51 protein-coding genes, 1 tRNA gene and 1 pseudogene are annotated in these 55,295 nt (G+C 71.6%); 20 read left to right on the forward strand and 33 right to left on the reverse strand.

From position 1 onward, the window contains the following. Nucleotides 1-33: 33 nt before the first annotated feature. From ACXJMZ_RS28790 to ACXJMZ_RS28800, 3 genes are read right to left on the reverse strand one after another with little or no spacing between them, the layout of a single operon-like run. Entirely contained in the window at nt 34-1,050 is a 1,017-nt protein-coding gene (locus ACXJMZ_RS28790) for a hypothetical protein (protein ID WP_457032967.1), read from the reverse strand. 47 nt (nt 1,051-1,097) lie between these two features. After that, nucleotides 1,098-1,451 (reverse strand): WXG100 family type VII secretion target, encoded by a 354-nt coding sequence (locus tag ACXJMZ_RS28795; RefSeq protein WP_457032968.1) that lies wholly within the window; start codon nt 1,449-1,451, stop codon nt 1,098-1,100. Nucleotides 1,452-1,501: 50 nt separating this feature from the next. Beyond that, on the reverse strand, nt 1,502-2,359 hold the full coding sequence (locus ACXJMZ_RS28800; protein WP_457032969.1) for a class I SAM-dependent methyltransferase: 858 nt from the start codon (nt 2,357-2,359) through the stop codon (nt 1,502-1,504). Between the two features lie 119 nt (nt 2,360-2,478). Between ACXJMZ_RS28800 and hrpA the strand changes: the two genes are divergently transcribed. Both hrpA and ACXJMZ_RS28810 read left to right on the forward strand, forming a co-directional pair. Beyond that, a complete protein-coding gene (hrpA, locus tag ACXJMZ_RS28805; protein ID WP_457032970.1) occupies nt 2,479-6,444 on the forward strand; it encodes an ATP-dependent RNA helicase HrpA in 3,966 nt (1,321 codons plus the stop codon). Between the two features lie 92 nt (nt 6,445-6,536). After that, nucleotides 6,537-6,610: transfer RNA gene (locus ACXJMZ_RS28810), tRNA-Asp, on the forward strand. 345 nt (nt 6,611-6,955) lie between these two features. Here ACXJMZ_RS28810 and bldC read toward each other — a convergent pair. Further along, on the reverse strand, nt 6,956-7,162 hold the full coding sequence (gene bldC / locus ACXJMZ_RS28815) for a developmental transcriptional regulator BldC (RefSeq protein WP_014137253.1): 207 nt from the start codon (nt 7,160-7,162) through the stop codon (nt 6,956-6,958). A gap of 527 nt (nt 7,163-7,689) precedes the next feature. Then, the gene (locus ACXJMZ_RS28820) at nt 7,690-8,574 is read right to left on the reverse strand and encodes a hypothetical protein (RefSeq protein WP_057234328.1); all 885 of its coding nucleotides are present in this window, start codon (nt 8,572-8,574) and stop codon (nt 7,690-7,692) included. A 143-nt stretch (nt 8,575-8,717) separates the two neighbouring features. Here ACXJMZ_RS28820 and ACXJMZ_RS28825 point away from each other — a divergent pair, with 143 nt between their 5' ends. Further along, entirely contained in the window at nt 8,718-9,893 is a 1,176-nt protein-coding gene (locus ACXJMZ_RS28825) for a Glu/Leu/Phe/Val dehydrogenase dimerization domain-containing protein (RefSeq protein WP_457032971.1), read from the forward strand. 360 nt (nt 9,894-10,253) lie between these two features. Next, nucleotides 10,254-10,505: a DUF3073 family protein gene (locus ACXJMZ_RS28830; RefSeq protein ID WP_057234333.1), complete on the forward strand. Its 252-nt coding sequence runs from the start codon at nt 10,254-10,256 to the stop codon at nt 10,503-10,505. Between the two features lie 143 nt (nt 10,506-10,648). Here the strand turns inward: ACXJMZ_RS28830 and purM are convergent, their stop codons facing one another. The 3 genes from purM to ACXJMZ_RS28845 form a co-directional block, all read right to left on the reverse strand. After that, complete coding sequence (gene purM / locus ACXJMZ_RS28835; RefSeq protein ID WP_457032972.1) at nt 10,649-11,737, reverse strand: phosphoribosylformylglycinamidine cyclo-ligase; 1,089 nt, start codon at nt 11,735-11,737, stop codon at nt 10,649-10,651. A 56-nt stretch (nt 11,738-11,793) separates the two neighbouring features. Further along, nucleotides 11,794-13,374 (reverse strand): amidophosphoribosyltransferase, encoded by a 1,581-nt coding sequence (purF, locus tag ACXJMZ_RS28840; RefSeq protein ID WP_057234337.1) that lies wholly within the window; start codon nt 13,372-13,374, stop codon nt 11,794-11,796. Between the two features lie 219 nt (nt 13,375-13,593). Then, complete coding sequence (locus ACXJMZ_RS28845) at nt 13,594-14,418, reverse strand: diacylglycerol kinase family protein (protein ID WP_457032973.1); 825 nt, start codon at nt 14,416-14,418, stop codon at nt 13,594-13,596. 126 nt (nt 14,419-14,544) lie between these two features. Here ACXJMZ_RS28845 and ACXJMZ_RS28850 point away from each other — a divergent pair, with 126 nt between their 5' ends. After that, on the forward strand, nt 14,545-15,828 hold the full coding sequence (locus ACXJMZ_RS28850) for an adenylosuccinate synthase (RefSeq protein WP_457032974.1): 1,284 nt from the start codon (nt 14,545-14,547) through the stop codon (nt 15,826-15,828). Here ACXJMZ_RS28850 and ACXJMZ_RS28855 read toward each other — a convergent pair. Beyond that, the gene (locus tag ACXJMZ_RS28855) at nt 15,821-16,426 is read right to left on the reverse strand and encodes a ScbR family autoregulator-binding transcription factor (protein WP_457032975.1); all 606 of its coding nucleotides are present in this window, start codon (nt 16,424-16,426) and stop codon (nt 15,821-15,823) included. The genes ACXJMZ_RS28850 and ACXJMZ_RS28855 overlap by 8 nt on opposite strands. A 386-nt stretch (nt 16,427-16,812) precedes the next feature. Between ACXJMZ_RS28855 and ACXJMZ_RS28860 the strand changes: the two genes are divergently transcribed. From ACXJMZ_RS28860 to ACXJMZ_RS28870, 3 genes are all read left to right on the forward strand, one after another. Next, nucleotides 16,813-17,754, forward strand: a complete 942-nt coding sequence (locus ACXJMZ_RS28860) for a ScbA/BarX family gamma-butyrolactone biosynthesis protein (RefSeq protein WP_457032976.1) — start codon at nt 16,813-16,815, stop codon at nt 17,752-17,754. Beyond that, the gene (locus tag ACXJMZ_RS28865; protein WP_457032977.1) at nt 17,748-18,440 is read left to right on the forward strand and encodes an HAD family hydrolase; all 693 of its coding nucleotides are present in this window, start codon (nt 17,748-17,750) and stop codon (nt 18,438-18,440) included. The genes ACXJMZ_RS28860 and ACXJMZ_RS28865 overlap by 7 nt, the downstream gene beginning before the upstream one ends. Before the next feature lie 138 nt (nt 18,441-18,578). Continuing rightward, entirely contained in the window at nt 18,579-19,556 is a 978-nt protein-coding gene (locus ACXJMZ_RS28870; RefSeq protein ID WP_457032978.1) for a helix-turn-helix transcriptional regulator, read from the forward strand. A 179-nt stretch (nt 19,557-19,735) separates the two neighbouring features. On the opposite strand, the gene ACXJMZ_RS28875 is transcribed toward ACXJMZ_RS28870, so the two are convergent. The 12 genes from ACXJMZ_RS28875 to ACXJMZ_RS28930 are packed head-to-tail and all read right to left on the reverse strand — an operon-like array spanning nt 19,736 to nt 31,509. After that, nucleotides 19,736-19,984, reverse strand: a complete 249-nt coding sequence (locus ACXJMZ_RS28875) for a hypothetical protein (protein ID WP_457032979.1) — start codon at nt 19,982-19,984, stop codon at nt 19,736-19,738. Beyond that, nucleotides 19,984-20,790 carry a thioesterase II family protein gene (locus tag ACXJMZ_RS28880; protein ID WP_457032980.1) on the reverse strand — a complete coding sequence of 269 codons (807 nt, stop codon included), beginning with the start codon at nt 20,788-20,790 and terminating at the stop codon, nt 19,984-19,986. The genes ACXJMZ_RS28875 and ACXJMZ_RS28880 overlap by 1 nt, the downstream gene beginning before the upstream one ends. Further along, nucleotides 20,787-21,803 (reverse strand): hypothetical protein, encoded by a 1,017-nt coding sequence (locus ACXJMZ_RS28885; protein WP_457032981.1) that lies wholly within the window; start codon nt 21,801-21,803, stop codon nt 20,787-20,789. Before ACXJMZ_RS28885 ends, ACXJMZ_RS28880 begins: the two co-directional genes overlap by 4 nt. Next, nucleotides 21,800-22,984: a cytochrome P450 gene (locus ACXJMZ_RS28890; protein WP_457032982.1), complete on the reverse strand. Its 1,185-nt coding sequence runs from the start codon at nt 22,982-22,984 to the stop codon at nt 21,800-21,802. Before ACXJMZ_RS28890 ends, ACXJMZ_RS28885 begins: the two co-directional genes overlap by 4 nt. Next, the gene (locus tag ACXJMZ_RS28895; protein WP_457032983.1) at nt 22,981-23,793 is read right to left on the reverse strand and encodes a class I SAM-dependent methyltransferase; all 813 of its coding nucleotides are present in this window, start codon (nt 23,791-23,793) and stop codon (nt 22,981-22,983) included. The genes ACXJMZ_RS28890 and ACXJMZ_RS28895 overlap by 4 nt, the downstream gene beginning before the upstream one ends. A gap of 2 nt (nt 23,794-23,795) precedes the next feature. Continuing rightward, the gene (locus ACXJMZ_RS28900; RefSeq protein ID WP_457032984.1) at nt 23,796-25,010 is read right to left on the reverse strand and encodes an acyl-CoA dehydrogenase family protein; all 1,215 of its coding nucleotides are present in this window, start codon (nt 25,008-25,010) and stop codon (nt 23,796-23,798) included. Further along, nucleotides 25,003-26,175, reverse strand: a complete 1,173-nt coding sequence (locus ACXJMZ_RS28905; RefSeq protein ID WP_457032985.1) for an acyl-CoA dehydrogenase family protein — start codon at nt 26,173-26,175, stop codon at nt 25,003-25,005. The genes ACXJMZ_RS28900 and ACXJMZ_RS28905 overlap by 8 nt, the downstream gene beginning before the upstream one ends. Next, nucleotides 26,172-27,680, reverse strand: a complete 1,509-nt coding sequence (locus tag ACXJMZ_RS28910) for an amino acid adenylation domain-containing protein (protein WP_457032986.1) — start codon at nt 27,678-27,680, stop codon at nt 26,172-26,174. Before ACXJMZ_RS28910 ends, ACXJMZ_RS28905 begins: the two co-directional genes overlap by 4 nt. Further along, complete coding sequence (locus tag ACXJMZ_RS28915) at nt 27,677-27,940, reverse strand: acyl carrier protein (protein WP_057234363.1); 264 nt, start codon at nt 27,938-27,940, stop codon at nt 27,677-27,679. Before ACXJMZ_RS28915 ends, ACXJMZ_RS28910 begins: the two co-directional genes overlap by 4 nt. After that, nucleotides 27,937-28,953 carry an EamA family transporter gene (locus tag ACXJMZ_RS28920; RefSeq protein WP_457032987.1) on the reverse strand — a complete coding sequence of 339 codons (1,017 nt, stop codon included), beginning with the start codon at nt 28,951-28,953 and terminating at the stop codon, nt 27,937-27,939. The genes ACXJMZ_RS28915 and ACXJMZ_RS28920 overlap by 4 nt, the downstream gene beginning before the upstream one ends. Beyond that, on the reverse strand, nt 28,950-30,026 hold the full coding sequence (locus tag ACXJMZ_RS28925; protein ID WP_457032988.1) for an iron-containing redox enzyme family protein: 1,077 nt from the start codon (nt 30,024-30,026) through the stop codon (nt 28,950-28,952). Before ACXJMZ_RS28925 ends, ACXJMZ_RS28920 begins: the two co-directional genes overlap by 4 nt. A 31-nt stretch (nt 30,027-30,057) precedes the next feature. Then, a complete protein-coding gene (locus tag ACXJMZ_RS28930) occupies nt 30,058-31,509 on the reverse strand; it encodes an MFS transporter (RefSeq protein ID WP_457032989.1) in 1,452 nt (483 codons plus the stop codon). 179 nt (nt 31,510-31,688) lie between these two features. Between ACXJMZ_RS28930 and ACXJMZ_RS28935 the strand changes: the two genes are divergently transcribed. Continuing rightward, nucleotides 31,689-32,282, forward strand: a complete 594-nt coding sequence (locus tag ACXJMZ_RS28935; protein ID WP_457032990.1) for a GNAT family N-acetyltransferase — start codon at nt 31,689-31,691, stop codon at nt 32,280-32,282. 13 nt (nt 32,283-32,295) lie between these two features. On the opposite strand, the gene ACXJMZ_RS28940 is transcribed toward ACXJMZ_RS28935, so the two are convergent. After that, a complete protein-coding gene (locus ACXJMZ_RS28940; protein WP_457032991.1) occupies nt 32,296-34,110 on the reverse strand; it encodes an NHL domain-containing thioredoxin family protein in 1,815 nt (604 codons plus the stop codon). Between the two features lie 74 nt (nt 34,111-34,184). Between ACXJMZ_RS28940 and ACXJMZ_RS28945 the strand changes: the two genes are divergently transcribed. Beyond that, nucleotides 34,185-34,664 carry an LURP-one-related/scramblase family protein gene (locus tag ACXJMZ_RS28945; protein WP_457032992.1) on the forward strand — a complete coding sequence of 160 codons (480 nt, stop codon included), beginning with the start codon at nt 34,185-34,187 and terminating at the stop codon, nt 34,662-34,664. 15 nt (nt 34,665-34,679) lie between these two features. On the opposite strand, the gene ACXJMZ_RS28950 is transcribed toward ACXJMZ_RS28945, so the two are convergent. Both ACXJMZ_RS28950 and ACXJMZ_RS28955 read right to left on the reverse strand, forming a co-directional pair. After that, entirely contained in the window at nt 34,680-35,900 is a 1,221-nt protein-coding gene (locus tag ACXJMZ_RS28950; RefSeq protein ID WP_457032993.1) for a glutathionylspermidine synthase family protein, read from the reverse strand. Nucleotides 35,901-35,907: 7 nt separating this feature from the next. Then, on the reverse strand, nt 35,908-36,213 hold the full coding sequence (locus ACXJMZ_RS28955; protein WP_457032994.1) for a hypothetical protein: 306 nt from the start codon (nt 36,211-36,213) through the stop codon (nt 35,908-35,910). Between the two features lie 102 nt (nt 36,214-36,315). Here ACXJMZ_RS28955 and ACXJMZ_RS28960 point away from each other — a divergent pair, with 102 nt between their 5' ends. Then, nucleotides 36,316-36,738, forward strand: coding sequence for a DUF350 domain-containing protein (locus ACXJMZ_RS28960; protein WP_457032995.1), 423 nt, complete (start codon nt 36,316-36,318; stop codon nt 36,736-36,738). A gap of 69 nt (nt 36,739-36,807) precedes the next feature. On the opposite strand, the gene ACXJMZ_RS28965 is transcribed toward ACXJMZ_RS28960, so the two are convergent. Together ACXJMZ_RS28965 and ACXJMZ_RS28970 are read right to left on the reverse strand one after the other, a co-directional pair. After that, on the reverse strand, nt 36,808-38,103 hold the full coding sequence (locus tag ACXJMZ_RS28965) for a M18 family aminopeptidase (RefSeq protein ID WP_457032996.1): 1,296 nt from the start codon (nt 38,101-38,103) through the stop codon (nt 36,808-36,810). Nucleotides 38,104-38,251: 148 nt separating this feature from the next. Continuing rightward, on the reverse strand, nt 38,252-38,797 hold the full coding sequence (locus ACXJMZ_RS28970; RefSeq protein WP_457032997.1) for a helix-turn-helix domain-containing protein: 546 nt from the start codon (nt 38,795-38,797) through the stop codon (nt 38,252-38,254). 352 nt (nt 38,798-39,149) lie between these two features. Here ACXJMZ_RS28970 and ACXJMZ_RS28975 point away from each other — a divergent pair, with 352 nt between their 5' ends. From ACXJMZ_RS28975 to ACXJMZ_RS28995, 5 genes are all read left to right on the forward strand, one after another. After that, a complete protein-coding gene (locus tag ACXJMZ_RS28975) occupies nt 39,150-39,503 on the forward strand; it encodes a beta/gamma crystallin domain-containing protein (protein ID WP_457032998.1) in 354 nt (117 codons plus the stop codon). Then, nucleotides 39,449-40,363, forward strand: a complete 915-nt coding sequence (locus ACXJMZ_RS28980) for a hypothetical protein (protein WP_457032999.1) — start codon at nt 39,449-39,451, stop codon at nt 40,361-40,363. Before ACXJMZ_RS28975 ends, ACXJMZ_RS28980 begins: the two co-directional genes overlap by 55 nt. Nucleotides 40,364-40,502: 139 nt before the next feature. Further along, nucleotides 40,503-41,993 carry a peptidoglycan-binding protein gene (locus ACXJMZ_RS28985; protein ID WP_457033000.1) on the forward strand — a complete coding sequence of 497 codons (1,491 nt, stop codon included), beginning with the start codon at nt 40,503-40,505 and terminating at the stop codon, nt 41,991-41,993. Next, the gene (locus ACXJMZ_RS28990; RefSeq protein ID WP_457033001.1) at nt 41,990-42,682 is read left to right on the forward strand and encodes an ABC transporter ATP-binding protein; all 693 of its coding nucleotides are present in this window, start codon (nt 41,990-41,992) and stop codon (nt 42,680-42,682) included. Before ACXJMZ_RS28985 ends, ACXJMZ_RS28990 begins: the two co-directional genes overlap by 4 nt. After that, a complete protein-coding gene (locus ACXJMZ_RS28995; protein ID WP_457033002.1) occupies nt 42,682-43,932 on the forward strand; it encodes an ABC transporter permease in 1,251 nt (416 codons plus the stop codon). Before ACXJMZ_RS28990 ends, ACXJMZ_RS28995 begins: the two co-directional genes overlap by 1 nt. A gap of 100 nt (nt 43,933-44,032) precedes the next feature. Here the strand turns inward: ACXJMZ_RS28995 and ACXJMZ_RS29000 are convergent. After that, nucleotides 44,033-45,727: pseudogene (locus tag ACXJMZ_RS29000) on the reverse strand (acyl-CoA dehydrogenase); the annotation flags it as partial. Nucleotides 45,728-45,885: 158 nt separating this feature from the next. Here ACXJMZ_RS29000 and ACXJMZ_RS29005 point away from each other — a divergent pair. Both ACXJMZ_RS29005 and ACXJMZ_RS29010 read left to right on the forward strand, forming a co-directional pair. Continuing rightward, nucleotides 45,886-46,407: an SseB family protein gene (locus tag ACXJMZ_RS29005; RefSeq protein WP_057234384.1), complete on the forward strand. Its 522-nt coding sequence runs from the start codon at nt 45,886-45,888 to the stop codon at nt 46,405-46,407. A 123-nt stretch (nt 46,408-46,530) separates the two neighbouring features. Continuing rightward, nucleotides 46,531-47,481: a pirin family protein gene (locus tag ACXJMZ_RS29010; RefSeq protein ID WP_057234386.1), complete on the forward strand. Its 951-nt coding sequence runs from the start codon at nt 46,531-46,533 to the stop codon at nt 47,479-47,481. 94 nt (nt 47,482-47,575) lie between these two features. Here the strand turns inward: ACXJMZ_RS29010 and ACXJMZ_RS29015 are convergent, their stop codons facing one another. After that, nucleotides 47,576-48,397 carry an integrase gene (locus ACXJMZ_RS29015; protein ID WP_457033003.1) on the reverse strand — a complete coding sequence of 274 codons (822 nt, stop codon included), beginning with the start codon at nt 48,395-48,397 and terminating at the stop codon, nt 47,576-47,578. A gap of 324 nt (nt 48,398-48,721) precedes the next feature. Here ACXJMZ_RS29015 and ACXJMZ_RS29020 point away from each other — a divergent pair, with 324 nt between their 5' ends. Next, nucleotides 48,722-48,940, forward strand: a complete 219-nt coding sequence (locus ACXJMZ_RS29020) for a DUF5302 domain-containing protein (RefSeq protein ID WP_457033004.1) — start codon at nt 48,722-48,724, stop codon at nt 48,938-48,940. 48 nt (nt 48,941-48,988) lie between these two features. Here ACXJMZ_RS29020 and ACXJMZ_RS29025 read toward each other — a convergent pair whose 3' ends face one another. Then, nucleotides 48,989-49,831 (reverse strand): alpha/beta hydrolase, encoded by an 843-nt coding sequence (locus ACXJMZ_RS29025; protein ID WP_457033005.1) that lies wholly within the window; start codon nt 49,829-49,831, stop codon nt 48,989-48,991. Between the two features lie 178 nt (nt 49,832-50,009). On the opposite strand from ACXJMZ_RS29025, the gene ACXJMZ_RS29030 reads away from it, so the two are divergent. Next, nucleotides 50,010-51,074 (forward strand): DNA polymerase III subunit beta family protein, encoded by a 1,065-nt coding sequence (locus ACXJMZ_RS29030; protein ID WP_457033006.1) that lies wholly within the window; start codon nt 50,010-50,012, stop codon nt 51,072-51,074. Nucleotides 51,075-51,083: 9 nt separating this feature from the next. Here ACXJMZ_RS29030 and ACXJMZ_RS29035 read toward each other — a convergent pair whose 3' ends face one another. The 4 genes from ACXJMZ_RS29035 to ACXJMZ_RS29050 form a co-directional block, all read right to left on the reverse strand. Beyond that, nucleotides 51,084-51,701 carry a TetR/AcrR family transcriptional regulator gene (locus ACXJMZ_RS29035; protein WP_457033007.1) on the reverse strand — a complete coding sequence of 206 codons (618 nt, stop codon included), beginning with the start codon at nt 51,699-51,701 and terminating at the stop codon, nt 51,084-51,086. Nucleotides 51,702-51,796: 95 nt separating this feature from the next. Then, nucleotides 51,797-53,041, reverse strand: a complete 1,245-nt coding sequence (locus ACXJMZ_RS29040; protein WP_457033008.1) for an amidase — start codon at nt 53,039-53,041, stop codon at nt 51,797-51,799. Between the two features lie 9 nt (nt 53,042-53,050). After that, nucleotides 53,051-53,296: a hypothetical protein gene (locus ACXJMZ_RS29045; protein ID WP_457033009.1), complete on the reverse strand. Its 246-nt coding sequence runs from the start codon at nt 53,294-53,296 to the stop codon at nt 53,051-53,053. Between the two features lie 64 nt (nt 53,297-53,360). Continuing rightward, nucleotides 53,361-55,031 (reverse strand): glycoside hydrolase family 13 protein, encoded by a 1,671-nt coding sequence (locus tag ACXJMZ_RS29050; protein WP_457033010.1) that lies wholly within the window; start codon nt 55,029-55,031, stop codon nt 53,361-53,363. Between the last annotated feature and the right edge of the window lie 264 nt (nt 55,032-55,295).

A 55,295-nucleotide genomic window follows, 5' to 3' on the forward strand; every position in this document is an offset into this window, starting at 1 on the left:
GTCACCGCCACGTGGCGGTGACCGACCGACGGCTCAGAGATCCTTGCGGCGGTAGAAGCCGTACCGGTTGTCCATCGTCGACACCCGGGAGACCGTCCCGGCCTGGCCGGCGTTCTCGATGGCGATGTACTTGGTGTGCTCGGCGTTCGCCCATCCCCCGAACAGGATGGTGTGGTCGCCGTTGATCAGCGCGTCGCCCGGCTGCAGATCACCCTTGCTGATCTTGTACGAGTACTTGTCGGTCATCAGCGCGTCCGTGTTCGGACCACCGTAGGAGCCCGGCGGGATGCCCCAGGCGGCGCTGACGAAGCCCGAGCAGTCCACCCGGTAGCCGGCGGTGATCGCGCCCTGGCTGTAGCCGAGCTTCATGTCCACGCGCTTCATCGCCCGCTCGAGGATCTCCTTGCGGTCCTCCCCCAGCCCGTCCATCTTCGGCCGGACCAGGGCACCCTGACCCTCACCGTTCCTCGGGTGCTTCTTACTGTTGCCGTTCCAGTCTTCCCAGCTGTCGCCGTTGATGTACTTCACACCACGGTCGTCGGTGGTGTGGTCGCCGAACTTCCCGTGGTCCCCGTCACCCTGGTGCTTGCCGCCGCCACCGGTGTTGCCGCCCCCGCCGGTGTTGCCGCCGCCGCCCTTGTCCTTGCTGTTGATCCGGGTCGAGCCGCTGTCACCCTTCGGCTGGGCGTTCTCGCGCTGCTTCATCTCCTCCTGGATCTTGCGGTCGGCCTCGGCGTACTCCTTCATCACCGCCTTGATCTTCTCGGTGTCCTCGGAGATCGCCTTGGTCAGCTTCGCCTTGGTCTCCATCAGGTGCCGGGCCTTGGACTCCACTTCCTTGGCGTCCCGGAGCACGTCGAAGGCGATGCCGAAGCCGACGATGCCGGCCAGCGGGCTGGCGGCCAGGTCGACCGCGACCGCCTTCGCCAGGGTTTCCTGGATCTTGCCGAGCTTCTGCTGCATCTCGGCCATCCGCTGACTGACCTGCTGCCAGTCCTGCTGGATCCTGCCGAGTTCCTGCAACTGCACGCCGAACTGCTCACCGGCCATGGTTCCCCGTCCCCGTTGTCCTCGTGATGGTCTTCTGCCGGTGGGCGTCAGAAGCTGGCCAGGCGTTCGACCGCCTTGCTCAGCCCGTCCAGTTCGTCCGCCACCCCGGCCATCTCGCGGACCCGACCCTGGGCGTGGTTGGTGAACGCGTCGGCGGCGGGGCCGTGCCAGGTGAGCTTGCCGAGCGCCGAGTTGACGTCCGTGCTGAGCTTGTCGAACTCCTTGCCGAGGTCGGCGAGTTCCTTGGCGATCTGACGCAGCTCGTCCTCGCCGCCGCCGAACATCTCACCCAGGGCCCAGCGGGCGATCTCGGCGGGGGCCATGACGATGTCCTTGACCACCCTCGCACCCGCGCCGACCAGGTCCTTGGCGTCGTCCCATGCTTCGCTGATGAAGTTCAAAGTGGCTCCCCCGGAACCTCGTACCTGCAAGATGACAATCCGTCAAAAGGCTATCCGAACACCTGAGTCCCGGGGAGTCCGCCCACCACCCGGACTCCGGCCGGTCCACGCACGCCGCTCGCCAGCACGGCGCACGCTTCGAGGACGAGCCGTCCGTCCGCGTCCAGCCGGTCCGCCACCAGGCGGTCGTACGCCCGCTTGAGCGCGGCCAGCACGGACTGCGGCTGGGTGGTGACCACCAGGCCGATGTTGGCCACGCCGCCGGCCGGGCCGGCCCACCAGTCCTCCGGGTCGACCCGGTACGTCCAGCTCAGCTCGGCGGCCTCGACCTGCTGCCAGCCCGCCTCGGTGAGCAGCCCGGCCAGCCCCTCCGGCGTCCGGTCGAAGGCGACCGGGACGGACGGGAAGAGCGGGCGCTCCACCGCGACCGCGTCCAGCACCTCGCCGAACAGGTCCATCGCCCGGTTGGCGCCGCCGTGCCAGAGCGTCACGGCGCCCCGGCCGCCGGGGCGGACCACCCGGCGCAGCTCGGCCAGCGCGGCCACCGGGTCGGCCACGTGGTTGACCACGAAGTTGGCCGTAACCGCGTCGAACTCACCGTCGGCGAACGGGAGTCCGGGCAGCAGGGCGTGCGAGACCGGCACCTCGGGCAGCCGTTCGGCGGCCACCTTCACCATCTGCGGCTCACCGTCCACCGCCGTCACCGTCGCGCCCAGGGCCAGCGCGGCGGCGGCCACCGAGCCGGTGCCGGTGCCGACGTCCAGCAGTCGCAGGCCGGGGCCGGCCGCCACCCGGTCGAGCAGGGCCGGCACCGCGCCCGCGCAGAGCCCGGCGAAGCCCCGGAGGTAGGCGGCCGGCACGCCGTCGCCGGACCACATCCGGCGCTCGTGCCTGTCGAAGTCCTGCATGTCCACCCCTCAGGTAGTCCTGCCGCAGCCTACGACGGGGCCGGTCGAACGGTCTGTGACACTGGAGGTGCTCGAAAACCGAGGTGCGCCCGCCCGCCCCTCCTTGCGAACCTAGAGGGATGTCCGCAGTGAGTTCTCCCCAAGCCCAGCCCACCGATGTACCCACCGTCGGGGAGCTGGCCGCTCGGCTGCCCGAGCTGACACTGCGTGACCAGCAGCGGATCGGCCGTCGACTGGACGGGGCACGCCGGGTCCGCAAGCCGGAGGCCCGCGACAAGATCGCGGCCGAGCTGGCGGTGGATATCGGCCGCGCCGAGCTCCGGGTCGAACAGCGCCGGAACGCGGTGCCGGTGATCACGTACCCGGCCGAGCTTCCGGTCAGTCAGAAGAAGGACGACATCCTGGCGGCGATCCGGGACCACCAGGTGGTGATCGTCGCGGGTGAGACCGGCTCCGGCAAGACCACCCAGATCCCGAAGATCTGTCTGGAGCTGGGCCGCGGGGTGAAGGGCCTGATCGCCCACACCCAGCCGCGCCGGATCGCGGCCAGGACGGTGGCCGAACGGGTGGCCGAGGAGCTGCACACGCCGCTCGGCGAGGCGGTCGGCTGGAAGGTCAGGTTCACCGACCAGGTCGGCCCGGACACCCTGGTGAAGCTGATGACGGACGGCATCCTGCTGGCCGAGATCCAGACCGACCGGGAGCTCCGCCAGTACGACACCCTGATCATCGACGAGGCGCACGAGCGCAGCCTCAACATCGACTTCATCCTCGGGTACGTCAAACAGCTGCTGCCGCGCCGCCCCGACCTCAAGGTCGTGATCACCTCGGCGACCATCGACCCGGAGCGGTTCGCCAACCACTTCGGCGACGCGCCGATCATCGAGGTCTCCGGCCGCACCTATCCGGTCGAGGTGCGCTACCGCCCGATCATGGAGGAGGGCGAGGAGGACACCGACCTGGACCGCGACCGCGACCAGGTGCAGGCGATCTGCGAGGCGGCCCAGGAGCTGCAGGCCGAGGGGCCGGGCGACATCCTGGTCTTCCTCTCCGGCGAGCGGGAGATCCGCGACACGGCCGACGCGCTCAACAAGCTGAACCTCAAGTTCACCGAGGTGCTGCCGCTGTACGCCCGGCTCTCCTCGGCCGAGCAGCACCGGGTCTTCCAGCGCTCCAACAGCCGCCGGATCGTGCTGGCCACCAACGTGGCCGAGACCTCGCTGACCGTCCCCGGCATCAAGTACGTGATCGACCCGGGCACCGCCCGGATCTCCCGCTACAGCCATCGCACCAAGGTGCAGCGGCTGCCGATCGAGGCGGTCAGCCAGGCCAGCGCCAACCAGCGCAAGGGCCGCTGCGGCCGTACCTCGGACGGCATCTGCATCCGGCTGTTCTCGGAGGAGGACTTCCTCGCCCGCCCCGAGTTCACCGACCCGGAGATCCTGCGCACCAACCTGGCCTCGGTCATCCTGCAGATGACGGCGGCCGGCCTCGGCGACATCGCGGCCTTCCCGTTCCTCGACCCGCCGGACTCGCGGAACATCAAGGACGGCGTCAACCTGCTGCACGAGCTGGGCGCACTCGATCCGGCCGAGAAGGACCACCGCAAGCGCCTCACCCCGCTCGGCCGCAAGCTGGCCCAGCTGCCGGTGGACCCGCGGATGGCCCGGATGGTGATCGAGGCCGACCGGCTCGGCGTGGTCCGGGACGTGATGGTGATCGCCGCCGCGCTCTCCATCCAGGACCCGCGCGAGCGCCCGGCCGAGAAGCGCCAGGCGGCCGACGAGCGGCACCGCAGGTTCAACTCGGAGACCTCCGACTTCCTGGCCTTCCTGGCGATGTGGCGGTACGTCAAGGAGCAGCAGAAGGAGCTCTCCTCCTCGGCCTTCCGCCGGATGTGCAAGTCCGAGTTCCTGAACTACCTGCGGATACGGGAGTGGCAGGACATCTACACCCAGCTGCGCACGGTCGCGAAGCAGCTCGGCGTCACGATCGAGGAGCCGCACGAGGACGCCGAACCGGACGCCGACCGGATCCACCAGGCGCTGCTCTCCGGCCTGCTCTCGCACCTCGGCCTGTTCGACGTGGAGAAGCGCGAGTACGCCGGCGCCCGGGGCGCGCGCTTCGCGGTCTTCCCCGGCTCGGGGCTGTTCAAGAAGCCGCCGCGCTGGGTGATGTCGGCCGAGCTGGTGGAGACCTCCCGGCTGTGGGCCAGGATCAACGCCAAGATCGAGCCCGAGTGGGTCGAGCCGCTGGCCGAGCACCTGATCAAGAAGAGCTACAGCGAGCCGCACTGGGAGAAGAAGGCCGGCGCGGTGCTGGCGTTCGAGAAGGTCACCCTCTACGGGATGCCGATCGTCGCCCAGCGGAAGATCAACTACGGGAAGATCGACCAGGAGCTCTGCCGCGAGCTGTTCATCCGCAACGCGCTGGTCGAGGGCGACTGGGAGACCCATCACCAGTTCTTCGGCGAGAACCGCCAACTCCTCAGCGAGGTCGCCGAGTTGGAGAACCGGGCGCGCCGCCGGGACATCCTGGTGGACGACCAGACCCTGTTCGACTTCTACGACGCCAGGCTGCCCGAGGACATCGTCTCCACCCGGCACTTCGATGCCTGGTGGAAGAAGGCCAGGCACGACCAGCCGGACCTGCTGAACTTCGAGAAGTCGATGCTGATCAACGACTCGGCGGACGGCGTCACCGAGGCGGACTACCCGGACTACTGGCAGCAGGGCAAGCTCCGGTTCAAGCTGACCTACCAGTTCGAGCCCGGCAGCGACGCGGACGGCGTCACCGTGCACATCCCGCTCCCGGTGCTCAACCAGGTCACCGCCGAGGGCTTCGACTGGCAGATCCCCGGCCTGCGCGCCGAGCTGGTCACCGCGTACATCCGCTCGCTGCCCAAGGCGCTGCGCCGCAACTTCGTCCCGGCCCCGGACTTCGCCGGCAAGGCACTGCGGCTGGTGAAGGACCGTCAGGAGCCGCTGCTGCCCACCCTGGAGCACATCCTCAAGCGGATGTCGGCGATCACCATCCCGCCGGAGGCCTGGGACGACGAGCGGGTGCCCGACCACCTGCGGATCACCTTCCGGGTGGTGGACGGCAAGAAGAAGCTGGCCGAGTCCAAGGACCTGGAGGAGCTCCGGCTCGGGCTCAAGCCCAAGCTCAAGGAGACGCTCTCCTCGGCCGCCTCCGGCCAGGGCATCGAACAGACCGGCCTGACCAGTTGGCCGGCCGGTCTGCCGGTGCTCCAGCGCACCTTCGAGCAGCGCGCGCGCGGCCACTCGCTGCGGGCCTACCCGGCGCTGGTGGACGAGGGCGACTCGGTGTCCATCCGGCTCTTCGACACCCCCGAGGCCCAGCAGCAGGAGATGTGGGCGGGCACCCGGCGGCTGCTGATGCTGAGCATCACCTCCCCCGCCAAGGCCATCCAGCAGCGGCTCGGCAACCAGGCCAAGCTGGCGCTCTCGTACAGTCCGCACGGGTCGATCCCGGCCCTGTTCGAGGACATCGTGGCGGCCGCCACCGACCGGCTGATGGCCCTGCACGGCGGGCCGGCCTGGGACGAGGCGTCCTTCACCAAGCTGTACGACAAGGTCAGGGCCGACCTGTACGAGCTGTCCGCCGACACCACGCTGAAGACCGCCACCGCGCTGATCGCCTTCCACAAGGCGTCCAACCGGCTGAAGAGCGTCTCCAGCCCGGTGCTGCTGACCGCCGTCAACGACGTCCGGCTGCACCTGGCCTCGCTGGTGCACCCCGGCTTCGTCACCGCCACCGGCTGGCAGCGGCTGCCCGACCTGAAGCGCTATCTGCTCGCGGTCGACCGCAGGCTGGAGGCGCTGCCCAACCACCCGCAGCGCGACCTGCTGCACCTGCACAAGGTCCAGCAGGTGCAGGACGCGTACGGCGAGCTGCTCGCCAAGGTGCCGGCCGGCCGGGAGCCGTCGGCCGAGCTGCGGGCGATCCGCTGGATGATCGAGGAGCTCCGGGTGAGCTTCTTCGCGCAGGGCCTCGGCACCCCGACGCCCGTCTCGGAGAAGCGGATCCTGAAGGCGATGGAGGCGGCCGCCGCCGGGCTGTAGAGCCGGTTCGACCTGGGGGGCCAGGATGCAGTACGATCTGTCTTGTTCGCGAGCGAGAAGCAGACGGACAAGACAGATCGCAGTAACACTCTGGTCCTGTGGAGCAGTTGGTTAGCTCGCCACCCTGTCAAGGTGGAGGTCGCGGGTTCAAGTCCCGTCAGGATCGCCGTTCGCAAGAGGCTCGGAGCCATCAGGCTCCGGGCCTCTTCGCGTTGCCGCTGACCGGGCGTCAGCTTCTACGTCACGGTAGGTCTAGACCACAAGATAACGCCGCTGTGATGGTCGTCACTTATCTTTTCCTGAGACCGGACAGGTCGGATGCCCCTGCGAGGGTCGCTGATTTAATATATAAAATTGCACACGCATTACCCGTCTTTTCCCCCACCTCACACGGGCCCCAATAGGAACACTGCATTCCGGGCAAGCCGAAAGGGGCCGCTTCCCCGACCCGGCGGAGTCAGGGATGCGGCCCCTTGCAGTGAGCTGGCGAAAAGGCCCCGGAGGGGCCTTCTCAGGCTTCGGTGCGCTGCGCCGGAATACCGGCCAGCAGTGCGCGCACCTCCGCCTCGCGGTACCGGCGGTGACCGCCGAGAGTGCGGATGGACGTGAGCTTGCCCGCCTTGGCCCAGCGAGTGACCGTCTTGGGGTCAACGCGGAACATGGTGGCGACCTCTGCCGGCGTCAGCAGGGGCTCGGCGTCAGGGGTACGAGCGGTCATGAGCGGCCTCCTCGGGAGAACCGAACCAGGGCGGTTCTATCCTTCAAATTCTGCACCTTGGCCCGCGATGCCCGAAATGGCATAGACGGGCCGAGTCGGTAATAGGACGAACGGCTTGTCCTGGTGTCTACAACTACACCATTCGTCCAGCCCCATCGGCCAAACCGCCAAAATTGACCCCTCACGGGTTCAAGAGCGACGGATGGCCATGGACCGTCCCATAGCGGACAGTCACCAATCGGTGACAAGCGGTTATGAGAGGACCAGACCCTTCGTTTCCCCGCAAAACAGGCACTACTCCCAGATCCACTCAGAAGTGGACACATCTGAGTGAACTTGGGCTGGTTGTCCCATTTTTACACATAGGCGTAAGTAAGCGTCAACGGTGAGTAGTGTCACGTTCGAGGGGTATTGACCCGAACCGGGACCTTCGTCCCGGACCCCAGGCCCAAAGGTCCCAACCATCATCGCCTGCCGCACTGACACCTGCCCCGCCCGGGACTGACGTCTCGTCAGTGCGCCCGGCGTCAGCTCGCGTAGCGAAGCGCGTGCACCCGCCGCCAGCGCTCGGTCACGGTCTCGTACATCCGGGCCGCCTCCCGGCCGTCCCCGGCCCGCAGTGCGGCCACCCCCGCCTCGATCTCACCGACCGAGTCCTCCTCGGCCAGCCCGGCGCCCAGCAGGTGCACCAGGCCGCCGTAGTCCAGCTCCACCAGCGAGCGCGGGTGGAACTCCTCCAGCCACCGCCCCAGCTCCTCCACCCCACTGGCCAGCGCCCCGCTCGGCACCCGCTCCCGCAACGCCCGGTACACCCGGGCCACCCGGCGGCGGGCCTGCGACATCGGCGTCAGATAGAACAGCGCGGCCGGCCGGTCCGGCGGGCCGGCGGGCAGGAAGCAGCGGTCCTCGGTACCGAACGGCAGGAACCAGCGCACCGGCACCTGCCACCGGTTGGTCAGGATCCACGGCCGGTCGTCCGGATGGGCCGCCCGCCAGCGCTCGCGGTCGGCCTGCGCGGCCGCCCGGACCACCGGTGGCAGCACGGTGTCCAGCAGCGCCACCGGCAGCGACTCGGCCAGCTCCTCCATCGCCTGCCAGCTGCGCAGCCTGGTCGCCCACGGACAGACGTAGGTCACCCCGTCCAGCACCCGGACGAAGGCCCGCTCGCTCTCCCGCTCGGGCAGTGCCCGCGGCGTCCGGGCCAGCAGCTCGGCCAGCGCGCCCCGCTGCTCGGCCAGCACCGCCGGGGCGACCGCCTGGGCCGCCTCCACCGCGTCCGGGCCGTACCGGGCCGCGTAGGCCTGCCAGCGGGCCCGCTCCGGGCCCGGATAGGCGGCCAGCGGCTCGTACACGCGCAGATGGGCCGCGTAGGGCGGGAGCACCGAGGTACGCACAGCGGTCACATCCGGCATCGTCGCACGGGGGAGCCGACGGGGTGCCCCGGACGGGGCTGAATCGTTGTGCCAAGGGGCAGAACCGGCCGTAGCCCCACGACTAGGCTTCGTTACAGGCGCCCACACCACAGCAGTGGGCCACAGATACTGGAGTCACCACAGTGACCGACGTACAGACTCTGTCCGCTTCGCACCCCGCACCCGGCGTGCTGAGCAGGATCTTCCGTACCGAGCAGGACGGCGCGCCGAACGACGGCCACGAGCAGGTCGTGCTCTGCCATGACCGCGCCTCGGGCCTGAAGGCCATCATCGCCATCCACTCCACCGCCCTCGGCCCGGCCCTCGGCGGTACCCGGTTCTTCCCGTACGTCTCCGAGGAGGCGGCGCTGGAGGACGCGCTCAACCTCTCGCGCGGGATGAGCTACAAGAACGCGCTCGCCGGGCTCGACCTCGGCGGCGGCAAGGCCGTCATCATCGGTGACCCGAGCACGGCCAAGAACGAGGCGATGCTGCGCGCCTACGGCCGCTTCGTGCAGTCGCTGCGCGGCCGCTACGTCACCGCCTGCGACGTCGGCACCTACGTGCAGGACATGGACGTGGTGGCCCGGGAGTGCGACTACGTGACCGGCCGCTCGCCCGAGCAGGGCGGCGCCGGCGACTCCTCGGTGCTGACCGCCTTCGGCGTCTTCCAGGGCATGCGCGCCTCCGCCCAGGCCAGCTGGGGCCAGCCCACCCTGCGCGGCCGCCGGGTCGGCATCGCGGGCGTCGGCAAGGTCGGCCACTACCTGGTCGGCCACCTGGTCGCGGACGGCGCCACCGTGGTGGTCACCGACGTGTCCGAGGCCGCCGTGAACCGGGTCAGGGCCGCCTACCCGGACGTCGAGGTGGTGGCGGACACCGCCGCGCTGCTGCAGGCCCGGCTGGACGTCTACGCCCCCTGCGCGCTCGGCGGAGCGCTGGACGACCACACGGTCGGCGCGCTCGGCGCGGCCGGCACCGCGGTGGTCTGCGGCGCGGCCAACAACCAGCTGGCCCACCCGGGCGTGGAGAAGGACCTGGCCGGCCGCGGCATCCTCTACGCGCCGGACTACCTGGTGAACTCCGGCGGCGTGATCCAGGTGGCCGACGAGTTCGAGTCGCAGCACAAGGGCGGCTACAACTTCGACCGGGCCAAGACCAAGGCCACCAAGATCTTCGACACCACGCTGGAGATCTTCACCCGGGCCGCCGCCGACGGCGTGCCGCCGGCGGTGGCCGCCGACCGGCTGGCCGAGAAGCGGATGCGGGAGATCAGCGCGCTCCGCTCGGTGCTGCTGCCGGGCGCCCGGCGGAGCTGACCGTGGGCTGCGGGGGAGGTTCGCCTCCCCCGCATCACGATGTGGAACCGGATTCTCGATTGGTAGCCCGAACGGGCGATGCCGAGCCCCCGGTCGGGGGATAATCGGTCTCGGAACAACAGGCCTGGGCAGGCTCTGAACAGCCTGCGAAAGCCCGAAAATCCCCTCGTGACCTGGAAGGACCTGGTTTCGGGGGGTGGCAGTGCGCGCCACGTCACACCGGCGACGTACCGTTCGGCGGCGGAAACAGGTACCGTTAATGCTCCAAGGGACGGTTCTCCCACTTCGGGCAGACCGCTCCTGATCATGAACACGTGTCAGACTCGGGGCCGTGAGCCCCATCGTTGAGGGGGTCGACCCATGGGGCGCGGCCGGGCCAAGGCCAAGCAGACGAAGGTCGCCCGCGAGCTGAAGTACAACGGCGGCGGCTTTGACGCCAACCGTCTGTCCAGCGAGCTGGGTGTATCGCCCTCCACTGCTTCGATCAAGCCGGAACCGATCGAGGAAGAGGAAGAGGACGATCCCTACGCGGCGTATGCGGACCTCTACGCCGACGAGGATGACGACGCGGAAGCGGACGCCGGCAGTAGCCAGTCCCGCCGTCGCGCGTAAGAGCCTGACCTGACCGGCTCGGTACCCACGGGTGCCGAGCCGGTCTTCGGCGTTCCCGCGCGACCGCGTGCGGTGTGAAGGGCCCGGAAACGCCTGAGGGCCCCCGGAGGGGCCCTCAGGACAAGGTGGGCGCAGGGCGGTGGTCAGCCGATCTGGAAGCCCTCGTACGCGTTGTAGAGCGTCGCGGCGTCACCGTGCTCGTCGGTGCGGTCCACGATGTCGCCCAGCAGCCAGGCCTCCACGTCGCGGTCCTCCAGGATCGCGAGCACCGTGTCGACCGACTCCGGCGGGACCACGGCGACCATGCCGACGCCCATGTTCAAGGTCTTCTCGATCTCCAGGGCCGCCATCCTGCCGACCTTGGCGACGGTCTGGAAGACCGGCAGCGGGGACCAGGTGCCACGGTCCAGGCGGGCGTGCAGACCGGCCGGGATGACCCGGGCCAGGTTGGCCGCCAGGCCGCCGCCGGTGACGTGCGAGAAGGCGTGGATCTCGGTGGCCCGGGTGAGCGCCAGGCAGTCCAGCGAGTAGATCCGGGTCGGCTCGAGCAGCTCCTCGCCGAGGGTGCGGCCGAACTCCTCGACCTTGCGGTCCAGCTTCCAGCCCGCCTCGTTCAGCAGCACGTGCCGGACCAGCGAGTAGCCGTTCGAGTGCAGACCCGAGGCAGCCATCGCGATCACCACGTCGCCCGCCCTGACCCGCTCCGCGCCGAGCAGCGCGTCGGCCTCGACCACACCGGTGCCGGCGCCCGCGACGTCGTACTCGTCCGGGCCGAGCAGGCCCGGGTGCTCGGCGGTCTCGCCGCCGACCAGCGCGCAGCCGGCCAGCACGCAGCCCTCGGCGATGCCCTTGACGATCGCCGCGACCCGCTCCGGCACGACCTTGCCGACGCAGATGTAGTCGGTCATGAAGAGCGGCTCGGCGCCGCACACGACCAGGTCGTCGACGACCATGCCGACCAGGTCGTGGCCGATCGTGTCGTGCTTGTCCATCGCCTGCGCGATGGCGACCTTCGTCCCGACCCCGTCGGTGGCGGAGGCCAGCAGCGGGCGCTCGTAGCGCTTGAAGGCGGAGGCGTCGAAGAGCCCGGCGAAGCCGCCGAGGCCGCCGACCACCTCGGGGCGGTCGGCCTTCTTCACCCACTGCTTCATGAGCTCGACGGCGCGGTCGCCCGCCTCGATGTCGACACCTGCGGCGGCATAGGTGGCGCCGCTGCTCTGGTTGCTGGTCACTGCTGACGGCCCTCTCGGGTCGGGGGTGGTGGGACTGGGGGTGGTCTGACCATTCCCTACGGACGCCGCAGCGCGTCGCCCGCGCCGTGCCCGCCGAGCAGGGACTGGACACCGTCCAGGTCCGAGCCGGTCGGCTTGGTGCGGACCGCGGGCTGCTGCTTGCCACCGGCGATCTCGGCCTCGAGCAGCAGCTTGCCGAGCAGCGCCGGGTCCGGCAGCTCCATCGGGTAGACGCCGTCGAAGCAGGCCCGGCAGAGGTTGTCCTTGGGAATCGTGGTCGCCTCGATCATGGCGTCGATCGAGATGTAGGCGAGGGAGTCCGCGCCGAGCGTGCGGCCGATCTCCTCCACCGTCATGCCGTTGGCGATCAGCTCCGCGCGGGTGGCGAAGTCGATGCCGAAGAAGCACGGCCACTTGACCGGCGGCGAGGAGATCCGGATGTGCACCTCGGCGGCACCGGCCTCGCGGAGCATCCGGACCAGCGCGCGCTGGGTGTTGCCACGGACGATCGAGTCGTCCACGACCACCAGGCGCTTGCCCTGGATGACCTCGCGCAGCGGGTTCAGCTTGAGCCGGATGCCGAGCTGGCGGATCGTCTGGCTGGGCTGGATGAAGGTGCGGCCCACGTAGGCGTTCTTCACCAGGCCGGAGCCGTACGGGATGCCGCTGGCCTCGGCGTAGCCGATCGCGGCGGGGGTGCCGGACTCGGGGGTCGCTATCACCATGTCGGCCTCGACCGGGGCCTCCTTGGCCAGCCGACGGCCCATCTCCACCCGGGAGAGGTGCACGTTGCGGCCGGCGATGGAGGTGTCGGGGCGGGCCAGGTAGACGTACTCGAAGACGCAGCCCTTGGGCTTGGCCTCGGCGAACCGCGAGGTGCGCATGCCGTTCTCGTCGATGGCGATCAGCTCGCCGGGCTCGACCTCACGGATGAAGGACGCACCGCAGATGTCCAGGGCGGCCGTCTCGGAGGCCACCACCCAGCCGCGCTCCAGGCGGCCGAGCACCAGCGGGCGGATGCCCTGCGGGTCGCGGGCCGCGTAGAGGGTGTGCTCGTCCATGAAGACCAGCGAGAACGCGCCCTTGACCTTGGGCAGGATCAGCTTGGCGGTCTCCTCGATCGAGAGATCGGGGTGGCCCGCGAGCAGCGCCGTCACCAGGTCGGTGTCGTTGGTCGCGGCGGAGCGGCCGGAGCGCGAGACGTGCTCCTCGCCCGGCAGCGCGGCCACCATCTCGGCGAGCTCGGCGGTGTTGACCAGGTTTCCGTTGTGGCCGAGGGCCAGCGAACCGTGAACGGTCGCCCGGAAGGTCGGCTGGGCGTTCTCCCAGACCGAGGACCCGGTGGTCGAGTAGCGGGCATGTCCGACGGCGATATGCCCGTGCAGGGAACCCAGGGAGGCCTCGTCGAAGACCTGGGAGACGAGTCCCATGTCCTTGAAGACCAGAATCTGGGCGCCGTTGCTGACTGCGATGCCCGCGGATTCCTGTCCGCGGTGCTGCAGGGCATAGAGGCCGAAGTACGTGAGCTTTGCGACCTCCTCGCCGGGAGCCCAGACACCGAAGACGCCGCAAGCGTCCTGGGGGCCTTTCTCACCGGGAAGAAGATCGTGGTTGAGTCGTCCGTCTCCTCGTGGCACGTCTTCGAGTCTAGGGCAGTTCCGTACGCCTTCCCGAACAGCGGCCGGGTGCGCAATTGGCCGATCCGATAGCAACGCGCGTAGACAAAACCCCTTACCGCTCCGGCGCTTTTCTCGGCAACAATTCGTTGAATGTGCCTCGGGCCTTGCCGCACCCGGACTGCGACCCGGTCGGCGGGCTGACGGGTCGTCGGACGGCGGCCCCGGACGTGACGCTGCTCACGCGAGCGGGAGCAGCAGCTGCCACACCCCCGGATGGACGGTCCAGACCCGCGACCGGACCGGGCCGACCCGGCAGCCGTCCGCCTGGTAGCCGAACCCCCGGCCGGTCACCGAGAGACGGGTGGCCCGGACCGTCCGCGGGCCCCTGGCCAGCTGGAGCAGCAGCTCCATCTCGCCGGAACCGGCCGAGAGGACGGCCTGCAGCCGGTGCACCGGCTCGTCCAGGTCCACCAGCAGCCGGCCGTCCACCTCGACCCGGAGCCGGGGCTCGTCGGAACCGAGTGAGGTCCCCTGCTCGGCCGCAGCCAGTTTCGCCCATAGCGAACGCAGTCCGGCCGGGCGGCCCGCGGTGTGGGTGTGGATGCTGACCCCGCCGAACGCCACCCCGCCACCGTCGTCCACCAGCAGGTCGAGCTTGCGGGCGGCGCCGTGCAGGACCGCCCTGGCGGCCGCCACCGGCTGCGCGGGAACACCCAGCGAACGGCCGGTGGCCACCGCCTCGGCCCGGCCGACCGGGACCAGGCCGACCGGGTCGGTGCCCAGCTCACGCTGCCGGTGCAGGGCCTGCAGCACTCGTTGCAGCGCCAGATCAGAACCGATCACAACCGGGCGGCGGCGGCCTCGATGGGCCAGCACCCGGTCCAGTTCGGACGGACTCTCCGGCAGCGCGACCTTCACGTCCGCGCCCCCGCTGAGCACGTCCCGGGCGATCCGGACCGACTCGCCGTCGGCCTGCCGGGCCGTCGGGTCGACCAGGACCAGCAGCTGACCAGGGGCGTCCGGATCGACGGCGCGGTCTTCGGGCGTGGACAGCGACGACACGACCGGTCCTTCCTCAGGTAATCTCTCGGTGCAAGAGCCCCTTGCGCTATTGCGCCAGGGGCTTCGTCTATCTCGGGGCAGACTGCGGCCTACGCAGGATGCCCCAACCGGAAGGGGTGTACGCCTGTGCCGGCACTCGTGCTCGTTGGTGCCCAGTGGGGAGACGAAGGCAAGGGGAAGGCGACGGACCTCCTCGGCGGCTCCGTCGACTACGTCGTTCGCTACCAGGGCGGCAACAACGCCGGTCACACGGTAGTCATCGGCGATCAGAAGTACGCCCTGCACCTGCTGCCTTCCGGCATTCTCAGCCCGAACGTGACGCCGGTGATCGGCAACGGTGTGGTGATCGACCCGGGCGTGCTGCTCTCCGAGCTGGCAGGCCTGAACGACCGCGGCATCGACACCTCGAAGCTGCTGATCTCGGGCAACGCCCACCTGATCACGCCGTACCACCGCACCCTGGACAAGGTCACCGAGCGCTTCCTCGGCAAGCGCCGGATCGGCACCACCGGTCGCGGTATCGGCCCGACCTACGCGGACAAGATCAACCGCGTCGGCATCCGGGTCCAGGACCTCTTCGACGAGTCGATCCTGATCCAGAAGGTCGAAGCGGCGCTGCACGACAAGAACCAGCTGCTGGTCAAGCTCTACAACCGCCGCGCCATCCCGGCCGACCTGGTGGTCCAGGAGTACCTCGGCTACGCCGACAAGCTCCGCCCCTTCCTGGCCGACACCACCCTGGTCCTGGACGAGGCGCTGAAGGCCAACAAGGTCGTCCTGCTGGAGGGCGGCCAGGGCACCCTGCTGGACGTCGACCACGGCACGTACCCCTTCGTCACCTCGTCGAACCCGACCGCCGGTGGTGCCTGCACCGGTGCCGGCATCGGCCCGACGAAGATCGACCGGGTCATCGGCATCCTGAAGGCGTACACCACGCGGGTCGGCTCGGGCCCGTTCCCGACCGAGCTGCTGGACGCCGACGGCGAGGCGCTGCGGCGGATCGGTGGCGAGCGCGGTGTCACCACCGGCCGTGACCGGCGCTGCGGCTGGTTCGACGCGGTGATCGCGCGGTACGCGACCCGGGTGAACGGCCTGACCGACTTCTTCCTCACCAAGCTGGACGTGCTGACCGGCTGGGAGGAGATCCCGGTCTGCGTGGCGTACGAGATCGACGGCAAGCGGGTCGAGGAGCTCCCGTACAGCCAGTCGGACTTCCACCACGCCAAGCCGATCTACGAGAACCTCCCCGGCTGGACCGAGGACATCTCGAAGGCGCAGACCTTCGCCGACCTGCCGAAGAACGCGCAGGCCTACGTGAAGGCGCTGGAGGAGATGTCCGGCGCACCGATCTCGGCGATCGGCGTCGGCCCCGGCCGGACCGAGACGATCCAGATCAACTCGTTCATCTGATCGGGTAGGCAAGCACGAAGGGCCCCGCGCAGTGCGCGGGGCGCATGCCGAAGAAGGTCGAGACGATGGTGCGGGCGGCGGCGCCCGGGTCCACGTCGGGGCGCAGTTCGCCCTGTTCGAGGGCCTGGCCGAGCAGGTCGGCGAGCAGTTCGATCCAGCCGATGTACGGGGTCGGCAGCGGCAGTCCGATCAGGATGGACTCCAGCTGGAGCCGGGCTCCGGCCTGCACCACCACGTCCTCGGCGAACGCCTCGGCGGCGCCGTCCACCATCGCCAGCACGGTGCCGAACGGGCCGGCCTGCTGGGCCCTGGCGCGCTCCAGCAGGGCGGGCCAGCGGGTGTAGTGGGCCTCCACCACCGCGACCGCGAGGACGTCCTTGCCGGGGAAGTGGAAGTAGACGGCTCCCTTGGTCATCTTGGCCGCGGCCGCCACGTCCTGGACCGAGGTGCCGTGGAAGCCGCGAGCTGCGAACAGCTCTGCGGCGCAGTTCAGGACCAGCTCCCGGGTCCGCTGGGCGCGGTCCTGCCGGAGGTCGGGACTGCGGCGGGCGCTGGGCGGGGTGCTCTCCCAGCCTGCGAGCTTCGGTGCGTCTTCCACGCTGTGGGCCTTCCGGTGGTGCGTTGTGCTCTGTCGCCGAGGGTATCCCCGGGTGGGGCATTGCAATATACATCCCGGCAGGTATATTTTTGCCCAGCGCCGAACGTGATCACCAAGTCACTCAGGCGTACGAGGAGTCGGGCCAGGTCATCGCCATCGGCACACTGACCGCCCCACTCGGCCGGGGACCCGCAGTCCAGCCGGCCCACACCCGCACGACGAGCCGTCCGTACAGCGGACCAGCCACGACCCGTGCCGCACCGCCCGGCCCGCAGCCGGAACATTCCGCTCGGAATACCCACCTGCCCGCTCCCGGTCGCGCAACGGCGCCCGACCGCCCGGACAGGCCTTGTAGCTCATGGAATTCCCAAGGGGAGGGTTCGTCCATGTCGCCTGCCACCACCACCTGCGCACCATCCGTACCGGCCACGATCGGAGCGGCCGCGGGGGCCGACTCCGCCCGCCGGCCGCTCACCTTCGACCGGCCCGTGCCGCGGGCCAGCGTGCACAAGAGCGCCGACCGTGAGGTGCTGATCACCGACGCACGGCGGCTGACCGGGGACCGGTACGCGGTCGCCGCCCGCTGGTCCAGGAACCACCTGCTCGACCACCGCCCGGAGGCGCTGACCAGCGATCCGCTGCTGCTGGTGGAGACCGTACGGCAGGCCGCGATCCACCTGGCGCACCGCTTCCTGGACGTCCCGGCCGGTCATCCCTTCGTGATGCAGGACCTGGACTTCGAGCTCTTCGGCGACCGGCTCCCGGGCGGCGGCCGGGCCGGGCTGCCGGTGCTGCTGGACGCCACCTGCGTGCGCCGGATCACCGGGCGGCGGTTCCGGTTCGCACTGGAGGCCACCCTGCTGGTGGACGGGGTGCGCTGCGCCCGGATGGGGGTCCGCTGGGAGGTGCTGCCGCCCGCGCCGTACGCGCTGCTGCGCGAGCGGGCCGGCTGCCGGGCCGGGGCCGCGCCGGTCGGCCGTCCGCTGCCGCCGGACCGCCGCGACGTCGTACTTGCCGACGATCCGGCGCTGCCGCAGGGGAGTTGGCGGCTGCTGGCCGACCCCACCCACCCGGTGCTGTTCGACCACCCGTGCGACCACGTGCCCGGCACCGTACTGCTGGAGGCGCTCCGCCAGGCCGCCGGCAGGACCGTGCCCGGCTGGTCACCGACCGACGGGCGGCTGGTCTTCCACTCCTTCGGCGAGCACGGCCGGGAGGTGACCGTCTCGGCCCGGGTCGAGGACGGCCGGATCCTCACCCTGGCCACCCAGGACGGCCGCCAGGTCGCCTCCGCGCTGTTCGACGCCCGGACCGTGGCCTCGTGCTGACGGAACGTCGGGCGGACGCCCGCTGCGATCGGCGCGGCCGGGGCCGTCGGCCGGCGACCGGCCAGGCGGTCGCCTTCTTCGACGTGGACGAGACGCTGATCGCCGCCAAGAGCATGGTCGCCTTCTGGCAGCACTGGGCGCCGGACCGCCCGGACGAGCTGGTCACGCTGCTCACCGGGCCGCTCACCAGGGCCGAGCGGAACCGGGCGTACTTCCGGCTGTTCGCCGGGGTGCCCGCGGACCGGCTGCGGGCGGCCGGTTTGGACTGGTACCGGAGCTTCCGGACCGGTCCTGACGCCTTCCTGCCCGGCTCGGTGGCCGCCCTGCGCGGGCATCTGACGGCCGGTCACCGGATCGCGCTGGTCTCCGGCTCCTGCCGGGAACTGCTGGCCCCGCTGGCCGAGGAGCTGGGGGCGGAGCTGATCCTGTGCACCGAACCCGAGCTGGACCGGACCGGCCGGCTGACCGGTGAGGTGGCCGAGCCGATGATCGGCGAGGCCAAGGCGGCCGCGGTCCGCCGGACCATCGCCGCCCTCGGCCTGCGGACGGCGGACTGCTACGCCTACGGCGACGACGCCACCGACCTGCCGATGCTGCTCGCGGTGGGCCACCCGGTCGCGGTCGGCACCGACGCCGGTCTGGCGGAGCAGGCGGCCCGGGCCGGCTGGCGGGTGCTGGGGAACTGAAGGGCGGCGGCTCCGGGCCTCGGGGTCGCCGCTCACCCGGCCTCCAAAAAATACCTTCCCGTGGGTATATTAATGACGGTCCATCAAGGACCGGAGGAGGACCGCCATGCATGTCCGAGCGGACGGAGCGGAACGAAGATGAACAGCACGCTCGACCTGGCCTGCCTGGGCATCGGCCCGGACGCCCTCCGGGTCTACCTGCACCTGCTCGACCACCCGCGCTGCACCGACCTGCCCGGCGAGAGCGGCCTGCCGGCCGGAGCGTCCGAGCGGGCGCTCACCGTGCTGGCCGGGCACGGGTTGGTGCACCCCGGTCCCGACGACGGCCCGTGGACCGTGGTGGACCCGGCCGGCTCGGTGGAGCGGCTGATCGAGCGTCGGTTCACCCAGCTCAACGACGACCTGCGCCGGGTCGCCGCCGTCCGGACCGCGCTGCCGGAGCTCTGCGCCGCCTTCCGGGACGGGCACCGGGACGAGCCGCCGGTGGAGATCGAACGGCTGGAGGGGGTGGCCGAGGTCCGGTCCCGCCTGGACGACCTGGCCTTCTTCGCCCGGCACGAGGTACTGGCGCTGCAGCCCTCGTACTCCCCCGAGATGATCGCGGTGGCCCGGCCGCTCGACCTGCGCTGCCTGCGCCGGGGCGTCGGCCTGCGGACCGTGGTGAGCCAGGAGGCCGCCGAGCACCCGGTGACCCACGCCTACCTGCGCGAACTGGCCGGGCTCGGGGCCCGGATCCGGGTCAGCGACCGCGCGGTGGAGCGGCTGGTCGCGTACGACGAGGAGGTCGCGGTGGTGCCGGTGGACCCGCGGCGGAGCGGGCGCGGCGCGCTGGTGATCCGTCAGCCCGGGCTGGTCTCCAGCATGGTGCGGCTGTTCGAGGAGATCTGGTCCTCGGCGTACGACCTGGAGGGGCCGACCGCCGCCGGTCCGCTCAGCGCGGCCGACCGGGAGGTGCTGCGGATTCTGTGCGCGGTGGACAAGGACGAGATCGGCGCCCGGCAGATGGGGGTCTCGCTGCGGACCTTCCGCCGCTACGTGGCCGATCTGATGCTCCGGCTGAACGCGGCCAACCGGTTCCACGCCGCCATGCTCGCCAAGGAGGCGGGCTGGATCTGAGAGCGGAACCGGATGGCCGCGCTCAGCGTCACTCCCAGCCGTTGTCCATTTCGCTCCCCCGTCCGTGGCTTGCCGATCATGCCGGGCCCGCTGCCCGACTTCGTCAAGTCTGCCGCCCCGGCGGGCGGACAGGACGGGTCGTGATCGCCAGCAAGCTGCCAGCGCACGACATCTTGGTGTCACCCCTCGGCCAACCGCCAGGTCCGCAGCGCCGGGTCGGCCAGTGCCCGGGTGACCTCGGCCCGGAGCGCGGTCAGGCTGGGGGCGTACCCGGTCAGCTCCAGCAGCCCGGTGGCCGGCGCGCGATGGACGGTCCGCCAGCCGGGCGGCAGGTGGGCCAGCAGCCGGACCGCACCGATCGGGGCGACCCCGGCGGCCAGTGCGTCCTCGGTCCCGACCAGCACCCGGTACGGCGTAGTGCTCTCCATCAACGGGCGACCCTTTCGGCGTACTTGGTAGGTGCACCATCATCTCCGTGCCCGGAGCGTCCACCTGGCGGACCGTCCGTCAGCAAGCTGCGCGGCGCTGACAGCTTGCTGACAGCCGGACCGATTGCCGTCAGCCGACCAGCCAGCACCGGGAGCAGGTCGGCCAGTCCGTCCCGGTAGAAGTGCCCTCCGGGCAGGGTGAGTTCCTCGAATCCGCGGTCGGTGAGAGCGGCCCAGCCGGACAGCAGCTCGGCCGTCACCAGCGGATCGTCCGCGCCGCGCACCGCGAGCACCGGGCAGCCGACCGGCTCAGGGCCGGCCGGGCGGTAGCGGGCCGCCGCCGTGACGTCGGCCTGGAGCACCCGGCCGAACAGCAGCCGGGCCGCCGGGTGCGCCCTGAGCACCGGGGGAAGCCCGCCCAGGTCGGCCACCCGTTGCCACAACTCCTGGTCGGTGCCGACCAGTTCGGCGGCGGTCGAGTGCAGCCAGGGCGGCGCCGAGGCGCTCACCAGCAGCAGCTCGGGTGCCCGGCCGAGCGCGTGCGCCCGGGCCGCCCAGGCGGCCCCGAGCAGTGCGCCCATGCTGTGCCCGACCACCGCCCAACGCTCCCCCGGGGCCGGGGTGTGCTCGGCCACCAACAGGTCCACCAGCGCGGGCACCGAATCCAGCAGCGGTTCACCCAACCGGCCGCCCCGGCCCGGCAGTTCGACCGCCACCGGCTGGACGCCGAGACCGCTCAGCCGCTCCGGCCAGTCCTTGAACACCCCGGCCGAAGCACCGGCCGGGGGGAGCAGGAACAGCTTCATGCGGGCACCGGCACGGCAGCCGCGTCGACGGTGGCCAGCTCGGCGGTCACCACCCGGCCGAGTGCGCCGAGCAGCGCGGTGTCCTTCACCTCGTTGCCCAACTGGGCCGTCCGGCACAGCATCTTGAGCATCCGCCAGGCCCGGACCGCCTCGTTGAGCGCGGCCATCAGGCCCGCACCGCCGTCCGGCAGCCGCTCCCAGGGCTCGGTGCAGCGGGCGTACGCCTCGATCAGCGCCAGGTAGGCCCGCTCGGTCATCAGCGCGGAGGTGTACGAGTTGGCGAACTGGGCGTAGCGCCGGACGCCGCCCGCCGCCAGCGCGTCGGTGAACGCCTGCCGGTACGACTCGATCTCCCCGGCCAGCCGGGCCCGGTCGGCCAGGAACTCGTCCACCGCGCGCGCCTCGCGCTCGCGCACCGCACCGGACTCCAGCAGGCCGAGCGCCCGCTCGCCGACGTTCAGCCGGTAGAGCGTGTCGTGCTTCTCGTAGACGTGGAACAGGTTGGAGCGGACCGACTCGACGAACAGCTGCCGGTCGAAGGTGAGCGCCAGCGTACGGGTGCCGACGTTGTCGATGCCGGTCCACGTCTCCGGGTCGAAGTCGATCACCGTGACCTTGTGGCCGTTGGTGCGGTGCTCCTGCAGGTAGTACTCCTGGAAGTGCTCGTGGTAGTAGCTGTCCACCCGGGCGATGCAGTGGCCGTGCTCGCGCACGGTGGCCTCGATGGTGGCGGCCAGGTCGCCCTCCACCGGCAGGTGGTACTTCTCCACCCCGAACTCCTGGAGCAGCACCACGTCCCGGGCCGCCTCGCTGTCCAGCAGGTTGCGGCAGGTCAGGCCGCCCCAGTCGGCCTGGATCCGGGGCGCGCCGGCCACCAGCAGGAAGGCGGCGAACAGGCGGCTGGGCAGCAGCTGGGCCAGGCTCACCACGTGGCAGTCGTAGTAGACGCTCTCCACGGCCTCCCACTCCAGGCCGGTGACCCCGGAGCGGTGGCTGATCTGACCGGCGTTCATCTGGTGCTCCCGTAGGCGAGGACGAGCTTGGTGGGGGACCGGAACGAGAAGCCCTCGATCGGGTCGGGGTGCGGCTCGGCGAACCGCAGGCCGGGGCAGCGCTCCAGCAGGATCCGCAGGGCGGTGATCACTTCGGCGAGCGCCATCCGGCGGCCCATGCACTGGTGCCGGCCCGCGCCGAACGACAGGTGGCGGGCGGCCGGCCGCTCCGAGTCGAAGACGTCCGGGTCGGGGAAGACCTCGGGGTCCCGGTTGGCCGAGCCGAGCAGGACGGTCAGCAGCGAGCCGCGCGGCACCTCGGTGCCGAGCAGTTCGCCGCCGGTCCAGATCCGTACGGTGCTGTGGATCGGCGGCTCGAAGCGCAGCGTCTCCTCGACGATGCCCTCCAGCAACTCCGGCTCCGCGTAGGCACGTTCGAGAAGTTCGGGGTGGGCGCAGAGCACGTGCAGGGCGTTCGCGAGCAGCCGGTTGCTGGTGTCGATGGCGGCCGGGATGAGCAGGCCGATCTGCCGGACGATCTCGTCGTCGGCCACCTCTGCGCCCTCGGCGGCGGCGGTCAGCAGCTGGCCGATCACGCTGCCGTCCGGGGCCGGGCGGAGCTCGTCCACCCGGCGGTGCAGCAGCTCCCGCATGCCCGCCCAGGCGGTCACGGCCGCCCGCCGGGTGTCGGGGGTGGCGGCGTCGAAGTAGCCGATCACCGCGTCGGTGCAGGACTGGAACTCGGCCACGTCCTCGGTCCTGACCCCGATGATCTGCGACATCACCCGGATCGGGACCTCGTTGGCGAAGCCGGCCACGAAGTCGGCCCGGCCGCTGCCGCCCAGGCCGTCGATCACCCGGTGCACCGAGTTGGGGACCAGGTCCTCCAGGTAGCCGGGTACCGCGGGGGCGGCGAAGGAGCGGTTGGTCAGCGAGCGCAGCCGGGCGTGCTCGCGGCCGTCCACGTCCATCACGGTCCGGCCGAACAGCACCCGGGAGGCCCGGAACGGGCTCTCCACCGAGGCGTTCTTGTCCTTCAGCACCGCGCCGACCGCCTGATGGGTGGTCACGTAGTAGGTGCGGTCCGGCTCGGACCAGACCAGCGGGCCCTGCTCGCGCAGCCGGGCGTACGCGGGGTAGGGGTCGAGCCGGAAGGCCGGGGAGTCCAGCCCCGCGGTGGCCCGCTCGGCGGTGACGGTCATCGGGCCTGCTCCCCGGTGACGGCCCCGGTGCTGACCGCGACGAACCGCAGCCGCCAGTAGTCGGCGTACCAGCGGCCGTCCCGGCGCAGGGTGGGCCCGGCCAGCTCGCCGGCCCGGCGGAAGACGTCGTCGTGCTCGGCCTCGGGCAGGTGGGCGACCAGGGCGGAGCCGAACATCCGCAGCCAGTCCACCACCCCCTCCGGGCAGTCGTGCAGCTCGGTCTCGCGCGGGAAGTGCTCGATCCGGCTGACCCGGAAGCCGTTGTTCTCCAGCAGTTCGGCGTACTCACCGGGCTCGGGGAAGTACCAGGGCGAGCGCATGCCCGCGTCCTGGCCGCGCTCGGCCAGCGCGGTGCGCAGCGCCTCGACGATCCCGGCGACGTTGCGGGCGCCGCCCATCTCGGCGACGAACCGGCCGCCGGGGCGGAGTGCGCTGCGGACCGAGCGGATCACCTGCTCGGGGCGGGTCATCCAGTGCAGGGCGGCGTTCGAGAACACCGCGTCGACCGGCTCGACCACCTTGAAGTCGTGGCCGTCGGCCAGCACGGCGGGCTGCCGGAGCCGCTGGCTGGCGGCCACCACCATCGCCGGGTCACTGTCCACCAGCAGCACCCGGGCGCCCCGGCCGCGGATCTGCTCGGCCAGCTCGCCGGTGCCGCAGCCGAGATCGAGCACCGTCTCGCCGGGCTGCGGGGCGAGCAGGTCGAGCACCCCGCCGGCCAGCCGGGAGACATAGCCGAACTGGCTGTCGTAGCGGCCCGCGTCCCAGGCCGGGACCTCGACGGGCTGCTCCAGGATTTCCTGAGTCATCGTCATCCTCTCTCGATCTGCATGAGCATCAGTTCGTCGGTGCCACCGGCCAGCGCCAGCCCGAAGCCGTCGCGCAGCGCCCGTTCGGCCGGGTGGCCGGTGCAGTAGCCGTCGGCGCCGGCCAGCTGGATCGCCTCGTCGGCGACCCGGCGCAGCAGCACCGAGGCCCGGTACTTGCACATCGCGGCGTACGCCGCCGTGCAGCCGCCCTCGACCAGCAGCCGGACGCCCTGGAGCGCGGCCGAGCGGACCTCGGCCACCTCGGCGGAGAGCTCGGCGAGCAGGAACCGGACGTGCTGGTTGGTCAGCAGCGGGCTGCCGAAGGTCTGCCGGTGCCGCGCTCCGCTGACCGCGTCGTCCAGCACCGCCTGGGCCAGTGCGGTCATCCGGACGGTGAGCATCACCCGCTCGTGGATCCAGTGCCGCATCAGGGTCAGCAGGCCCTGCCCGGCCGGGGCCAGCACGGCCAGCACCGGGGCGGAGCGCAGGCTGATCGAGCCGGTGAGCCCGGTGTGGCCGGAGCCCGCCAAGGCGGTCACCTCGACCTCGTCTGCGGTGGCCTGCCGGGTGTCCACCAGCAGCAGGGCCGGGCCGGTACGCGGTCCGGTGTGCCGCTCCGGGTCGTCGGCCAGCACCAGCAGCAGGTCGGCGAACGGGGCGTTGCTGATGAACCACTTCTCCCCGGTGACGGTGAGCCGCTCCCCGTCCCGGCCGACCCGGGTGGTCAGGGTGGAGAGGTCGCTGCCACCGTCCGGCTCGGTGGCGGCCAGCGAGACCGTCACGGTGCCGTCCAGCAGCCCGTCCAGCAGCTCCGGATGACCGGTCAACAGCCTTGTGCCGACCTCCAGTTGGGTCAGTACGGCGGCGCCGGGGGCACCGTTGGCGACCTGGGCGAAGGCGGTGTGCAGCTGGATCGCCCGGCCGAGCGCCAGGCAGCGCGGGCTACGGCCGTCCGGCTCGGGGGTGGTGGCCGGCCAGGCGGCCCGGAGCAGACCGGCCGCGCCGAGCGCACCGATCAGCTCCCGGACCGGCGGGACGGCCGGATCCTCCCAGCGGTCGGTGGCCAGCAGCTCCGGGTGCGCCGCCACGAAGGCGGCCACCCGGTCCGCGTAGTCCTGGTCCGGGTTGGCGGCCGGCTCCCTGCGGGTGACCAGCGGGGCCAGGTCGGGCTGCGGCGAGACGGCGGTGGTGGCGGCAGGGCCGGCGGTGTCAGTCATCCCAGCCCGCCAGCCGTGCCAGGGTGGTCATCATCATTTCGTCCGATCCGGTCGAGATGGAGAACAGCCGGGCGTCCCGGAACGCCCGGTTGGCCGGGCTCTCGGTCAACTGCCCGGCGGAACCGTGCAGATGGAGACACTCACGGGCCACCGTGCGGGCCAGCCGGCTGGACCGGAGCTTCACCGCCGCGGAGGCCGAGCGGTAGTCGGCGCCGCCCTCCCAGCGGTCGATCGCGGTGTACGCCAGCTGCCTCGCGCTCTCCACCTCGGCGCGCAGCCGGGAGAGCCGGAAGCTGACGTCCTGTCGGCTGCCGATCGGGGCGCCGAAGCTGATCCGCTGGTCCAGTCGCTCCCTGGTGCGCTCCAGCAGCCGGTCGGCGATGGCCAGCGCGCGGCAGGCGGAGATGATCCGCTCCTGCTCGAACTGCCGTAGCTGGGTGACCAGTCCGAGCCCGTGGCCGCCGATCCGGTACTCCGTCGGTACGAAGACCCGGTCGAAGTCGACCGTGCCCGCCACCCCGGCCGCCCGCAGTCCGAGCGTCGGGGCACCGGGCGTCACCGTGACGCCCTCGCCGAGCGGCACCATCAGCAGCACGTGGCCGAACGGTCCGCGCGCCTCGGGCAGCCGGGCCAGCACCGCGAACGCGTCCGCGTACAGGCCGCCGACCACCCAGCGCTTGCTGCCGGTGAGCAGGTAACCGCCCTCCACCGGCGTGGCGGTGGAGGTCACCGCGGCCACGTCGGAGCCCGCGCCCGGCTCGGAGACCGCGTGCGCCAGCACGCACTCCCCGGTGAGCGCCGGCCGGAGGAAACGGTCCACCGCAGCCGGGGTGCCGCCCTCGGCGATCATCGGGGCCACCATGTCGTTGTGCACGGTGAGCGTCATCCCGACACTGTCCGAGGACAGGCCGCCCAGACACTCGGCGAACACCACGTGCTCCCAGGCACTGCCGCCCGCGCCGCCGTGCTCACGCGGGAAGCGCAGCCCGAGCCAGCCGCCCGCGCCGAGCCCGGCCAGTACCTCGCGGACCGGGAACCGGCCGGCCGCCTCCCAGTCCGGGATGTGCGGTTCGACCTCGGCGGCCAGGTGGGCGGCCAGGCCGGCCCGCAACTCCTCCTGGGCCGGGGTGAACCAGCCCGTTCTGACACCCTGCAGGACGGTCATCGGGCCCCCACGAGTTCACGCAGCCGGACGGTGTCCGGCTTGCCGGTCGACAGCGCGGGGAACTCGGGCACCAGAACGAACTCGCGCGGCACCATGTAGCGTGGCAGTGCCCCGGCCACGTGCGCGGCCAGTGCCGCCTGGTCCACAGCGGCCCCGGCCCGCAGCCGGACCACGCAGGCCAGCGCCAGGCCGTCCCGCTCGTCCGGGGCGGCGGCCACGAAGGCCTGGGCCACCGCCGGGTGGGACTCCACCGATCCGCGCACCTCGTTCAGGTTGATCCGGTAGCCCCGGATCTTCACCTCGTCGTCGGCCCGCCCGGCGAAGGCGATCACACCGTCCGGTCCGCGCCGACCCAGATCACCGGTCCGGTAGTGCCGGACCCCGGCCACCTCCAGGAAGGCGGCCGCCTGCTCCTCCGGTCGGTTCAGGTAGCCGGTCATCAACTGGTCACCGGCGATCAGGAGTTCGCCGGGCCCGTGCTCGGTGACGGTGCCGTCCGGGGCCCGGAAGGCGACCGTGACGCCGGGCAGCGGCGTACCGATCGGGTAGTGCGCGGTCCGGTCGGGCTCGCGCTCGGCGATCGGCTGGGCCACCACCAGGCAGGTCGCCTCGGTCGGGCCGTAGCCGTTCACCACCCGGACCTGCTCGGCCGCGGCCAGCCAGGACTGCACGGTGGCCGGGTTGAGCACCTCGGCCCCGGTCATGATCCGGCGCAGCGAGCCCAGCCGACGGCCGGTCAGACCGTTGCCCTGCTGGGCCAGCAGGGTCAGCGTGGAGCCGACCGCCGCCAGGTGGGTGACCCGCTCCCGTTCGATCAGGTCCAGCAGCAGCGCGGGCAGCGGCAGCGCCGGGCCCAGGTGCACGGTGGCGCCGTGCAGCAGCGGCAGCAGCAGATCGACCACCGAGACGTCGAAGTGCAGCGCCGAGGTGTTCAGGCAGACCGACTCGGGGCCGATCTCCAGCAGCGGCCCGACGCCCGCGAAGAACGCGTCCAGCGCCCGGTGCGGGATGCAGACGCCCTTCGGAAGCCCGGTCGAGCCCGAGGTGTAGAGCACGTACGCCAGGTCCTCAGGACCGACCTCGGCCGGCCGGAACGGCTCGTCGGCGTGCTGCTCCACCAGGTCCTCGACGGCCAGCAGCCGGACCGGTCCGAGCTCGGCGGTCAGCCGGGGCATCCTGCCCCTCGGCCCGAGCACCGCCGCCAGTCCGGCGTCGCCGACCAGGCTGCGCCGCCGGGCGGCCGGGGCGGCCGGGTCGAGCGGTACGTACGCCGCACCGGCCAGCAGCACGCCCAGCAGGGCGGTCACCGCGGCGGCCGACTTCTCGCCGTGCACCCCGACCAGGGCGCCCCGGCCGATACCGCGCCGGCGCAGTCCGGCGGCGACCGCGGCCGCCTCCCGGTAGAGCTCGCGGTAGCCGAGCTGCCGCCCCGAGGTGACCAGGGCGGCCCGGTCGGGCGCCGCCTCGGCGTGCCCGGCCAACGCCCGGAGCAGACTGCCGGTCACCTGGTGCCCCGGCGGACCACCAGGTCGATCAGTGCGCCGAGGCTCTCCAGGGCGTCCAGATCGTCCGGCTCGGCGCCGAACTCGACGCCGTGGTCACTGCTCAGACGGACCGTCAGCTCGACGGCGTCCAGCGAGTCCATGTTCAGGGCCCGCATGAAGTTGTCGTCGGCGGCCAGCTCGGCGCCGACCTCGCGCTTCTTGATCACGCCGAGGGTGTGGATCAGGTTGTCCCGGACCGTGTCGGCCACGATGGTGCTCATGTGTTCGCCTTCGTTGTCTGAGTGAGCGGGATGGGAGGAGGGGTGTCCGCCGGGGGGCGGGTGCGGCGGGTGCCCTGGGAGAGGACCGTCCAGGCGACCGCGGCGGTGACCAGTGCGGTGCCCAACAGGGCGCCGGTCGGCAGGTGTTCGTCCAGCAGCAGCCATCCGAGCAGCACCGCGACGACTGGGTTGACGTACGCGTAGGTGCCGGCCAGCCGCTGGTCGACCTTGGTCACCAGCCAGATGTAGGCCCAGAAGCCGACCAGCGAGCCGAGCAGCACCAGGTGCGCCCCGGCCAGCCAGAACGACACCGAGGTGAGCGCCTCCGGCCGGATCCGGGCCCACTCGCCGCCGACCGCCGAGGCGGCCAGCAGGGCGAGTCCGCCCGAGACCATCTGGACCGCCGAGCTGAGCGCGGGGCCCGCGGCTGGCCCGGCCGAGCGGTCCGGCCGGGCGGCCAGATGGCCGGCCAGCGCCCAGACCGCCGCGGCGCCCAACACCTGGAGCGAGGGCAGCAAGGGCCCGGGCTGGAAGCCGAGCAGCAGCGCCACCCCGCCCAACCCGCAGGCCACCACGGCGAGATCGGCCGTGGTCGGCCGCCCGCCGGTGGCCGCGCGCAGCACCAGCGTCCAGAGCGGCACGGTGGCGAAGCAGACACCCGCCGCCGCCGAGGGGAGCCGCTGCTCGGCCACGCTGACCAGGCCGTTGGCGCACAGGAAGTGCAGCACCCCGAGCAGGGCGAACCGCCCGGCCCGGCCGCGCAACCGCTCCCGGACGCCGTGCTGGTTCTGCGCGCCGTACGTGCTCTGGGCGCCGTACTTGTTCCGCCGACGGGCGACCCAGGCCACCGCCGTCAGCAGGATCGCCCCGGCGGCGGTGAACCGGACCCCGGCCGCGAACAGCGGGGGCGCGGCACCGACCATCACCCGGATGCCGAGGAACGTCGAGCCCCACAGCACCCACACCGCGAGCAGTGCGGCGATGACCTGGAACCGCCGGTGCGAGCTGGTCACCGGGACCAGGCCAGGCTGTGATCCAGGTACCTGGCCGAGGAGTTGAGCCGCCACAGGGCGCCCCGGGTCATCGCCCGGCGGGTGGACGGGTCGGCCGCCGCGGGCTTGACCACGTTGGCGAACCAGCCGCTGGCGTGGTGGGCGTCCACCCCGATGTGCAGGTCGTGGTAGACGATCGCGGCCGGCGGCAGGTCCAGCCGGCGCCAGGCGTGCAGCACCTGGGAGAACCGGTCGGGCACCAGCCACTCGGTCATCGCCAGGAAGCCGACCGCCTCGGGGAACAGGCTGCGGTAACGGCAGCACAGCACCGCCAGGTTGCCGCTGAGCAGCGCCTCGGCGGTGAGGCCGCCCTCCAGCTCGGCGTCGCTGATCCCGAACGAGTCGATGATCTTGCCGAACAGCAGGGTGTGCACCTGCAGCGGGTCGCCGTTGCCCATCTCGTCCCAGAAGTTGGTGGCGATCTCCAACTTGGCGCCACCGCTGGTCCCGAGCTGCATCAGGGCCAGCAGGTCGTCGAACCGGGAGTCGACCGCCGACTCCTGCACGATGTACCGGCGCAGGTCCGAGGGGTTCGCCTCGTTCCGGACGAACTCGTGGTAGTACGGGTGCTTGAACGCCCGGTGCGCGCGGGTGACTTCCTTCAGCCACGGCACGTAGCTCTCGGCGTCCTCGGGGGCGCCGGCCAGCACCTCCTCGTCCAGGCGGGCGTCCTCGGCGGCCATCGTGTCGAGCTCCAGCCGCCGGGTCACGGCGTGCAGCACGACCGAGCCCTCCGCCGAGGCACCGCTGGGGAGTTGGAGGTGCAGGGCGTAGATCCGGGACAGCAGGTACTGCTGCGCGAAGAACGCGTCCTCGTCGCCGGCCTCCCGCAGGACGGCCAACGAGCGGATGGCGTCCAGTAGTTCGGCCTGGACGGCGGGCTCGCCGAAGGCCCGGTCCAGCTCCTCGGCACCCCGGGTCAGCCAGGGCAGGAACGACTCGACGAACTCGCGGGACGGGCGGGCGCCGAATCCGGGGGCCGGCTCGGCCGCATCGACGGCGGTGACCGGCTGTTCGGCCGTTGCGGTGCTCATGGTTCTCCTCGGGTGTGGGATTCGGACGGACTCAGGCCGAGGGCTGCCGGGCCGCGCGGCGCAGGAAGTAGGCGATCAGGGCCACGCCCACCGCGGTCAGCGCGACGTCCACGCCGACCCCGAGCTGGATGCCGTCCAGCAGGGCCGCGGCGGAGCCGGTGTCCTGGTGACCGGAGGCGCCGAGCGCCACCATCGAGCTGAGCAGCGGGATGCCGAGGGTGAAACCGATCTGCTGGGTGAGCGTGGTCAGGCCGGTGGCCAGGCCCTGCTCCTCGTTCGGCAGGCCGGAGGTGGCGGTCACGTTGAAGGCGACGATCGCGGTCACGTTGCCGTAGAAGCCGACCCCGAGCACCGCCAGGACCAGGGCGAACCAGCCCTTCTCCGCACCGAGGAAGAGCAGCGGCAGATTGGCCACCGCCTGTACCAGCAGGCCGCCGACCAGCACGTTGCGGCTGCCGAACCGGCCGATCAGCTTCGGCGCGCCGAGACCGGCCAGCACCGCGGCCACACCCGGCACCGCGAAGGCCAGGCCGGTGGCCATCGCCGAGTAGTGCAGCACCTCCTGGAGGTACAGCGTCATCATGAAGACCACCGCGGTCTCCATGCCGAAGGCCAGGAAGCCGCCGATGTTGCCCCACTTGACCGAGGGACGGTTGAGGATCCGGACCGAGGCCAGCGGGGCGACCGCCTTGCGCTCGATCAGGTAGAAGGCGGTCAGCAGCAGCGCGGCGAGGAGCAGCGAGCCGAGCGCGACCGGGTCGCCCCAGCCGGAGCTGCCGGCGGCGGTGAAGCCGTAGGTCAGCGCGAGCAGGCCGCCGGTGACCGTGACGGCGCCGGGGATGTCCAGCTTCACCTGCTCCGGGGTCCGGCTCTCCTTGATCACGGCGGGCGCCACGAACAGCACCAGCAGCGCGATCGGCACGTTGAGCAGGAAGGCCCAGCGCCAGGTCAGCACGTCGGTCAGGACACCGCCGAGCAGCGCACCGACGGTGAAACCACCGGACAGCAGCGCACCGTTGAGGCCGAGCGCCTTGTCGCGGAGCGCGCCCTCCGGGAAGGCGGTGGTGAGCAGCGAGAGCGCCGCCGGGGTGGCCATCGCGGTGGCCAGGCCCTGCAGCACCCGGGCCACGATGATCAGCTGCTGACTGTCCGTCAGACCACCGAGCAGCGAGGCGGCGGCCAGCAGGCCCATCCCGCCGAGGAACAGCCGACGGCGGCCGAACAGGTCACCGAACCGGCCGAACAGCAGCGTGAAACCGGCGGCCGGCAGCGCGAACGCGGTGGCCACCCACTGCAGGTTCGCCTTCGAGAAGGCCAGATCGGCGCCGAGGTCGGGCAGCGCCACGTTGAGGATCGAGAAGTCGACCGTGAGCATGAACTGAGTGCCCAACAGCAGGGCGAGGATCAGCTTGTGCTGACCCGACAACCGGGTCGGTGCCGGCGGCGGGTCTGCCACCAGGGGAGTTTCGGCCAGGACAGCCATCGGAGCGGGCTCGCTTTCTTGGAGTCAGTACGACTCCGAAAACGATGCCGGGCGCGGCCGGGCCGCCCCAGGGGTTCCGGGGTCAGCAAGCTGCAGGCGCGGTGGCAGCAACCTGGCAACTTTTGCACTAGTACATATATGTGTTGCACCTAGTTCAATGGAAGGCTAGCGTTGTCCGCATGACCGCGAAGCTGCCCTCCCCCGTTGTCCTGACCGGCCGTCACGTCCGGCTGGAGCCGCTCACCCCCGCCCACGCCGCCGACCTCTTCGAGGCGGCCGGGGGCGACGAGGAGGTGTTCCGCTGGGTCCCGGTCCCGATCCCCGGCACGCCCGACGAGATGGTCACCAACCTCACCGACCGGATCGACGACCCGAGCTGCGACCCCTTCGCGGTCATCCACCTGGGCACCGGCAAGGCGGTCGGCGTCACCTGCTACTTCGACGCCTCCGCCGGCGACGAGAGCCTGGAGATCGGCGGCACCTGGTACGGCCGCCAGGTCTGGCGGACCGAGGTCAACACCGAGTCCAAGCTGCTGCTGCTCCGGCATGCCTTCGAGGAGCTCGGCATGGGCCGGGTCTGCTGGAAGACCGACCACCTCAACGAGCGCTCGCAGAACGCGATCAAGCGCCTCGGCGCCCAGTACGAGGGCACCTTCCGCCGGTCCCGCCAGCGCCGGGACGGCAGCTGGCGGGACAGCGTGTACTTCTCGATGCTCGCCGACGAGTGGCCCACGGCCAGGGAGCGGCTGAGCGCCCGCCTCGCGGCGGGCTGACCTTCCCCCGGTCCTACTCCATGCCGGCGAGCACCAGCGGCAGCCGGCTGACCCCCGCCGGGGTGATCCGGACCGGAACGCCCCAGTCCTGCTGGTGGACGTGGCAGGCGGGGTACTCGATCTCCGGGTCGTCGTCGCAGGAGGCGGCCATCGCCGAGACGTGCAGGACGCCCTCGGTGAGCTGGTCCGAGAGGACCAGCTCACGGGTGAGGTCGGAGTCGGCGCCCGCGCCGGAGAGCAGCAGCTCGGGCGGGGTGGAGCTGACCAGCAGGCGGGTGGACGGGCCGTAGCGCTCGTCCAGCTTCTGCCCGCCGGGGGCCTGGAAGACCACTTCGAGGCGGAGCGCGCCCGGCGCCACCTCGGTCGCGGCGCGCTGGGTACGGTGCGCGACCGCGTCCACCCGGACGGCCTCCTCGGGGAGCCGGAGCCTGGTCAGCCGGTGCCGGGCCGACTCCACCACCACGATGTCCTCGCCCACCAGCACGGCACCGGAGGGCTCGCGCAGATCGGTGGCCAGCGTGCTGACCTCGCCCGTGGCCGGGTCGAAGCGGCGCAGCGCGTGGTTGTACGTGTCGGCGATCGCCACCGACCCGTCGGGCAGCACGGTCACCCCGAGCGGGTGCTGGAGCAGCGCCTGGTCGGCCGCGCCGTCCCGGTGGCCGAAGTCGAACAGGCCGGTACCGACCGCTGTGTGCACGGACTGTGTTTCACGTGAAACCCAGCGCACCGCCGAGGTCTCCGAGTCGGCGACCCAGAGCCGCTCGCCGTCCGCCGAGACCGCGAGCCCGGACGGCTGGGCGAACCACGCCTCCGCGACCGGCCCGTCCACCAGGCCCTCGTTGGTGGTCCCGGCCGCGACCGCGACCGTCTCCGCCACCGGGTCGTACGCCCAGAGCTGGTGCACCCCCGCCATCGCGATCCAGACCCGGCCGTCGAAGAACGCCACGTCCCACGGCGAGGAGAGGTCCACCTCGGCGGCCGGCCCCTCGGTCGGCGACCCCTGCCACCACTGCTTCCCGGTCCCGGCCAGCGTGCTGACCGAACCGTCCGCCAGCCGGACCGCGCGCAGCGCGTGGTTCACCGTGTCGGCCACCACCACGTCGTAGCCGAGCCCCTCGGGCGCCAGCGCCAAGCCCTGCGGCTCGCTGAACCGGGGCGCCGTACCGTCCACGAACCCGCGCTCGCCGTCGCCGATCCGCCGCACCACCGTCTCGCCGTCCTCGGCCAGCTCCACCAACGAGTGGTGCCCCGAATCCGCGACCAGGTAGTGCCCGTCCGGCAGCCGGACCGCCTTGCCCGGGAACTTCAGGTCCCCCGCCACCGGCTCCGGCGCCACGTACGGGCCGTCGCCGCGCCGCAGCGTGCCCTTGGCGGTGTGCTCCGCCTCCAGCTCCTCGACCAGCCTGGCGATCGCGTGCGCATGCCCCTCCCCGGCGTGCTGCGCGACCACGTACCCCTCCGGGTCGACCACCACCAGCGTCGGCCAGGCCCGCACGGCGTACTGCTTCCAGGTCACCAACTCCGGGTCGTCCAGCACCGGGTGGTGCACCTCGTACCGGTCCACCGCATCCACCACGGCCTGGTGGTCGGCCTCGTGCACGAACTTGGGCGAGTGGACGCCGACGATCACCACCGTGTCGCGGTGTTTCTCCTCCAGCTCCCGCAGCTCGTCCAGGACGTGGAGACAGTTGATGCAGCAGAAGGTCCAGAAGTCGAGGACGAGAATCTTGCCGCGGAAGTCAGCCAGCGACAGATCCTTGCCGCCGGTGTTCAGCCAGCCGCCCTTCCCCACCAGTTCGGGGGCGCGGACACGTGCACGAGTAGCCATGCTCCCATCCAACCGCATGACCCTGCGGCAGTATTTCTCCCAGCGGGATCCGACACGACGTCAGGCGGTGCGGGATGAAGTACGTGGTCAGGGAGCGGCTGTTCACGATCGGGGACGACTACTGGATCGAGGACGCGGACGGGGACAGGGCGTTCCTGGTCGATGCCAAGGTGCTGCGGCTGCGGGACACCTTCGAGCTGAAGGACCCGCAGGGGCGGGTGGTCGCGGTGATCAAGGAGAAGGCGCTGACCGTCCGGGACGCGATGAAGATCGAGAACAGCAGCGGGGACGTGGTGGCCACCGTCCGGAAGAAGCTGTTCACTCCGTTCCGGGACAAGTACCACGTGGAGCTGGCCGACGGGGGTGAGCTGAAGATCCACGGGAATCTGATCGACAAGGAGTACCGGATCGAGGCGCACGGGGAGACCGTCGCCGAGATCTCCCGCAAGTGGTTCCGGCTCAGGGACACCTACGGGGTGAAGGTGGCCGACGCGGCGGACGCCGGGCTGCTGCTCGCCGTCTCGGTCTGCGTCGATCATCTGGTGGAGGACTGACGCCCCCTCGGGCGGTCAGCGGATCAGGTGCGGCAGGAAGCGCGCGCCCTGGTGGGTGATCGGGCTGTCGTCGGTCTCGCGGATGCCGAGGCCGGCGGCCTCGCCGTCCACCACCCAGGTGCCGAGCACCGGGCGGTTGCCGTCGAAGTCCGGCAGCGGGCAGAGCTGCTGGTAGCAGAAGCCCTCGGCGCCGTACCGGTCCGGATCGCCCGCCCACTCGGCCAGCCGGGTCTGGCTGCCGTCCGGCTCGACGATCCGGACGCCCGCGCCCTCGCGGCCGAGCAGCGGCTTCATCGCGTACCCGGTCTGCACCAGCTCGCGCGGGCCGTCCAGGTAGGCGGGCAGCAGGTTGGGGTGGCCGGGGTTGAGCTCCCAGAGCACGGCGAGCAGGGCCTTGTTGGAGAGCAGCATCTTCCAGGCCGGTTCGATCCACAGCGTGTGGCCGGTGGAGCCGCCCAGGTCGATCCCGCCGAGCAGCGCCGGGGCGAACTCCTCCTCGGTCAGCCACTCCCACGGGTAGAGCTTGAAGACCGAGCGGATGAAGCGCTGCTCCAGGTCGACGAAGCGGCCGCTCAGCCCGTCCAGGCCGATGTCCTCCACGGCGATGCCGACGGTCTCCAACCCGGCCTGTTCGGCGGTCTCCTGGAGGTAGAGGGTGGTCATCCAGTCCTCGCCCTCGGAGTCGCCGCGCGAGTGCGCGAAGTGCACCGGGCCCGGCGGCAGCAGGTGCTTCTGCCGCTGCCAGGAGGCGACCAGCCGCTCGTGCAGCGAGTTCCACTGGTCGGCGCCGGGGAAAAGCTGCTCCATCCAGAACCACTGCGGACCTGCCGCCTCGATCAGCGAGGTCGGGGTGTCCGCGTTGTACTCGAACAGCTTGGCCGGACCGACCCCGTCGTACGCCAGGTCGAACCGCCCGTACAGCGAGGGCTGTTCGTCGCGTCGGCGCCAGGACTCGGCGATCACGGCGGTCAGCCGGGGGTCGGTCAGCCCGTAGTCGGCGTACCGCTCCGTCCGCACCACGTGCTCGACCGCCGTCAGGCAGAGCTCGTGCAGTTCCTCGACCACCTCCTCCAGCGCCTCGACCTCGGGCAGCGAGAACTCGTAGTACGCGCTCTCGTCCCAGTAGGCGTGCGGGCCGCCCTGGTTGCACGGGTCCTGGCAGACCGCGTAGATCAGCCCCTGGCTCTCCACGGTGGGCTGCCAGTCGGGGCGGGGGGCGATGGTGTGACGGCGCATCGGTTCCTCAGCCCCCGCCGGAGCCGGAGGAGCCGCTGGGGCAGCCGAAGCCGCCGCGCTTGGTGTCGCCCTTGGCGAAGGTGCCACCGGCGGCGATGCCGGCGCCGGAGCCGCAGTAGTACCAGCGGCCGGCCGCGGTCTTGCCGTCGGAACAGGAGTGGTTGTCCAGCACCTTGAGTGTCCCCGGGTCGACACAGCGGCGCGGGGTGCTGTCACCGGACGAGCAGCTGGTCAGCGCGAGGGCCAGGGTGCCGACCATGCCCAGGGCGACGAAGCCCGAGCGTCTGCGCTCGGGTACCGGAGTGGAGGTCATGGCGGACGATGCTACTGGGGAGGTCCGGAAACCGATCCGATGGGATATCTTTTGGCCGGTCCCGGGCCGGGACACCGACTCGTTCCTCCCAGGGGGCTCACCGTGCACGACATCGTCAACGGGCTTGGCGCGGCTGCCGCATTCGGCGCCGTGGGTGTGGTCCTGCTGCTGCTCGGCGTCGGCCTGGTCGACGTCCTGACGCCCGGCAAGCTCGGTCACCAGATCTGGGTGGAGCGCAACCGCAATGCCGCCGTGGTGCTCAGCTCCGCGCTGCTCGGGATCGGCGGGATCGTCTTCACCGCGATCATGTCCACGTACGACGACTTCGGTAAGGGCCTGGCCGCGACGGCCACCTTCGGGCTGCTCGGGCTGGTGCTGATGGCGGCGGCGTTCTGGCTGCTGGACGTCGTCACCCCGGGCAAGCTCGGCGCCATCCTGGTCGACCCGGAACCGCACCCGGCGGTCTGGGTCACCGCCAGCTGCAACCTCTCGGTGGCCGCGATCATCGCCGCCTCGATCGTCTGACCGGGCCTCGCCTGACCGAACGTCACGAAGGGGGCACCCACCATCCGGTGGGTGCCCCCTTCGGCGTCGTCAGCCCTCCAGGAACGCCTTGAGCGCCGCCGCCAGCAGGTGCGGGTCGTCCGCGCCGCACAGCTCGCGGGCCGAGTGCATGGAGAGCGCCGCGATCCCGCAGTCCACCGTGGTGATGCCGAGCCGGGCCGCGGTGATCGGGCCGATCGTGGTGCCGCAGGGCATCGAGTTGTTGGAGACGAAGGTCTGCCACGGCACGCCGGCCTTCTCGCAGGCGGCGGCGAACACCGCGCGGCCGACCGCGTCGGTGGCGTAGCGGTTGTTGACGTTGACCTTGAGGATCGGGCCGCCGTTCGGCATCGGGTGGTGCCCGGGCTCGTGCCGCTCGCTGTAGTTGGGGTGCACCGCGTGCCCCATGTCGGAGGAGAGGCAGATCGTCCCGGCCAGCGCGCGGGCGCGGTCCTCGGGGGTGCCGCCGCGGGCGTAGACGCTGCGGTCCAGCACGTTGCCGAGCAGCGGGCCCTGGGCGCCCGTGTCGGACTCGCTGCCGGTCTCCTCGTGGTCGAACGCGGCCAGCACCGGGATGTACGGCAGCGCGCCGCCCGCGACGGCGGCCAGCGCGGCGGTACCGGCGTGCACCGAGAGCAGGTTGTCCAGCCGGGGCCCGGCCAGCAGCTCGCGGTCACGGCCCAGGTAGGACGGGGGTTGGACGTCGTGCGTCATCAAGTCCCAGCCGGCGATGGCGTCGGCGGCCACGCCGGCCCGCTCGGCCACGTACTCGATCAGCGAGCCCTCGTTCACCGCACCGATTCCCCAGATCGGCGTCAGGTGGCGCTGCTTGTCCAGCTTCAGGCCCTCGTTCACCTGGCGGTCCAGGTGGATCGCCAGCTGCGGCACCCGCAGCAGCGGCTCGTCGATCTGAACCAGCGTCACACTGCCGTCGCGCAGCGCCAGTCGGCCGGACAGGCCCAGGTCGCGGTCCAGCCAGGTGTTCAGCGGGACGCCGCCGTAGACCTCGACCGCGATCTGCCGCCAGCCGGCCGAGCCGGTGTCCGGCACCGGCTTGACCCGCAGGTTGGGCGAGTCGGTGTGGGTGCCGACCACTCGGAACGGGGTCTCCGGGCCTGCACCCTCGGGGACGTACCAGGCGATCAGCGCGCCGCCGCGGATGACGTACCGGCCACCGGCGGCCGCGTCCCAGGCCTCGGTCTCGGCCACTCGACGGAAGCCGACCTTCTCCAGCCGCTCGGCGGCGCTGGCCACCGCATGGAACGGTGACGGCGAGGTGCCGAGGAAGGTGATCAGGTCGTCGGTGTGCGTTCGGTCGAAGGAGGCCGGGCGGGCGGCGGTCGACATGCTGCTCCTGAGTTGAGGGAGGGCGGAAGCCGGATGGGGGACCGGTCTTCGACCCCGAGCATATGCCCGTACACGGACATGACGTTGTGAACTCAACAACGGTGACACAACGGTGAACCACCGGTGCCGTGCCCGTTCTGGCCGAACGTCAGGAGACCGCGTAGAGGTCGTCCAGGCGTCGGGCCAGTTCCCTCATGGGCAGCTCCGGTTCGGTGGCCAGCACCGCCCCGGCCAGATGCAGCGCCGCCGACGAGCCCGCGCAGGCCCGCAACAGGGCCGTCCTGACCTCGGGTTCCCAGTCGCTCGGGTCCACTCCGCCCAGCACTTCCAGGAGCAACAGCGCCTCGGCGTCCGACAGTCGGCCCTCCGGCTCCGCAGCGGTCGGCCTTCCCCCTGGCACCGACACCACTTCGCGGGGCACCCCTTCCTGCCCGAGCCTCCGGTCCCCCTGTCCGGCCGTACTCTCCAGCGGGCCGGCCGCAGTGGCCATGGCGGCGGCCGGCGCACCTTCCAGCCCGAGTGCAGCCACGATCCGCCGGATCGACTCGGCCCGGGGCCGGCTCCGACCCCGTTCGAGGTTCCCGATCGCCCGTGCGCTGAGCCCGGATCTGTCCGCGAGTTCCTCCTGACTGAGTGCGGCGGCCTCCCGCTGCCCGCGCAGCAGCCGACCGAACCGTTCTCCTCGCTCGTACATCGATCCCCCCCGGGCACAGATGAATCCGCTTCACCATCACCATAGGTAACGCGCCCACCACGCAAGTGTGATGTGGCACATGTCACACCACGATATGGGTGCCAATGCGGACAGACCGATCCGGGGCCGAGCAGGGCAGACGGAACCGCTGGCCCGGCCGCGGTGAACTTCCGGCCGAAGTTCCTGTCCGCACGACCCGCTGTCGACCAGGATCGACCCGGCGCGATCCAGTCATGGACCGGCGCAACGGTGGCCCCGTCGTCCAGGACAGGGCCACCGCGCATGAACTCCGTCGCACCACCGCACAGTCATCAGCCACGTCAGTGGCACGATCCAAGGAGTTGTCCCAATCATGGCACTTCGTAAGCGTCTTGCCGCCATAGCGCTGGCCGGTAGCGCCACGCTCGCCCTCACGGTGGCCACCGCGGGTCCGGCCGCCGCCATCTACCGCGTGGACTCCGCCAGCTGCGATGCTCGCTCGGACTTCTTCACGCTCTGGAACTACCCGCCGAAGGTGTGCTTCGCCGACAACGGTTCGACGGGCGTGGGCATCTACGACGTGTACCAGGTGAACTCCGGGAACAACAGCGGGTACTTCAACTTCACCCAGAACGGCACCGGCTACCAGGCCTACACGCCGAGCTGGAAGCAGTGGAACTTCAACCCCAGGATCAACGTGTCCTGGATCAACATCACCGGTCGCTGATCCGACCGGCCGGTGGGGCCGAGCCACCCGCGCTGGGTCCCGTCCCGACCGTCACCGAACCCGGCCAGGTCACCCTGCCGACCGACAGCTACCTGGTCACCCCGGCCCAGGTGAAACAGATCGTCCGGGCCCAGGACCTGGTCACCGCCCAGTGCATGCGCGAGTACGGCCTGACGGGCCGGCCCACCGTGCTGCTCGGACTGGACGAGCTGGCCGCCACCCGGAGCACCCGCAGTCTGGTGTACGGATTCTTCGATGTGACGGCAGCCGAGAGCAAGGGTTACGCCACCACCAGCTCGGTGACGCCGTCCGGGGCGGACGGCGGTGTCACCACCACGACCGGCTCCGACCAGGACCAGATCGCCCTCACCGGCGCCGACCCTGCCACCGGACAGCCCGTCAACACGTTGGCGGGAAAGCCGGTCCCGGCCGGCGGCTGCCAGCAGAAGAGCCGGGACGCCCTCGGCGGCGCGACGCCGAACCCCAGTACCGGCGACCTCCCGGACGGCGGCCCGAAGATCCCCACCACCGATCCCCGGCTGGTCGAGGCCTTCGCCAAGTGGTCGACATGCATGAAGGACAAGGGCTTCGACTACAAGGAGCCGGTGGCCGCGATCGGCGACCCGGCCTGGCAGCGGCAGACCAGCCAGCCGAGCCCGCAGGAGATCGCGACGGCTGCCGCCGACGTGGCGTGCAAGGTCGGCAACAACACGGTCGGCATCGCCGTCGCGGTGCAGACCGCCTACGCCGCCCGGTACATCGAGGCCAACTCGGCCGAGCTGGCGGCCTACAAGCAGCGGACCGACGACATGGTCAGGAAGGCCGCAGAACTCGCCGCCTCCGCCGCACCGGTCGGGTGACACGACAACTCCTTACCGCCAACCGACAATCGGTACAGCACAATTCGCCCGGAGCGGCCGGCTCGCCTCGGGCAGCGGCCGCACAGCGCGAACGACCCGAACGGTCGAAGCGGAGCTCCACAGGGGGACGACGGTGTTCGTGATTCGCAGGAAGAACCCCCGGCCGGTACCGGACGGCACCGACCCGTCCGACGGCTCCCCGGCCGGACGGTCCCGGGCCGCCCGCAGGCAGCGGGTGGTCCTCACCGTCGCGATCGTGTCCGCCGTGGTGTCCACCGGCGGCCTGGCGGCCACCACCCTGGTGAAGTCCCCGGCGGAGCGCGCCGCGCAGACCGCCCCGCCGCCGCGGAGTCTGATCACGGCCTCCGTGGTCAGCCGGGTACTGAACCCCTCGGTGACGGCCCGGGCTGCGGTGTACCCGCCGACGCAGTACAACGTGGTCCCGACCGCGGCTTCGGCCGAGGTCACCCAGCTCTACCTGTCCAAGCTGAACGTGAAGACCGGCGACGCGGTCTCCAGTGGGCAGCTGTTGGCCGAGGTGTCGGGCCAGCCGGTGTACGTGTTCAAGGGCCCGGTGCCCGCGTACCGCGACCTGAAGCCCGGGTCGAGTGGCCCGGATGTCACCGAACTCCAGGAGGCACTGGCCGAGTCGGGGTACTCGATCAGGTCGGACGACAAGGGAACCTTCGGGCCCGGAACCAAGCAGGCGGTGACCGAGTTCTACCGCCGGCTCGGCTACTCGGCACCGGTCACCGGCCCCGCCACCCAGCAGGCGGTGGACGCGGCGCAGAAGGCGGCGGACAGCAGTCAGCAGGCCGTGGACGCGCTCATCGCGCAGCAGAAGGCCGGGCAGCCGCCCGGCTCCGTGCCGGGGCAGCCTCCCAGTGGCCTCAGTCCCGACCAACAACTCTCGGCGGCCAGACGCCAGTTGTCCGCCGACAAGGCCGCCCTGGCCCGAGCCGTCGCGGTGAACGGCCCGATGGTGCCGGCCGCCCACATCGTCTTCCTCCCCGCTCTGCCGGCCTCGGTCACCGCGGTGAACGCCTCGGTCGGCTCGCCGGTGTCGGGCACCCTCCTCTCCCTCACCAGCGGCGGGCTGACCATCACCGGGCAGCTGAGCTCGAGTCAGGCGGCGGCGGTCAAGGCGGGGATGACGGTCGAGATCCTCGACGAGGAGAGCGGCGGCAAGCTCACCGGGAAGGTCGCCGAGCTGGGCGCCTCGACCACCGTCCCGCCGGCCGGGAAGGTGATCTCGCTCGGCGGGGCGGCCGCCCCAGGCCAGAACCCCGCGGGCGGTGCAGCCCAGGCCGCGCCGAACGGCGGCGCGGCAGGAGCGGCGTACATCCCCGTCACGATCACGCCCGCCACCCCGCTGCCCGGCGCCCTGAACGGCAAGAACGTCCGGGTCACCATCCTCAAGGACAGCTCCAGCCTTCCCGTCACCGCCGTCCCGGTCGCCGCCGTCTTCACCGACGCGGCGGGGCGGACCTCGGTCACCACCGTGGGCGGCGGCGGCCTCCGGACCACCGTCCCGGTGACCACCGGTGTCACGGCGGACGGCCTGGTCGGCGTTGCCCCCGCCGGTGACGCCCCGCTGAAGGTCGGTGACCAGGTGGTGGTCGGCACGTGAGCGAGGCCGCCGTCATCCGACTCACCGGCGTGGGACGCAGCTTCGGCGGGCAGCCGCCGGTCATCGCGCTGCACCCCGCCGACCTGACCGTCCGTCAGGGCGAGTACGTCTCCGTCACCGGCCCGTCCGGCTCCGGGAAGTCCACCCTGCTGCACCTGCTCGGCCTGCTCGACACTCCCAGCCAGGGCCGGTACGAGCTGGACGGCATCGACACCGGCGTACTCGGCGACCGCGACCGCTCCACGCTGCGCGGGCGGCGGATCGGCTTCGTCTTCCAGTCGTTCCACCTGCTGCCGCACCGCACCGCCGAGGAGAACGTCGCGCTGGCGCAGGTCTACCACCACGTGCCCCGGGCCCGGCGGGCCGAGGCGGCCAGGGAGGCGCTGCGCCTGGTCGGGCTGGCGCACCGGCTGGACGCGATGCCGACCACGATGTCCGGCGGGGAGCGACAGCGGGTGGCGATCGCGCGGGCCCTGGTCAACCGGCCGAGCCTGCTGCTCTGCGACGAGCCGACGGGCAATCTGGACTCCGCCAACGCGGCGGCCGTACTCGACCGGTTCGACGACCTGCACGGCCAGGGCTACACCTTGGTGGTGATCACCCACGACCCGGCGGTCGCCGCCCGGGCCGGGCGGCAGGTGGCGATCCGGGACGGCGTGCTGTCCGAGTCCACGGAGGTGGCGGTCTGATGGCCCGTAGCGTCCTGCCGGAACCGAGCTCGCGCCTGAGTGTCCGGGACCTGTGTGCCGAAGCGCTGTCGGGCATCCTGCAACGGCCGGGCCGTTCCGCGCTGACCATGCTGGGCACGGTGCTGGGCATCGGTGCCTTCGTCGCGGTGCTCGGTCTGACCGCGACCGCCTCCGGGCAGATCAGCGAGCAGTTCGACCTGACCAGGGCCACCACGGTGAACATCGCCGACCGCCCCCGGACCGAGGGCGGCCCGCCGGGCCTCAACCCGCCGATGAGCTTCCCCGGCGACGCCGACGCCCGGCTCGGCCGGATCGACGGGGTCAGCGCGGCCGGCGTGTGGTGGACGGTCCCGGGCAGCCCGTCGATCTCCAACCGGCCCACCGGGGCGGAGAACGCCGGGACGGGTCTCAGCGTCTACGCCGCCACCCCGGGCGCCGTCGCGGCGATGGCGCCGACCCTGCTGAGCGGCGTGACCATGGACGCGTTCGCGCAGCACACCGCGCAGCCGGTGGTGATGCTCAGCCAGGCCGCCGCCAAACGGCTGGGAGTGAGCCGGCTGGACGCCCAACCGGCCGTGTTCCTCAACGGGCTGCCGTACACCGTGATCGGGATCTACTCGGACGTCCAGCGCCTGCCGGCCACCCTGCTGGGCCTGATCGTCCCGGCCAGTACGGCGCTGGAGCGGTTCGGCAACCCCGGCGCCGAGCCCGACCGCAGCGCGCAGGGGCTGATCGCCACCCGGGTGGGTGCGGCCTCCGTGGTGGCCGAGCAGGTCGCGGTGGCGCTCCGTCCGGACGCTCCGTCCGCCTTCACCGTCACCCCGCCGCCCGACCCGCACAGCCTGCGGGACAAGGTGACCTCCGACCTGACCGGGCTCTTCCTGGCACTGGCCGCCATCTGTCTGCTGGTCGGCGCGGTGGGCATCGCCAACACCACCCTGGTGGCCGTGCTGGAGCGGACCGAGGAGATCGGCCTGCGTCGCGCGCTGGGCGCCCGGACCAGGCACATCGCGGCCCAGTTCCTCACCGAGTCGACCGTGCTCGGCACCCTGGGCGGCCTGGTCGGCACCAGCGTGGGCGTGCTGACCGTGCTGGCGGTGGCCGCCGCGCGGGACTGGACGGCGGTGATGCAGCCGGCCACCACCCTGCCCGCCCCACTGATCGGCAGCCTGGTCGGGCTGCTCGCCGGGCTCTACCCGTCCCTGCGGGCAGCCCGTACCGACCCGCTGAAGGCGCTCCGCAGCGGCTGAGCACACACCGCGGGGGGGGGGGGGGGGGGGGGGGGGGGGGGGGGGGGGGGGGGGGGGGGGGGGGGGGGGGGGGGGGGGGGGGGGGGGGGGGGGACGCGACGTCCTTGCCGGTGGCGCCCGCCTCCAGCTTGGCCAGCGCGACGGCGGCCTGGCGGAGCAGCAGCCAGCCGACCACGACGTCGCCGGAGACCATCAGCAGGCGGGTGGTGTTGAGGCCCACCTTGTACATGTTCTTGACGTCCTGCTCGACCGAGGAGAGGTCCGCCAGCAGCTTGCCGACGATCGCCTCCAGGTCACCGGCCGCCTTGCCGAGCAGCTCGCGCTCGGTGGCCAGGGCGTCGCCGCCCTCGCCGGCCGCGAGGAACTTCTTGATCTGCTCGGAGACCACGGTGAGCGCCTGGCCACCGTCCTTGACGATCTTCCGGAAGAAGAAGTCCAGGCCCTGGATCGCGGTGGTGCCCTCGTACAGGGTGTCGATCTTGGCGTCCCGGATGTACTGCTCGATCGGGTACTCCTGCAGGAAGCCGGAGCCACCGAAGGTCTGCAGGGACTGGGCGAGCTGCTCGTAGGACTTCTCCGAGCCGTAGCCCTTGACGATCGGCAGCAGCAGGTCGTTCAGGCGCTCGGCGGCGTCGTCGTGCTCACCGCGCAGGCGGGCGGCCACCAGGTCGTCCTGGACCGAGGCGGTGTAGAGCACCAGGGCGCGCATGCCCTCGGCGTACGCCTTCTGGGTCATCAGCGAGCGGCGGACGTCCGGGTGGTGGGTGATGGTGACGCGCGGGGCGGCCTTGTCCAGGAAGTTGGAGATGTCGGCGCCCTGCACGCGCTCCTTGGCGTACTCCAGCGCGTTCAGGTAGCCGGTGGAGAGGGTGGCGATGGCCTTCGTGCCGACCATCATCCGGGCGAACTCGATGATCTTGAACATCTGACGGATGCCGTCGACGCTCTCGCCGACCAGCCAGCCCTTGGCCGGGTGCTTGGCGCCGAAGGTCATCTCACAGGTGTTGGACGCCTTGAGGCCCATCTTGTGCTCGACGTTGGTCGCGTAGGCACCGTTGCGCTCGCCGAGCTCGCCGGTCTCCCAGTCGAAGTCGAACTTCGGCACGATGTACAGACCGAGGCCCTTGGTGCCCGGCTTGCCGCCCTCGGGGCGGGCCAGCACCAGGTGGATGATGTTCTCGGACATGTCGTGCTCGCCCGAGGTGATGAAGCGCTTCACACCCTCGATGTGCCAGGAGCCGTCCTCCTGCTTGATCGCCTTGGTGCGGCCGGCGCCGACGTCCGAACCGGCGTCCGGCTCGGTCAGCACCATGGTGGCGCCCCACTGGCGGTCGACCATGAGCTGGGCGACCTTCTGCTGCTCCTCGGTGCCCTCGTCGTAGACGACGCCGGCGAACGCCGGACCGGAGGAGTACATCCAGATCGCCGGGTTGGAGCCGAGGATCTGCTCCGCGTAGGCCCAGATCAGCGAGGACGGGGTGGCCTGGCCGCCGATCGCCTCCGGGATGCCCAGGCGCCACCACTCGGCGTCCATGTAGGCCTGGTAGCTCTTCTTGAAGGTCGCCGGGACCGGCGCCGTGTTGGTCTCCGGGTCGAAGACCGGCGGGTTGCGGTCGGCGTCGACGAAGGACGCGGCGAGGTCGTTCTCGGCGAGGCGTGCGATCTCGCCGAGGATGTTCTTCGCGGTCTCGACGTCCATGTCCGCGAACGGACCGGTGCCGTACACCTGGTCACGGCCGAACACCTCGAAGAGGTTGAACTCCACGTCACGCAGGTTGGACTTGTAGTGACCCATGACCGTTTCTCCGGTTCGTCGCTTCCGGGGTCCGCCGCCTTCGAGCGCCCCACTTACCCACCAGTAGGCACCATGATGCTACCCGTAAGTAACTTGTTCAAGCCCCTCGACGCGAAAGGGCTATGAACACGGTCACGTCCCCCGATAGCCTTGACCCTGTGTACGGCTACGAGCAGACCGGGTATCAGGGCGATCCCTACCAGCAGCAGGCGCAGCAGCAGCACGCCCAGCAGCAGGGGATGAACGGCATGCCGGGCCCCGGCCAGTACGGCGAGCAGCCGCCACAGGCCGCCCCCCAGCAGTCTCTCTACCCCGAACCTTCGCCGCCATCCCTCGCGGACGCGGTACGCGCGTTCACCACCGGGTCGATGCCGGTCGAGGACTTCCAGGCGATCTTCATCACCTCGAAGGTGCACTGCCCGCGCGGCGACCGCCCGGGCTTCCTGGCCCTGCACAACACGCCCACGCCGGTGATCCCGATGTTCAGCTCGCTCAAGGAGCTGCGCCGGTACGCGGGCAAGGACTCCAAGCACTTCAGCGTCACCGGCGCCGAGGTGCTCGACCTGCTGCCGACCGGCTACGGCTTCGCGCTGGACATGGAGGGCGAGCACCGGATGGTGTTCGACGCCAAGGCCGTGGAGCAGATGGTCGACTTCACCATGCGCCGGATGTACGGCTGAGATTCGCCCGCTCCACCAGTCCCGACCGGGCCGTCATCATGTGGTTCAACTTTCAACTTGCTTCTTGTTGAGAGTTGAACTACCTTTGCGGATGTAGGCCAGAGACCCCAGAAGGAGGCCGACATGCCCGCCGTGACCGTCGAGAACCCGTTGACCCTTCCGCGCGTAGCCACCCCGGACCCCGCGACCAACGTGTCGCGACCGGTCCTCGCGGTGGTCACCGCTCCCGAGGGCTTCGAGGGTGAGGGCTTCCCGGTCCGCCGGGCCTTCGCGAAGATCAACACCAAGTACCTCGACCCGTTCATCATGATGGATCAGATGGGCGAGGTGGACTACGCCGCAGGTGAGCCCAAGGGCACCCCCTGGCACCCGCACCGCGGGTTCGAGACGGTGACCTACCTGATCGACGGCGAGTTCATCCACAAGGACTCGCACGGCGGCGGCGGACACCTCGGCGGCGGCGACACCCAGTGGATGACGGCCGGCTCCGGCATCCTGCACATCGAGACCCCGCCCGAGTCGCTGGTCCTGACGGGTGGCCTGTTCCACGGCATCCAGCTCTGGGTCAACCTCCCGGCCGCCGACAAGATGACGCAGCCCAGGTACCAGGACATCCACGGCGGGCACGTCAAGCTGCTCACCTCGCCCGACGGCGGCTCGATCCTCCGGCTGATCGCCGGCGAGCTGGACGGCAGCGAGGGCCCCGGTGTCACCCACACCCCGATCACCCTGCTGCACGCCACCGTGACGCCGGGCGCCGAGATCACCATCCCCTGGCGCAAGGACTTCAACGCGCTGGCGTACGTCCTCAACGGCGACGGGACGGTCGGCGCGGAGCGGCGGCCGCTCCGGAGCGGCCAGGCCGCGGTCTTCGGCGAGGGCGACACCCTCACCATCTCGGCCGACGCCAAGCAGGACTCCCGGCACCCCAACCTGGACGTGATCATCCTGGGCGGGCAGCCGATCCGTGAGCCGGTGGCCCACTACGGACCGTTCGTGATGAACAGTCACCGGGAGCTGGAGCAGGCCATGCGGGACTTCCAGTCCGGCGCTTTTGGTCAGCCGACGGACTGAACTGCGAAAGTGCCTGGCCCTTTACGCACGGATCACCTTTCACGAGGTCGGCGTCGCAGTTCCCCGAGCCCCTGGTGGCTGACGCCCGGAAGGATCAGATCCGTGCGTACAGGGCCGAGGCGTCGTCGTGGGCCTTGCCGCGGGGCCAGCGTTCGCAGTGGGTGTCGGTGCGTTCGGTGGAGCGGACCTGGGCGATGAGTTCGGCGGGGCCGCGTTCGGCGAGCAGGTGGAGGGCGTCGGACCAGCTGCCGAGGCCGAAGCGTTCGGTGTAGCGGGCGGCTCCGTCGCTGAGGGCGGCCACCGCGTGCAGGCCCGCGAGGCGGACGAAGCCGGTCTCGGCGTGGGCGGCGGCCCGGGGCGAGGCGGCGGCGATCCACGGCCCGTTGCCGGAGTTGCGGGCGGCCCGGACCGCCAGGGCGTACCGCATGTGCAGGTCGCGGCGTTCGGCGGAGCCCGGGACGGTGGACCAGATCTGACGGCGGAGCAGTTCGCCGGCCGGGAAGCGCTGGTTGTCGCCGATCACCCGGAGCGGCCCGTCCTTGAGTTGCAGGACCAGCATCGAGTCACCGAGCACCAGGTACTCCAGCGAGCTGCCGTGCAGCCGGGCGGCGACCACCATCGCGGCGGGGGTGTTGGGGTGGGCCAGGTCGCAGCGGCCGCCGTGCAGGGCGGCGGTCTCGACGATGGAGTCGGCCAGGCACTCGGCGATCGAACGGTCGGGCCGGTCGGTCAGCCGGGCGAGCAGGTGCACGCCGAGCCGCCGGACGTACCAGGGGGTGCCGTGCCGGCAGCCCGACTCGAGGCCGTCCGGTGCACTCGAACCGTCCAGCAGCACCAGGGCCTCCGGGGAGGTCGCGGCGAAGTCCTCGCTCTGCTGCCCCGGCTTCTGCGGTTCGCTCGCCAGCTCTACCTGCATCCCGCCAGTGTGGCGGCGGAGCGGACGGGCGGACAGGGTTCGGGCGATGATCCCTCGGCGGGGTGAGGGGAGTGGCAGTCGGGTGAAACTGGACATACCGTCAGATTTATCTGCTTCCGCCCTCTCTCCCCGGAGCTCGCTGTGATGGTGCTGGAGTTCTTCGTCCTGGTGATCGCGTCCCTCGGCTTCCCGACCGCCGCGCTGCTGTTCCTGATCGGCGGACCGCACTACCGGGACCAGCCGCACTGAGGGGGAATGGTGGGACCGATCGGTCCCGGCATGACATGGTGAGGCTGGCAACACTGGTCTTCTGGAGGTCAACCCATGAGCAGCGGCACACCCGAATCCGTCGAACCGCAGAGCACGGAGCAGACTCCCGCCGCGCCCGACGACGTGAAGGCGAAGTTCCTGGCCGCCCTGGAGCGCAAGCAGGGCGTCCGGACGGACGGCGCCGGTGGCGGCCCGGGCAGCGAGTCGAAGGTCCACGGCACGCACTCGGCTGCGGGCGGCAAGCGCAACTTCCGTCGCAAGAGCGGCGGCTGACGGTTCATCGGTGAGGGGCGGCCCCCGGKCSGGGGAGCCGCCCCTCACTCATTCCGCCGCAAGGAAGCCCAGCACGTGGTCCAGCACGGTGGGCTCGGCGAGGATCCGGCTGTGCCCCAGCCCCCGGGTGGTGAGCAGCTGCAGCCGCTCGCCGTACGCGGCCCGGAACAGGTCGGCCTGGCCGGGCAGCACCACCCGGTCGTCCCGGTCGTGCACCGCCAGCATCGGGAAGTCGAAATCCTCCGGACGGTGCACCGGGTCGAAGTCGGCCCGGTCCCGGCCCACGGCCAGCACCTCGGCGACCCGGCGTTCCAGCTCGCCCTCGGCCCAGCGGCCGAGCCCGAGCCGGGCCCGGAACGCCTTGACCAGGAAGCCGTACTCCGCCGCCCCCGCGACCGTCACCACCCGGCCCGCCTTGACCCCCTCGCGCAGCGCCAGGAAGACCCCCACCGCCCCGAGCGAGTGGGCCACCACCGCCTCGAACGGGCCGTACCGGTCGTGCAGCCGGCCGATCACCTCGCGGTAGTCGAGGATCGTGGTGGTCCGGCCGCCGGAGTCCCCGTGCCCAGGGGCGTCGAAGGCGACCGGGCTCAGGCCGAGCGCCTGCAGTCGGGGGATCATCGGCGCGAACCGGGAGGCCCTGGACCGCCAACCGTGCACCAGCAGGACGGGACGCTCACCGCTCCCCCACCGGTAGCTCGTCACCGACCGGCCGCCGACGGTCAGTTGCTCCGTCACGGCCCGGTCGTGCTGCTCCCGCTCGTCCGGCCTGACCCGGCTGCGGCGGACCGGGCGGTGGAACAGTGCGAAGGCGCCCCGGCCGGCTGCCCGGGGCGAGACCAGCGCGGTGGTGTCGAGCGCGGTACGGAGCAGGGTGGCGGACAGATCCATGGACACTCCCCCGGCGGGGCTGCGGCCTGGGTGCGCAGCCGATACAGGAGGAGATATTAGCACGACCGTTCGTGCAGTTTCTCTGCGGACGCCGGCCCCTGATGCCGGCCCCGACTACGGTGGCCGGGTTGACCCTCGACCTGGTCGAGCCCCCAGAGTCCTCGGCGTGGAGAACGTGATGCGCAGCATCGGAGAGATGGCCCGGCACAGCGGGCTCAGCGTGAGCGCGCTGCGGTTCTACGACGGCGCGGGCGTGTTCGGCCCGGCCTGGGTGGACCCGCAGAGCGGGTACCGCTGGTACGCCGAGGAGCAGGTCAGGGACGCCCGGCTGATCGCCCGGCTGCGCCGGGTCGGCATGCCGCTGCCGGACATCTCCCGGGTGCTGTCGGCCGACCCCGCCGTGGCCCGGCAGACCCTGGACACGCACCTGCGCCGCCTCGAGGACGGCCTGGCCGACGCGCGTCGCGAACTCTCCACGGTCCGCGCACTGCTCGACCAGAGGGAGAACCCGATGAACACCACCCGACTGACCACCCCCGCCCACGAGTTGGCCGCCGCCCTGGACGCCGTACGGTTCGCCGTGGGCAGCGACCCCGAGCAGCCCGCGCTCTGCGGCGTCCTGCTGGAACTCGCGGCGGACGGCCTCCGCCTGGTCGCCACCGACCGCTACCGGATGGCCGTCTCGCTCGCCCCGGCGGCCACCCTGGACGGGCCTCCGGTCAGCGCGATCGCGGCGACGGCCTTCGTGGACGAGGTCCGCGCTCTGCTGGACGGCGCCGACGACGCCCGTCTGACGGTCGACGGCGACCGGCTGACCCTCACCGTGAGCGGGACCGACCGGGAGGTGACCGGTCGGCGGGTCGACCAGGACTTCCCCGACTACCGCCCGATGCTGCGCCTGGAGCCGACCCGCCGGCTCGCGGTCGACGCCGCCGAACTGCAGGCCGAACTGGCCGCCGGGACCAGCCGGAGCATGACGCGGAGTCAGGACGGCGTGCAGCACCAGGTCTCGGTCCTCACCGTGGGCGCCGACGGCACGCTCGGGGTGGCGGGCGACGACGGTGCTGCGGCGGACGAGGCACTCCGGGTCGGGGTGAACCGGGAGTTCCTGCTGGAGGCGATCGCTGCGGGTCGCCGGGACCAGCTGACGCTGGAACTCGGGAGCGCCGTGGCCCCGTTGGCGATCCGCTACCCGGACCGGGAGGGGACGTTCTCGCTGCTGATGCCGACCGTGCTGAGCTGAGCCCGGTCTTCAGACGCTGACGGAGCGGAGCGTGTGGGCGATCGCGGTGGCGGCGCGGCCGTAGCGGGTGGGGTCGTCCAGCAGCAGGGCGTGCGCGTTGGACGTCTCCATCAGCCCGACCAGGGTGAAGGCCAGCTGCTCCGGGTCCACGTCCGGGACCAGCTCGCCGTTGGCGCGGCCGGTCCGGATCAGGTCCACCAGCAGGCCCTCCCAGTCCCGGGCGGCTACGGCCAGCGCATCCCGGATCGGCCCCGGCCTGGTGTTGAACTCGGCCGAGACGGACTGGAAGAAGCAGCCGCCCGGAAAGATCCTGTCCTGGGTGTACGCGAGCCAGCTCTCGCAGAGCAGCCGGAGCCGGGGCAGCCCGGGGGCGGCGTGCTCGGCGGGGACGATCACCGCGTCGTAGAAGATCCGGCGGGCGGCCCGGACGGTCGCGAGCTGCAGCTCCTCCTTCGAGCCGAAGGCGGCGAACACGCCGCTCTTGCTCAGCCCGAGGTCGGTGGCGAGCCGGCCGATCGACAGACTGCCGAGACCCTCGACCGAGGCAACCTCGACGGCTCGGCCGAGCACCGCCCGCCGGGTCTCGTTGCCCCGCTGGACCCGCCCGTCCGTCACTGCTCCGGTCACTGCGCACCTCCGGCTGCCCAGCATAGGCAGGTGCCCAGCCGTGTGAGACCAGGGGCTCGGGGAACTGCGAAAGTGCCTGACCACTTACGTACGGATCACCTTGTACGAGGTCGGCGTCGCAGTTCCCCGAGCCCCTGGGTAGTGCCACTGAGCACCCTGCCAAAGGACAGGAGCTGTTCGTCCCGGTCCGCCGGGGCGATCAGTTGGAGGCCGACGGGCAGGCCGTCCACGGTCCCGACGGGGAGGGTGAGGGCGGGCCAGCCGGCGTGGCTCCAGGGGAGGGACATCACGGCGTCGCCGGTGCTCTCCAGGCCGAGCGGGGCCGGACCGGTGGCGGCCGGGGTGACCCAGAGGTCGATGCCCTCCGCCGTGGTGAGTTCGGTGAGGCGGCGGCGGTAGCGGCTGCGGGCGCGCAGGGCGGCGGCGTAGAGGGTGGGGGTGATCTCCTGGCCGTGCCGGATCGCCGACGCGGTCTCGGGGCGGTAGAGGTTGGCGAAGCGGGGGAACAACTCGCGGTGCACCTGGGCGAGTTCGTACCGGCTGATCACCCGCAGGTCCTCGGCCGGCTCGGCCGGACTCCACGGCAGCGTCACCTGGCGGGCCGTCAGGCCGAGCCGCTCGAAGGCCTCCCGGCCGGCCGGGGAGACCGCCGCCAGGTAGTCGACCGGCACTCCGAGCACCGGCGGCCGCCCGGGCCCCGCGACCGGCTGCCAGCCGTCGCAGAGCACCGCTGCCGCCGGCTCGACCCCCGCCAGGTCCGGCGCGAAGATGCCGAGCGTGTCCAGGCTGGGCGCGTTCGCGATCAGGCCGTCCGTCGGGATCCGGCCGTAGGTGGGGCGGAAGCCGACCACTCCGCAGTACGCCGCCGGGCGGATCACCGAGCCGACCGTCTGGGTGCCGATCGCCAGCGGCACCAGCCCGGCCGCGACGGCGGCGGCCGAGCCGCTGCTCGAACCGCCGGGGGTGTGGGCCGGGTTGTGCGGATTCCGGGKCGGGCCGGGGGCGTTGAGGGCGAACTCGGCGGTCACCGTCTTGCCCGCGATCAGCGCGCCGGCGGCCCGCAGCCGCCGCACCACGGTGGCCTCGGGACCGGCCAGTACGCCCGGCGGCAGGGCCGACCCGGCGTGCGTGGGCAGCCCGTCCACCTGGATCACGTCCTTGATCCCGACCGGCACGCCGTACAGCGGCGGGTGCTCCCCGCCGCCGTACCGCCGCTCCAGCTCCCGGGCCTCGGCGGCCAGCCGCAGGTAGCGGCCCGGCTCCGGGGTGAAGGCGTGCAGCAGCGGGTCGATCCGATCGATCCGGGCGCACAGCTCCTCGACCAGCTCCGTCGGCTCCATGCCTGCGGGCTACGGCTGCTCGCGGTAGAGGTGTTCGCTCGGCAGGTAGGGCGCCTCGCGCAGGAACAGCGCCCCGCAGGTGTGGCAGTTGAAGTCCGGCTGCTCGGCCCACCGGGTCGGCTCCCGGGTCTCCCCGCCCGCCTCCAGCTCGTGCCCGCACATCGCGGTGATGGTCTCCCCCACCGTGATGTGCCAGCTCTTCACCCCGCCCGACTTGCCGTCGGGACCGTACTCGGCTCGCATCACGTGATCCATGCCCCCATGCTCCGAAGAGCACGGAGCACCGGCAATTTCTGATCGCCCGTCCGGGAGACCCGGGTCAGCTGACGTCCCACCAGACGGTGGTGTCGGCCTCGATCACCGCGCCCCCGGCGCCGGACGAGGCGAGCAGCACCCGGCCGGGCGCCGGCAGCCCGATCGGCGAGCCGGTGACGTTGGCCGTGCAGACGAACGAGCCCGCGTCGCTGTCGCGGCGGAAGGCGATCAGCCCCTGCGGTGCGTCCAGCCAGCTGACCTCGGCCCCGGCACCGAGTGCGGGGTGCTGACTGCGGACGGCCAGTGCGCTGCGGTAGAGCTCCAGCGTCGAGGTCGGGTCCCCGGTCTGCGCCTCGACACTGAGCGCCGCCCACTCGGCGGGCTGCGGCAGCCAGCTCGGGCCGCCGGCCGCCGGGCCGAAGCCGTACGGCGCCTCGGTGCCCGACCAGGGGAGCGGGACACGGCAGCCGTCGCGGAAGCCGTCCTGGCCGGCCTGGCGGAGGAAGGACGGGTCCTGCCGGACGGCGTCGGGCAGGTCGGTGACCTCGGGCAGGCCGAGCTCCTCGCCCTGGTAGAGGTAGGCGGAGCCGGGCAGGGCGAGCATCAGCAGGGTGGCGGCGCGGGCCCGGCGCAGGCCGAGTTCGCGGTCGCCGGGGGTGCGGATCTGGGTGCCCAGGCCGGGCGGGTTGGCGAAGCGGGTGACGTGCCGGGTGACGTCGTGGTTGGACAGCACCCAGGTGGGCGGGGCGCCGACCGCGCGCATCGCGTCCAGCGAGGTGTCGATCACCTCGCGCAGCGCGTCGGCCTCCCAGCCGGTGGACAGGTAGTGGAAGTTGAAGGCCTGGTGCAGCTCGTCCGGACGGACGTACCTGGCGGTGCTCGCGACGCTCGGGGTCCACGCCTCGGCGACGAAGATCCGCTCGCCGCCGTACTCGTCCACCACCCGGCGCCAGTCCCGGTAGATCTCGTGCACGCCGTCCTGGTCGAAGAACGGCAGCCGCTCCCCGTCGAGCAGGCGCAGCCAGCCCCGCTGTCCGTGGTCGGGCAGCCCGGGGGCCTTGACCATGCCGTGCGCGACGTCGATCCGGATGCCGTCGATGCCCCGGTCGAACCAGAACCGGATGATGGAGCGGAACTCGTCCTGGACGGCGGCGTGGTCCCAGTTGAAGTCGGGCTGCTCGGGGGCGAACAGGTGCAGGTACCAGTCGCCTTCGGTGCCGTCCGGATTCGTGGTCCTGGTCCAGGCCGGGCCGCCGAAGATGGACTCCCAGTCGTTGGGCGGCAGTTCGCCCTTCGCGCCCTTGCCGGGGCGGAAGTGGTAGCGGTCGCGCAGCGGCGAGGCCGGGCCCTCGCGCAGCGCGCGCTGGAACCAGTCGTGCTGGTCGGAGGAGTGGTTGGGGACCAGATCGACGATGACCCGCAGGCCCTGCTCGTGCGCGTCCCGGATCATCCCGTCCGCATCCGACAGGGTGCCGAACATCGGGTCCACCGCGCGGTAGTCCGCCACGTCGTACCCGGCGTCGGCCTGCGGCGACGCGTAGAAGGGCGAGAGCCAGACCGCGTCCACGCCGAGCGCCTTCAGGTACGGCAGCCGGCTGCGGACGCCCGGCAGGTCACCCATGCCGTCCCCGTTCGAGTCGGCGAAGCTGCGCGGGTACACCTGGTAGATCACCGCATCGCGCCACCACCCGGAGGCCGGCCGGGAGCGGGGTGCGGGGATCGGGGCGTCCGACAGGGCGTCAACTGCGGTCTGGGGCACGACGAACTCCTGAGGCTTGGGGTGGCCTTCAGGACGGTAGTGGCGTTCACGCCGCACTGGAATACCTTGCAGAAACTTTCTGAAAGATATTTCAGCGGTTGGTGGTGACGGATTCGATGACGCCGTGCCAGGTTCGGCGGTAGCCCTCGCGGAGTGGGCCGCCGGCGAGGTCGAGGATAGCTGTGGCGGTTTGGATGAGGGGGGTGGGGTTGTTGGTCCGGGACAGGTGGGCGTGGGCTT

The organism is Kitasatospora sp. P5_F3 (assembly GCF_054049135.1).

What these genes read in the sequence shown, in the direction of transcription:
- ACXJMZ_RS28790 (WP_457032967.1), bottom strand. Translation starts at nt 1,050, where the DNA reads ATGGCCGGTGAGCAGTTCGGCGTGCAGTTGCAGGAACTCGGCAGGATC.
- ACXJMZ_RS28800 (WP_457032969.1), bottom strand. Translation starts at nt 2,359, where the DNA reads ATGCAGGACTTCGACAGGCACGAGCGCCGGATGTGGTCCGGCGACGGC.
- hrpA (WP_457032970.1), top strand. Translation starts at nt 2,479, where the DNA reads ATGTCCGCAGTGAGTTCTCCCCAAGCCCAGCCCACCGATGTACCCACC.
- bldC (WP_014137253.1), bottom strand. Translation starts at nt 7,162, where the DNA reads ATGACCGCTCGTACCCCTGACGCCGAGCCCCTGCTGACGCCGGCAGAG.
- ACXJMZ_RS28820 (WP_057234328.1), bottom strand. Translation starts at nt 8,574, where the DNA reads ATGCCGGATGTGACCGCTGTGCGTACCTCGGTGCTCCCGCCCTACGCG.
- ACXJMZ_RS28830 (WP_057234333.1), top strand. Translation starts at nt 10,254, where the DNA reads ATGGGGCGCGGCCGGGCCAAGGCCAAGCAGACGAAGGTCGCCCGCGAG.
- ACXJMZ_RS28860 (WP_457032976.1), top strand. Translation starts at nt 16,813, where the DNA reads ATGTCGCCTGCCACCACCACCTGCGCACCATCCGTACCGGCCACGATC.
- ACXJMZ_RS28870 (WP_457032978.1), top strand. Translation starts at nt 18,579, where the DNA reads ATGAACAGCACGCTCGACCTGGCCTGCCTGGGCATCGGCCCGGACGCC.
- ACXJMZ_RS28875 (WP_457032979.1), bottom strand. Translation starts at nt 19,984, where the DNA reads ATGGAGAGCACTACGCCGTACCGGGTGCTGGTCGGGACCGAGGACGCA.
- ACXJMZ_RS28880 (WP_457032980.1), bottom strand. Translation starts at nt 20,790, where the DNA reads ATGAAGCTGTTCCTGCTCCCCCCGGCCGGTGCTTCGGCCGGGGTGTTC.
- ACXJMZ_RS28885 (WP_457032981.1), bottom strand. Translation starts at nt 21,803, where the DNA reads ATGAACGCCGGTCAGATCAGCCACCGCTCCGGGGTCACCGGCCTGGAG.
- ACXJMZ_RS28890 (WP_457032982.1), bottom strand. Translation starts at nt 22,984, where the DNA reads ATGACCGTCACCGCCGAGCGGGCCACCGCGGGGCTGGACTCCCCGGCC.
- ACXJMZ_RS28895 (WP_457032983.1), bottom strand. Translation starts at nt 23,793, where the DNA reads ATGACTCAGGAAATCCTGGAGCAGCCCGTCGAGGTCCCGGCCTGGGAC.
- ACXJMZ_RS28900 (WP_457032984.1), bottom strand. Translation starts at nt 25,010, where the DNA reads ATGACTGACACCGCCGGCCCTGCCGCCACCACCGCCGTCTCGCCGCAG.
- ACXJMZ_RS28905 (WP_457032985.1), bottom strand. Translation starts at nt 26,175, where the DNA reads ATGACCGTCCTGCAGGGTGTCAGAACGGGCTGGTTCACCCCGGCCCAG.
- ACXJMZ_RS28915 (WP_057234363.1), bottom strand. Translation starts at nt 27,940, where the DNA reads ATGAGCACCATCGTGGCCGACACGGTCCGGGACAACCTGATCCACACC.
- ACXJMZ_RS28925 (WP_457032988.1), bottom strand. Translation starts at nt 30,026, where the DNA reads ATGAGCACCGCAACGGCCGAACAGCCGGTCACCGCCGTCGATGCGGCC.
- ACXJMZ_RS28930 (WP_457032989.1), bottom strand. Translation starts at nt 31,509, where the DNA reads ATGGCTGTCCTGGCCGAAACTCCCCTGGTGGCAGACCCGCCGCCGGCA.
- ACXJMZ_RS28935 (WP_457032990.1), top strand. Translation starts at nt 31,689, where the DNA reads ATGACCGCGAAGCTGCCCTCCCCCGTTGTCCTGACCGGCCGTCACGTC.
- ACXJMZ_RS28940 (WP_457032991.1), bottom strand. Translation starts at nt 34,110, where the DNA reads ATGGCTACTCGTGCACGTGTCCGCGCCCCCGAACTGGTGGGGAAGGGC.
- ACXJMZ_RS28945 (WP_457032992.1), top strand. Translation starts at nt 34,185, where the DNA reads ATGAAGTACGTGGTCAGGGAGCGGCTGTTCACGATCGGGGACGACTAC.
- ACXJMZ_RS28950 (WP_457032993.1), bottom strand. Translation starts at nt 35,900, where the DNA reads ATGCGCCGTCACACCATCGCCCCCCGCCCCGACTGGCAGCCCACCGTG.
- ACXJMZ_RS28955 (WP_457032994.1), bottom strand. Translation starts at nt 36,213, where the DNA reads ATGACCTCCACTCCGGTACCCGAGCGCAGACGCTCGGGCTTCGTCGCC.
- ACXJMZ_RS28965 (WP_457032996.1), bottom strand. Translation starts at nt 38,103, where the DNA reads ATGTCGACCGCCGCCCGCCCGGCCTCCTTCGACCGAACGCACACCGAC.
- ACXJMZ_RS28970 (WP_457032997.1), bottom strand. Translation starts at nt 38,797, where the DNA reads ATGTACGAGCGAGGAGAACGGTTCGGTCGGCTGCTGCGCGGGCAGCGG.
- ACXJMZ_RS28975 (WP_457032998.1), top strand. Translation starts at nt 39,150, where the DNA reads ATGGCACTTCGTAAGCGTCTTGCCGCCATAGCGCTGGCCGGTAGCGCC.
- ACXJMZ_RS28995 (WP_457033002.1), top strand. Translation starts at nt 42,682, where the DNA reads ATGGCCCGTAGCGTCCTGCCGGAACCGAGCTCGCGCCTGAGTGTCCGG.
- ACXJMZ_RS29010 (WP_057234386.1), top strand. Translation starts at nt 46,531, where the DNA reads ATGCCCGCCGTGACCGTCGAGAACCCGTTGACCCTTCCGCGCGTAGCC.
- ACXJMZ_RS29015 (WP_457033003.1), bottom strand. Translation starts at nt 48,397, where the DNA reads ATGCAGGTAGAGCTGGCGAGCGAACCGCAGAAGCCGGGGCAGCAGAGC.
- ACXJMZ_RS29020 (WP_457033004.1), top strand. Translation starts at nt 48,722, where the DNA reads ATGAGCAGCGGCACACCCGAATCCGTCGAACCGCAGAGCACGGAGCAG.
- ACXJMZ_RS29025 (WP_457033005.1), bottom strand. Translation starts at nt 49,831, where the DNA reads ATGGATCTGTCCGCCACCCTGCTCCGTACCGCGCTCGACACCACCGCG.
- ACXJMZ_RS29030 (WP_457033006.1), top strand. Translation starts at nt 50,010, where the DNA reads ATGCGCAGCATCGGAGAGATGGCCCGGCACAGCGGGCTCAGCGTGAGC.
- ACXJMZ_RS29045 (WP_457033009.1), bottom strand. Translation starts at nt 53,296, where the DNA reads ATGGATCACGTGATGCGAGCCGAGTACGGTCCCGACGGCAAGTCGGGC.